We start from the raw sequence: 56,165 nt of genomic DNA on the forward strand, positions 1-56,165 counted from the left end.
GAATTTGTTCTTCAGGAATTAGGACAATTTTACGCATCATTTTTCTCCGTTTCATATCTATTAAGAATAGTATACAGGAAAACGAAGAAAAAGAGTGTAAGTCTAAAAGTTAATCACCTTATATATAATTAATAAATGCTTAATAGTTCATAGTTATCTGTGTGAGTAAATAGAGCCAAGAGGCCTACATTCTTCGCTATAAGATATGTTTTTTGAAAAGGTTGGGGACTATATTCGAGATATGATTTTTCTTCAACTACCATAACGTTTGTATAAATTTTATTGCCCACTTTGTAAATGCCGTTGAAATCACGTACTGCTATTGTTACCTTATTATAAAAATCTGAATCCCTTATTGTTACAAGCTTATTAAGCTGTATAGGATATGGCAGTTGTAAAGTGGCGCTGTTATAAGGCATAGTTACATCTAGTGTGAATTTAGAAGCAGTTTCTGCGTATTCTATGGCCATATCACCTTGTGCTATACTATTTTCCATTCTTGTACTAATTGTATAACCTGAACTCGTATCGTATGCATAACTAAATGGCAGCGAATATTTGTTGCCTTCATGGCCACCTTGGTAAGTATATCTTTTTCCAAAAGTTTTAGGGACAAACCCAGCATTTGCATAAATCGTATGAATGCTTGGACGTGCAGCCGGCAATAAAGCACGTGTTAAAAATGAAGAGAACTGCGCACGCGTCAATGTTTGATTTGGATTGAATCGACCATTATTTCCGACTGTAATATTATTAGCTGCCAAAGCTTGAACAGCTTGATAAGCATTGTGATGGGTTGGCATGTCAGTGAAATTTAAATTTGTAGAACCTGTTAACTTAAATGCTTTCATTAAGGTGTTTGCCATTTCAGCTCGCGTAATATAACTGTTCGGTTTAAAATAAGACTCTTTTGCGAAAAAACCTTGTTGCGTTGCAATAGCAATAGCTTTAAAACCAGGATCGTTTAAAGGGACGTCTTTAAAACCAGGATTACTATAATTGGCACCTTCAAGTTTTAGGGCGCGTACTAACATAGTTGCTACTTGACGCTTTGTTACATTATTAGTAGGACTAAAATAATGTGATTGATAATAGCTGTTTGATGAAGTATATCCTTTAATAATATTCATTTCGGCTAAATAATAAATATTGCTAGCGTGAGAGTTAGAATAAGAAACATCCCTAAAATCTTTACTCCACTTAGCAGAAGTCGAGTTAGCATTGAACGAAAATAGTAACATAATAATTAAACTGCTACATAGTATTTTTTTCATAGTCTATCTGCTCCTTTATTGTATAGTGAAAATGACTTATTAATTAAGTATATAGTATTAGTTTTACAGTCTAGAATTTTTTACTAATATGATTTTATTAGGTTTTTAGTGCAGCAGGAAATTGAAAGTAAAATTTTCTTATGTTTAAGAACAGTGTAATGGGGTTAAAATGATACTGTAAGACAAAACAAGAGAGGAAGATTACATGAGCGAAGATATTAACAGCCGAGTAAGTAATCAAATCGATAAGATGTCTACAGAAGAGAAGGATCATATTTTACAAAGCTTCACCCACTTCACAAGCTATTTGAAAGATCAGTTAGCAAAAGGTGAGAGCTTAGGTTTAAGTGACGCCATGCTAGCTAAAGCAGCAAAGTTTGTAGCAGATCATTTAGCTAAACATGAAGAACCACGCAATCGTGAAGAAAAAGTATTAAATGAATTATGGCAAGCAGCAGATGAAGATGAGAAAAAAGCATTGTCACGTGTCTTAGTTAAGATGGTACAGAGTGCATAATAATAAAAGCTGATTAGAGTGCGTTTCTAATCAGCTTTTTTGTGCGTTATTCTTCATATTCCCACTCATCTTCTTCGTAGTAGGTGTCTATTTCTTCCTCTTCAATAATCGGTGCTACGTCAATAGCGTCAAAGTCATTAAATTCTTCTTCATCAAAAATGTATTCTTCTTCATATTCTACGGGTTCTTCATAATAGCTATCGGCATCGTCATAATCTTCCGCTATCGGCTCTTCATCCATTTCTATAGGTTCATCATCTTCAACGACGCTAAAATCAAGAATTTCGTAATACTGCAAGTGAATTACAGGTATTTGCTGCGGTAGTAAACCGCTAAAGGTTCGAAAGGCGAAATATTCCCCCCAGAAGTTGCTTAAAGTTTCACTATACGACATATAGGAGCCTTTCACTGTGCCAATGGCTGAAATTTCATCACCTATTACTAAAGAAGTTGGACCGTCTGCATACCATAAAATATCGCCAATATTTTGTTCTCGTCCATTAGCATCTACCCAATACAATGTTTGGGTCAGTATCGTTTTGCCCTTACGTTCATAAAGATGGTTGACTCTACCTGTAAATTCTACGGTTACGCCTTGGTAATTATCAGCGCGCATATAGAGGTCTTGATAATCCACATATTGTACATTTGCTAATACATCAGCTTGTGTTGTATTTGTAGCTGTAAGCTGTGTTGAAGGACGAGAGCTTGAAGCACTCTCGTCTCCACAACTCGCTAATAAGAGGCTACATATACTAAGTAGTGCTATTCGCCTTTTGATAACTAACATCTCCTAAAATGTAATATATTTCTTTATTTCATTATAGGTGATTATAGGTAAAAAGTAAGTGGTTAATTTAATGAAGGGAAAAATCTTTTTACTAAGCATTTTATTCTACGTGTTAGGCTAGCAATTGTAATAGAGATTGCGGTTGCTGGTTAGCTTGACTCAGCATACTTTGCGCAGCTTGTTGTAAAATGGAGCTTTTCGTAAACTTCATGTAACGCACCTTCAGCAGTTTGAATAAGTGAGACACCGTCTTGGTCATTTTTTGTGCCATGGTAAGACCTTGAATTTGAGCGCGCATTTTTTCTGAGATGGCTAACCCTGCTGCATCATCACCTGCTCGGTTAATATTAAAGCCAGTAGATAGTTTTTCTAATGCTTTAGCTGAATAGGTGTGATTTGTACTAAAGTTGCGCAGGGTATTAAGTGAAGCAATATTGTGTTGAATACGCATAAATGACCTACTTTCCTTTAAAATTTATGTAGTGCTTTTTCTTTATCGGATTATCTCCCCGTATTTTTATAATCAACTTTAAGTTAAGTCTAAAAATGCGAAGAAGAATAACCTTTATCTACATGGAGGTGCTAACAGCGCGCAGTAAAATATGCTATACTTTTAATGCTCGAAATGCGGGCAGAGGTTCGTAACCATCCCTCTATAAAAAACTAAGGAGATGTTCATATGCAATTAAATAATGAAAAGGCAGTCGTAGTATTTAGCGGCGGTCAAGATAGTACAACTTGTTTATTTTGGGCGTTACAAAATTTTAAAGAGGTATTTACGCTAAGCTTTGATTATGGTCAGCGTCATCAACAAGAGCTAACACATGCTGAAGCGATTGCGAAAGAATTAGGTGTATCGTTTCATATTATGCCGATGCATAGTATTAACGAGTTATCACCTAATGCCTTAACGAAAAAAAATATCCCCATTGCTAAGCGAGATGACGGTTTGCCGAATACGTTCGTGCCCGGACGCAACCATATTTTCTTCTCGTTTGCCGCACTGTATGCTTACGCTGTCGATGCGCGTCATATTATTACAGGTGTGAGTGAAACGGATTTTAGCGGTTATCCTGATTGCCGTGATACTTTTATCAAGTCATTAAACGTTACGCTTAATTTAGCGATGGATGCAGACTTTGTTATACATGCGCCGCTTATGTGGCGTGATAAGGCAGCCGTATGGGCACTAGCTGATGAGTTAGGTGCATTTGATTTTGTGCGTACTAAAACACTAACCTGCTACGAGGGGATTGCAGCCGATGGTTGTGGTGAGTGCCCAGCATGTATTTTGCGTAAGGAAGGGCTAGAACGCTATCTTGCACAAAAAGAGGTAGCCAAGTGATTCAACAAATTTATCCTACAGTTGCTCATCATTTTCGTTACGAATTAAATAAAGATATGAATTTTTCAGCTGCTCATTTCATCCCAGATCAGGCAGCTGGGGTATGCGCTCGCATGCATGGTCACACGTATTTTGTAAATGTGACGATTGCAGGGGATCAATTAGATAAGCTCGGCTTTTTAATTGATTTTAAAGCGTTAAAAGACACGGTGCATGGTACGTTTGATCATAGTGTTATGAATGAACACCCCGATTTTTTAACGGCTTATCCTACTACAGAGATAGTAGCGTCTGTCATTTGGCGCAAGGTGCAAGCGCTTCTTGATACGAAAAATAATAAAGCGCGTTGCCTCCAAGTTTTTGTGCGAGAAACACCGACAAGCTATGTGTACTATCGTCCAAAAGAGGAGGATTTTAATGCGTAAAATTCCTGTACTCGAAATTTTCGGTCCTACTATTCAAGGTGAAGGCATGATGATTGGTCGCAAAACTTTGTTTGTGCGTACAGCTGGTTGTGATTATCGTTGTAGCTGGTGTGATTCTGCTTTTACTTGGGACGGTTCTCAAAAGCCGATAATGATGACGCCAGATGACATTATCGAACGACTAGAAGCGCTTGGTCTTTCACGCACTAAACATGTCACGCTTTCTGGAGGCAATCCTTTACTACATGCAAGTTTAGAACCTTTAGTTACGTCATTAAAAGCGCAAGGCGTTCAACTTACCATCGAAACACAAGCGACGGTATGGCAAAATTGGTTAGCCTATATTGACGACATTACACTGTCGCCTAAACCACCAAGTAGTGGCATGAAAATAGATTATGCCGTATTAGACGTATGGGTCGCTAGTTTGCGAGAAAAATCGTTTAGTATTAAAATTGTCGTATTTGATGAGCAAGACTATACGTTTGCTAAGCAATTATATACACGCTACCCTAACGTACCTTTTTATGTGCAACCAGGTAATGCGGATGTAACTGCTACAGATGAGCGCCAAACTGCGCTTAATTTATTGGCACGTTATGAATGGTTAGTTACTAAAGTAAGTGCGTGCGAAGTGATGCAAAACGTGCATGTGTTACCACAATTACATGCGTTAGTATGGGGCAATCGTCAAGGCGTATAATAGGAAAGTAGGCCCACTCGACAAGTGCGAGTGGGCCTATGCATTTCATTAATAGGGAAGTGTACCTGTAATTTCAACGACATCAAAGTAATTGTGAAGAATATCTTTACAACGTAACATGGTCTCATCATAGAGGTATGTGGCTACATTGCCACCTACTGCACTGCCACCATGGCTACGGAGCTCTGCGACTCTAGCATCAATCATTTGTTGCCAAACGCGTTGTTCTTCGTCAAATTGTGCTAATTGTTGGGGCGGGAGGACAGATTGTAACACGTCGTTCATTTCATTAAAGATGTATTGGACACGGCTATGCGCTTCTTCATAAATGCCTCGCACCTCAGCATTATTATACATCTCATGCAATAGGTGGTAAGATACGCCATCAAATGCATAGGTTTCTACGAAATAAATTTGCGTTAAATGAGGCGCGTATTGTGCAAGTTGCTCTTTATAAGAAGGCGCTGCGACTGGCGCAGGCGCTACATTTTCAACAGTAGTGACAGCTTTAGGCGTATCTATTGTAGTAACTTCATCCTCTAGTGTAGGTGGTTGTTCCGCCGCACTAGCTTGGGGTGTTTCTTCAATTATCGGCGCTTGTAACATAGCAATTTCTCTCGTTAATTGGGCGATCTCCGTATCCTTTTGTGTCAGCTTGCGATCGAGTGTGAAAAAAGCAAAAATAACGAACCCTAACATGATACAGCTAGTACCTAGTGCTAGCAATGCGATCGTTTTCCACTGATGCATAACAAAACCTCGATTCGATAGTAAAGTAGTAAAAGCTCACATAAGTAGTTAGAAATGCATAGTAGCTTGGTACAATTCATCCGCTGTAGTAGCAACATGGGTCGTTTCAGTATTAATAGATTGAATTGTAGTAGCAAGACGTTCGATTTCTTCAGCTACATGTGCAATTTGTTGTTTATTGGCGTTTACCGCGTGTGCAATTTCTTTAAATTTATGTTGTGTCGTTTGCGAAACGGTGACACTTGCCTCTACATTTCTTTGCATATCGTCAATCATTGTGACTGCCGCATTGGTTAATGTAGTTGAAGTATCGATAAGTGAAGTAATACGCTCCACGGAATCACGAGATTGCTCAGCTAACTTTCGTACTTCTTGAGCGACTACAGCAAAGCCCTTACCATGTTCGCCAGCGCGTGCCGCTTCGATGGAAGCATTTAATGCGAGCAAGTTAGTTTGCTCAGCAATCGTTTTTACAAGTGTAATTATAGAGATAATTTCTTGTGAAGAGTGGCTTAACTGGTCAACGACTTTTGCCATCTCTACGGTATGTACAGTAACTTCATTCATTTCTTTTTCAAGTTTTTTAACATCAAGCTGTCCATCTTGAGCATCTTGTTGTACTTGATTAACGATTGTTATGTTGTCAGCAATCGTCTGCTCAATGGTAGCCGTACCTGCTGTAATTTGTTGAACCGAAGCGGCCGTACCTTCAGTTAAATGTTGTAAATTTTGTAGAATAGCAACAATACGGTTTTTAAGTTCATCTTTAACCTTTGTAAATTGTTGCTCACGCAAGCGAACATTTTCACGTTCATATTCTTCTAAAACAATTTGCATTTCTAAATTGATAAGCTTTGCCACGACTTTCATGGCCATTCCTTTCAGTTGGCTATGAGGCAAACGTTTGGCTAATAGGGCAATCATTTCTTCTTGTAATTGTTGAAACATACCAATATACCATTTTGGCGCAAGACCTATTTCAAAGTGCACTTTAGCGAGCTTTTGTTTGCGCATTAAAGCTTGATCATCGAGTATGCCGCTAAACATATCTGTAATGTAAGCGATAAGCGCACGCTTTAGTCGACTTACTTCAGTACGTTCGTCAATGATTTGCTTAAGTTCAGGTACTACTAAAATACTGTCGTAAAAAACGTTCGTAATACGTTCGATATCTTCTTTAATATAAGGTTGTAATTGTTTTAGTACACGTAGGTCATCAATAGTAAAATGGATGAGTGCTAATTGTTTGCGTAATGAAGGGTCTGTCACTTGCAGTACTGCATGCACATCGTGCGTAGCGAGTGTCGTTACTGGTGTGGGTTGTTTAGTTTTAGACCAAAAAGCCATTAGTTATTACTCCCTTTCTTTATTGCGTTCCTAGCTTCATCTTATAATACTACTGCGTAAAAGTATAATAAATTTTAGTTAATTCCATTTAGAATATATACAAATTTTCCAAAAAAAATATACTAAAGTAATGAAAGTGGGTGAGGATATGCATAAATTTAGCGTGTTATTAGATTGGCCTCAAGGACGTAATGCTGTAGGGAATTTAACGCTTAGACATAGCACAACTGCTATCTCAATACCGAGTGAAATGCAAGGTCCTAATAGCGGAACGAATCCTGATGAGATGTTACTAGGCGCAGCTGCAACATGTTATATTATTTCTTTAGCAGCTATGTTAGAAGCCTCTGGTGTAGTAGCTACACTTACTATGAAATCTGAAGGCTATGTTACCGATGAGAAGGTACCAACTTATAAAAAGATTATTCACCGACCATGCATTAGTCTAGCTAATCCACACAAAGAGGGTCTCGCACGTCGCATTGCCGAAAAGGCAGAGCGTAGTTGTATGATTAGTCGAGCATTGCGTGGCAATGTTGACATTGCACTTGATATTACTGTTACCATTCAAAAAGAAGAGGGATAAAATGAAACCAAAACTATTAATTATTGATGGCATGGCGCTGTTGTTTAGATCATATTTTGCGTCTGCAGCGATGGGGCACTTCATTCGTCTACCAGACGGCACACCATCTAACGGAGCGCAAGGCTTTGCGCGCCATGTTATTACAGCAAATCGTATATTTAAGCCGGATTATATGGCTATCTGTTGGGATATGGGCGCTGTAACATTTCGCAATGACATTTATGACGGCTATAAAGCAAATCGACCAGCACCCCCTGAAGAAATGCTACCGCAATTTGATATGGCAAAACAGCTTGCCACAACACTAGGGTGGCATAGTTTTGGACAGCCAGGGTTAGAAGCGGATGATCTAATTGGTGCTATGGTAAAAAAGTGGTGCGATGCAGCAACTATTACGGTAGTAAGTGGTGATCGAGATTTATTACAGTTACTACAGTCTGATGTTACGATTGCTTTAACGAAAAAAGGCTACTCAGAATACAATTGTTATAATCAAGCGCGCTTCACTGAAGAATACGGCATTTTGCCCAAACAGTTTGCTGATGTTAAAGCTTTTATGGGGGATGCAAGCGACGGTTATCCAGGTGTAAAGGGTATTGGCGAAAAAACAGCTTTACAGCTAATTAAAAAACATGGCTCTGTTGAAGGTGTGTTACAAGCGATTGAAACATTAACGCCAGCGCAACGACGAAAAATCGAAGCTGATAAAGAGATGCTAAAGGTTTCGCATCAGCTTGCTGAAATTCATTGTGAAGCACCGATAACAACAAATTTAGAGGCATTAACTATTCCTCCCTTTGAGCAAGCTGTATCACAATTAAATGAAGCTCATTTTACCCTCGTAGCTCGTCATATTAATAAAAAATGAGGTACTCTTCATTTAAAGAGTAGCCCCATTTTTAGGTACAATGTAGACAAATGTGAGAGCATGAGCATTCTGACCGTAATCGAAGGTGAAAATGTGATTATTGCTCAGAGCTGTAAAAGTTAGACGGTCGTTATTAATAGTGTAATTCGTTACTACCACCCAGTGATAGCGATAATGCGCACGTTTCCATGGTGTAAGTGAAGTGAAACGGTCGAATTTGGCAAGCACAGGTAATTGACAATCTATTAATTGCATTACTGTTTTAACAGACGCGCGTGCTACAATAAAATCATCACCGAGTAAACGTTTAGCATTACGGATTAAACACGGCGTAAATAATCCCAAGCGCGTTGTGCCAAGCGTACGATAAAGTTCGTTAATCGAATATGTAAGCCCGTAATGTGACAATACAATATGCGTAGCAGTCGGACCGCAGGCGGAGTCGCGCCACGCAGCTTTAACGGACGTGTCATATTGTGAAACCATTACACACGTAGTAAGCGTTGAATTTTATCTAAACGCTCGTTAATATCTTTCAAATCTTCTGTTAATAAAACAGAGGCCTGATGCTCATAGTGAAGCTTTTTATTGTTACGTTGCTCTGCGCGTTTAATAAAACGTATCGTTAGTATAAATAAAATAACAATTACAAATAGAGGTAGTAGCAAAACGGTTGTAGCTACTACATCACCTAAATTAATCATTGACATAACAAACCTCCTTAAATTTCTTCTAGTATTTCTTCAATGCGATGTACGCGTAATTTCATTTCGGCTACTTGGCGCTGCAACTCTTGCGCACGCACACGTTCTATTTCTAAACGTTCATTAGCACGTTGCTCTGCACGTTTAAAAATACGCATGACAATAACAGCAATTGCGATAAAAATTAACAAAGGCAATAAGCTAACAAGCATAACTACTAACAAGCGATCACTCCTTCTTTTTTTTAAGTGTTAAGGACGGGGCGAGCTGCGCAATTAGCTGTGCATTAAGGTCGAAGTCAAATGGCTGTAAAGTATAATACTTTGCGGCCTTACCACTTTCTAAAATTTCACTATGTCCTTGGATTAAATTGGCCTCCTCAAGTTTTTTGAGATGTAGATAAAGTAGTGGTCGACTAATGCCCACATCTCGCGCCAACTGACTAACATATTGTTGTTGCCTTGTTAGTTGTTCGATAATTGTGAGACGCAGCGGGTGGGCAAGTGCTTCAAAGACAGCTAATAGCTCATCGCCAGAATTTAATTGTTTCATATGTCATGAATTTATTACGCATAAAAAAATTTGTCAAGGGCTTGTCAGTAAGCAAGAGCATCTGTTAATATTAAAAACAAGTGAGCCGATTTAGTTTAGTGGTAAAACAGATGCATGGTAAGCATCAGAGGACAGTTCAATTCTGTCATTCGGCATATAAAAAAGCCTGCGAAATTTTTCGCAGGCTTTTTCTTATGCTTGAGCGTCTAAAAATGCTGTAACTTGCTCAGGAGATTTAGCATTGGCACTGTGTAAATGTGCTAACTTCTCACCATCTTTAAAAATTAATAAGCTTGGAATACCCATAACATCGTATTTTTCTGCAAGCTCTGGTAGGTCGTCGCGATTAGCTTCATACCATACATATTTATCGTAAGCTTCCACGATTGGGTCAATAAACATATCCATACGCGTGCAGTCAGGGCACCAGCCTGCATAAAATTTTACAAGTACATCTTTACCGCTGTTAATAATTTCATTAAACTGTTCAACTGTTGTGATTTTTTCCATTTTACTCACACTCCTCTAATAATAGTGTACACATAAACAGAGAAACTATAAAATAATATGTTTTGAAAGGAAAGAAGAAGGTTATATGAAAATTATACGAGAAAAAAGATTGCGTAATTTGTAGAAATAACTTACACTAATAACAGAAATGGTGTTTATATTTTTTTACACAAAAAATGAATGATGATTCATTCAAGGGGATTAAGGGGGAATGTCTTGTGACGTATTCAATTAAAAAAGCAGCCGTTTTAGGATCAGGAGTTATGGGTTCAGGCATAGCAGCACACTTAGCAAACATTGGGATTCCAACATTACTTTTAGACATCGTACCAAAAGAAGTCACAGCAGAAGAACAGGCTCAAGGCTTAACACTAGAAGATAAAGCCGTTCGTAATAAATTTGCGACAACAGCTATCCAAAAGCTTACGAAGCAAAAGCCAGCACCACTAACATCTAAAAAAAGCCTAGCTTTATTAACGGCAGGTAATTTTGAAGATGATCTCGACAAATTGCAAGAAGTGGATTGGATTATTGAGGTAGTAGTAGAGAATCTAGCAATTAAACAAAGCTTATATGAAAAAATTGATAAAGTGCGTGCGCCGCATACAATTGTAAGTTCTAATACTTCAGGTATTAGTATTGATGCAATGGCAGACGGTCGTTCTGAAGGTTTTCAAAAACATTTCTTAGGCACACATTTTTTCAACCCACCGCGTTACTTGAAATTATTAGAAATTATCCCTGCTAAAACGACAAATGCAGAAGTGCTTACGTTTATGAAAGCATTTGGAGAAGATGTGCTGGGTAAAGGTGTCGTTTTAGCGAAAGATACACCAAATTTCATCGGCAATCGTATCGGCACTTATGGCTTATTAGTTACTGTGCAAGAAATGCTAAAGCGAGGCTATTCTGTAGGTGAGGTAGACTCTGTAACTGGGCCTCTTATCGGTCGTCCTAAATCAGCTACTTTCCGTACGTTAGATGTCGTAGGTCTTGATACATTTTTGCATGTAGCTAAAAATGTTTATGACCAAACAACAGGAGAAGAGCAGGCCGTATTTGCAGTACCACAGTTTATTAGTGACATGGTAGAGAAGGGCTGGCTCGGTGCTAAATCAGGGCAAGGTTTCTTTATCAAAAAAGGTAAAGATATTTTAGAAATTAATCCACAAACGCTTGAGTATGGAGAAATGAAAAAACTAAAAACAGCTTCTATGGCACAAGCTACACAAGTGAAGGGCTTAGCAAATCGTGTGAAACTACTAACATATGCAGATGACCGTGTTGGTGAGTTATTATGGAATATTTTAGCACCAACGTTACGCTATGCTGCACAATTACACGGCGAGATTGCGGATGATATTGTAGCCATTGATAACGCTATGAAGTGGGGTTTTGGTTGGACACAAGGTCCATTTGAGATTTGGGACGCGCTTGGCGTGGCACAATCTGTAGAAAAAATGAAGGCAGAAGGGCATGAAATCCCAGCTTTCGTAGAAAAAATGCTAGCGGATGGTTTTGAAACATTTTACAGCGAGTTAGATGGTGACGTAGCTTACTACAACGGGGAAGGCTATGAAAAAGTACCGACGAATGCAAAAGAAATTAATTTAAAGCGCTATAAAAAGAAACACGGCGTCATTAAAAGTAATACAGGTGCTAGCTTAATTGATTTAGGTGATGGTATAGCATTACTAGAGTTTCATTCCCAAGCAAATGCGATTGGTCCAGATATTATTCAAATGATTAATTACGCAGTGGATGAAGTTGAGAAAAACTACAAAGGGCTTGTCATTGGTAATCAAGGTAAAAACTTCTGTGTGGGCGCTAACCTTGGCATGATTTTAATGGAGGCACAGGATGATAATGTGTTTGAACTCGATTTCATTATTAAATCATTCCAAGATGCGATGATGCGTATTAAATACGCTACTAAACCTGTAGTAGCTGCACCATTTGGTATGACACTCGGTGGTGGCGCAGAGGTTTGCTTACCAGCCGCTCATATTCAAGCCACGATGGAAACGTATATGGGATTAGTAGAAGTAGGTGTTGGCTTAATCCCTGGCGGGGGTGGCAATAAAGGGTTATACGAAAAATTCCTTAAAGGTTTACCGACAGGAGTAGAAGTGGATTATCAGCATATTGCTAATAAAGTATTTGAAACAGTGGCGATGGCTAAAGTTTCGACATCAGGCGAAGAAGCGCGCGATAATAATTTCTTGGACTTTGCTGATGGTGTGTCGGTAAATCCGGATCACCAAATTTATGACGCTAAACAGGTAGCACTGGCGCTATACGAAGCGGGTTATACACCTCCTGTACGTGAGAAAGTTATCGTAACAGGGGCACCAGGCTATGCCACTTTATATATGGGAGCGCGCGGTTTACATGCATCGGGCTTCATTAGTGATCATGATTTATTTATTGCTAAAAAATTAGCTTATGTCATCGCAGGTGGTGAAGTACCTTATGGCACGGCTGTTGATGAGCAGTACTTGCTTAATTTAGAGCGTGAAGCCTTTTTACAACTTGTCTCTCATCCACTGTCACAGCAACGTATGCAACATATGTTAATGAAGGGTAAACCATTACGTAACTAAGGGGGAATTTGATTATGCGTGAAGCGGTAATTGTAGCAGGTGCAAGAACACCTATTGGTAAAGCAAAGCGAGGCTCACTCGCAACAGTACGTCCGGATGACTTTGGTGCGCTAGTAGTCAAAGAAACACTTAAGCGTGCCAATTATACGGGACAAATTGAAGATATTATTATGGGCTGTGCGATGCCAGAAGCAGAACAAGGAATGAACGTAGCGCGTAATATTGGTGCGTTAGCAGGGTTGCCTGATACAGTGCCAGGATTGACGGTAAACCGTTTTTGTTCTTCAGGTTTGCAGACAATCGCTTATGCAGCCGAGCGAATTATGGTAGGTCATGCGAAAGCAATTATTGCCGGTGGTGTTGAATCCATGTCAATGATTCCGATGACAGGTAACACGGTGCGTTTAAACCCTAAACTCGTTGAGGAAGCACCTGAATATTATATGAGCATGGGGCATACAGCAGAGCAAGTGGCTGTGAAATACAATGTTAGCCGTGAAGAGCAGGATGCGTTTGCTGTTCGCTCTCATGAACTTGCAGAAAAGGCAATTAAAGAAGGTAAATTTAAGGACGAGATTGTACCAGTTGAGGTAACTCAGCATTATGTAGATGCTACTAACAAGCAGCAAACACGCACCTTTACTTTTGATACAGATGAAGGGGTTCGTCCTGGTACATCAGTAGAAGGTTTAGCTAAATTGCGCCCAGCCTTTAATGTTAAGGGAAGTGTTACAGCAGGTAATGCCTCTCAAACTTCTGATGGTGCAGCAGCCGTACTCGTTATGGACCGACAAGAAGCAGAAAAACAAGGCATGACACCGATGGCAAAGTTTTTAGGTTTTGCAGTAGGCGGTGTACCTCCTGAAATTATGGGAATAGGGCCTATTGTAGCTGTACCAAAAGCGTTAGAAATTGCTGGGTTATCGATAGAGGATATTGATTTATGGGAGATTAACGAGGCATTTGCTTCACAGTCTCTGCAAGTTGTAAAAGAGCTCGGCATTGATGTTAATAAGGTCAATGTGAATGGCGGTGCAATTGCACTCGGTCACCCATTAGGTGCAACAGGCACAATTTTAACATTAAAATTAATTCATGAACTGAAACGTCAAGGTAAAAAATATGGGGTAGTTACGATGTGCATCGGTGGCGGCATGGGTGCAGCAGGCGTATTTGAAATCATCTAAACACAAATTGGGGAGGTTTTTAGTATGACAGAAATTATTAAAGGCGGCGGATTTTTAGTAGAAGAAGCGGATGTAAATCGCGTATTCACACCAGAGGATTTTTCGGATGAGCATAAAATGATAGCTAAAACTACAGAAGATTATGTAACAAATGAAGTTTTACCAGCAGTAGAGCATTTAGAAAACCACGAATTTGAGCACTCTGTGCGTCTATTAAAGAGCGCAGGGGAGCTAGGTCTACTCGGTGCTGATGTACCAGAGGAATATGAAGGCCTTGGTTTAGATAAAATTTCTTCAGCATTAATTGCAGAAAAAATGTCAGTAGCAGGTGGTTTTTCAATTACCCACGGTGCACACGTAGGTATTGGTTCATTACCAATCGTGTTATTTGGTAATGAGGAGCAAAAGAAAAAATACTTACCAAAGTTAGCAACAGGTGAGCTTATTGCGGCATACGCATTAACAGAGCCAGGCTCAGGCTCAGATGCATTAGGTGCAAAAACGACAGCTAAACTTTCGGCAGACGGTACGCATTATGTACTAAACGGTGAAAAACAATGGATTACAAACGCAGGCTTTGCAGACGTTTTCGTTGTATATGCTAAAGTAGATGGCGATCAATTCTCAGCATTTATCGTAGAACGCACTTATGAAGGTGTATCAGTCGGTCCAGAAGAAAAGAAAATGGGTATTAAATCGTCATCAACACGTACTTTAATTTTAGAAGACGCTAAAGTACCAGTAGAGAACTTATTAGGCGAAGTAGGTCGCGGGCATGTTATTGCCTTTAATATTTTAAACGTAGGCCGTTATAAATTAGGGGTAGGTACAGTAGGTAGCTCAAAACGTGGTCTAGAGCTTGCTGTGAAATATACCAACCAACGTCAACAATTTAAAACAAAGCTCTCTGATTTTTCATTAACAAAGGATAAATTAGCAACGATGGCAGCGCGTATTTATGCATCGGAGTCATTAAACTACCGTACAGTTGGGTTATTTGAGGATCGCCTTGGTCAAATGGACGAAGCAGCACAAAAAGATGGTAAAACGATTGCGGCAGCCATTGCAGAGTATGCGATTGAATGCTCAATTGCGAAAGTAGTAGGCTCAGAAACACTAGATTACGTTGTAGATGAGGCTGTACAACTACATGGTGGCTACGGCTTTATGGCAGAGTACGAAGTAGAGCGTATGTACCGCGATTCACGTATTAACCGTATCTTTGAAGGTACAAACGAAATTAACCGCATGATTGTACCAGGTACTTTCATGAAAAAAGCATTAAAAGGTGAATTACCATTACTACAAGTAGCACAACAACTTCAACAAGAAATTTTAATGATGATGCCAGAGGAAGTAGGTAATGAACCACTAGATAAAGAAAAGTATTTAGTGAAAAACGCAAAGAAAATTGGCGTATTAGCTGCAGGTTTAGCTGCGCAACGTTACGGCGCTAAACTTAATGACGAGCAAGAAGTATTAGTGAGCATTGCTAACATCGCAAATCAATTATATGCGATGGAGTCTGCAGTAATTCGTACAGCGAAAGCGATTGCTAAAGATGGCGTAGATAAAGCGATGCAAAAATTATTATATACACAAATCTTTGCACAGGAAGCTTTTGCGCAAATTGAACAAGAGGCAAAAACTGTACTACTGCATGCAACAGATGGTGATCAAGCGCGTATGATGCTATCAGCATTACGCAAATTAACACGCAATGAGCCGTATGATTTAATCTCGAAAAAGCGTGAGGCATCTGTTAAAATTATCGATGCAGAAAAGTACGTCGTGTAATAACGTAAGCAGGCTACCTCTAGCCTGCTTTTTTTATAGTTCCCTGCGTGCGAAATTTTTGCTATACTCAACGCGTATTGTAAAGAGGGGGAATGACCGTTGTTAACATTGATTCACTATCCAAATTGTACGGGATGTCGCAAAGCTAAAAAATGGTTAGAACAACATGATGTAGCTTTCGAAGCGGTGCATATTGTGGAGGCTACACCAAGTGCTGAGGAGCTAAAGGTGATTTGGCAAGCGAGTGAGCTACCGTTAAAGAAGTTTTTTAACACGTCTGGTATGAAGTATCGTGAGTTGGGATTGAAAGATAAACTAGCGATGATGTCCGAGGAAGAGCAGCTCGCTTTATTAGCTTCAGATGGTATGTTAATTAAACGACCTATCGTAACTGATGGTAAAAAAGTGACGCTAGGCTTTAAAGAAGAAACGTTTGAACAAACTTGGAAATAAGCTGTCATAAGCTTGTTTTTGTATAGGAAATATGGCAAACTTAAAGGGCAAAGTATCACATAAAATGGAGGGGTTTTTGACATGACAACACCTAAAGACTTACGTTATTCTGAAGAGCACGAATGGGTAAAAGTTGAAGATGGTAAAGCACGTATTGGTATTACACACTTCGCACAATCTGAGCTAGGCGATATCGTTTTCGTTGAGCTACCAGAAGTAGGCGACGAATTAACAATTGACGAGCCATTCGGTAGCGTTGAATCAGTTAAAACAGTTTCAGAACTATACGCACCTGTATCAGGTACAGTTGTAGAAGTTAACGCTGAACTTGAAGACAATCCTGAATACGTAAATGAGTCTCCTTATGAGCAAGCGTGGATGGTTGTAGTAGAGCTTTCAGATGCATCACAAGTAGATGCTTTAATGGATGCTGACAAGTACGACGAAATGACACAAGAATAATATGGTAGCGCCACTGACGATTTCGTCGGGGGCGCTTTTTTAAAAGGGGGCGTCAAAGTGAAGTGCTTGCTAGTAGAAGGGTTGTCAGATAAAATACGTCTCACACAAGTGATTGCTGAACCTATTATTATTTTGTGTACGAACGGCACGATTTCGCAAACGACACTTGAGGAGCTACTTGCGCCATATGAGGACTATGAACTATATACGTTATTTGATGAAGACAAATCAGGTGACAAGCTGCGCCAACTGATGAAACGTACCTACCCTGAAGCGATTCAGTTACATACGACGCGTACGTATAAGCAAGTTGCTGAAACCCCACCTCGCTTCCTTGCTACAATAGTAGCGAGGGCAGGTATACGCATTAAAAGATAAGGTTGTGGCTAGATGGAACAATGGACAAAACAACAATTTGAAAAAAATATGACAACGGACAATGTGGCGTTGTATGTTTATACGCCGATGTGTGGTACATGCCAAGTTGCTTCTAAAATGATGAATGTCATTGAGCAACTCTTACCGCAACATGCGATAGGGAAGATGGATTTAAACTATGAGGAGCAAGTTGCGCGTGATTATGAAATCGAGAGTGTTCCTTGTTTACTGCTTACGAATAGCGGAAAAGTAACAAAAAAGGTATACGCTTTTCAATCCGTACCCTATTTGTATGAATTAATGAAAAATGAATTGACAGGCTAAAATGTACATGGTAAAGTGACTCATAACAACACAAACAATATATCGAACTCTTATCAAGAGAGGCGGAGGGAAGTGCCCTATGAAGCCCGGCAACCAACACGAAAGTGAAAAGGTGCCAATTCACACAAAGTATAACTTTGAGAGATGAGTGGTCGGTTGATACGTAATAGATTACGTCAAACCCTTCCACTTCCTACTAGAGGTGGAGGGTTTTTTTACTAAGGAGGTTTTCGCTAATGATTACACTAAAAAACATTATAAAAAAATACACAACAAAAAGCGGCCCTCTCACAGCAGTTGACCAAGTAAGTTTAACGATAAAAAAAGACGAAATTTTTGGCATTATTGGCTATAGCGGTGCAGGAAAGAGTACCTTAATTCGTTTGTTAAACGGTTTAGAACAACCTACTGATGGTGAGGTAATTGTTAACGATTTAAAGTTTTCGCATATTAAAGGTAAAGAGTTGCGCATGGCGCGCCAAAAAGTGAGCATGATTTTTCAGCACTTTAACTTATTATGGTCGCGTACAGTAGAAGAGAACATCGCATTCCCACTAGAAATTGCAGGCGTTCCTAAAGCACAACGAGAAGCTAGAGTAAATGAATTAATTCAACTTGTTGGCTTAGAAGGAAGAGGGCAAGCCTATCCTTCACAACTATCTGGGGGGCAAAAGCAACGAGTTGGTATCGCAAGAGCGACTTAAAGCATCTTATCCGATTGTAAAAGAACTTTTTAGCGAGTATAAATAATTTGAATAGTTAAACTTTAATTAACAGCTGTTACTCAATACGCTAGTATGGTAAATTACTATGTATTGGATATGTACAGCTGTTTTTTTTAGGAGGACAATCGGAATGAAAGTGAAAATAGGATTATTAGGGCGCATCATTATTGCCATTGCACTAGGGGTGCTGCTCGGTAGCTTCGTACCAGAAATGTTTGTACGTGTATTTGCTACGTTTAACACGGTATTTGGGGAATTTATTAATTTTGCAGTGCCGCTGATTATTATCGGTTTTATCGCACCTGCTATTGCTGAGTTTGGCAAAGGCTCAGGAAAATTATTAGGTATGGCTACTGCCATTGCTTATACGTCTACTATTATCGCAGGTTTTCTTGCTTATACAGTAGCAAGTAATGTTTTACCTAGCATCGTCTCAAGTCAAGCAGGCGATGTAAAAGAGCCAGGAGCAGGTATGGCTACCACTTACTTTGATATCGGTATTGAACCGATGATGGGCGTTATGACAGCATTGGTTTTTGCATTTGTAATGGGGATTGGTATGGCTGCGATTAAAGGCGACGTATTACAACGTGGCTTTACTGAATTGAAAGCGATTATTGAAAAGGTAATTAACTTTGTTATTATTCCACTATTACCTTTCCATATTTTTGGTATATTTTTAAATATGACGTATGCAGGCGAAGTGAAACAAATTTTATCTGTATTCGCTTTAGTATTTGTGCTAATTATTGCCATGCATTGGGTGATGTTGACGTTACAATATAGCGTGGCAGGCACTATGTCTAAGCGTAATCCAGTAAAATTAATTAAAACGATGCTACCTGCTTATTTTACGGCTGTTGGTACGCAGTCTTCAGCGGCTACAATACCTGTAACGCTGAAGCAAACAAAGGAAGCGGGCGCATCTGAACGTGTGGCAGGCTTTACCGTTCCTTTATTTGCGACGATTCATTTATCAGGTAGTATGATTACTTTAGTTACATGTTCTATCGGTGTTTTATTAATGAACGGTATGGATGTGGACATGATGATGTATACGAAATTTATTTTCATGTTAGGTATTGCTATGGTAGCGGCACCAGGTGTGCCAGGCGGGGCAGTAGTAGCTGCTTTAGGTATTTTGGAAACTGTATTAGGCTTTGATACAACTATGCTCGCTTTAATGCTTGCGCTATATGTTGCACAAGATAGCTTTGGTACAGCAACGAATGTTACAGGCGATGGTGCCTTATCAATTATTGTAGATGAAGTGAGTAAAAAATAAATGTTGCCCTTTGACACATTTGGTTGTGTCGAAGGGTTTTTTCTATTTAGAGGGGAATGCTTATGATAAATAAGGGTAATAGTGAAGTATAAGTAAATGTTCAGAGTAGGTACGCTATACTTAAAAACTAAAGGAGTGAAGTCATGAAAAGGAATCATTATATGTTGTACTTCACAAGTTTAGCTGCGATAGCCGTCGTAGGGTGTCAAGCTACTGAGGCAGAGGTACCGCCTTATAGTAATAAGGTGCCGGCGGATGCGCCACCTTTAGAAAAATTTATAATTGATAAGTTTATCACGTCTACAGGGCTCATTCGTACAGATATAAAAGAACGTAAAGAAAATTATTTATCAGAAACAATAGGCCTATGGCTAAGTTATTTATATGAACGAGGGGATGCTAAACGTTTTGCGGAACAAGTAGCCGTATTACGGCATTACTTTATATTAGATGATGTTATCAGTTGGGAAATTAATGGTGAGACAGCCTCGACTGTCAATGCTTTAATTGATGATTTGCGTATTAGTCGGGTACTAATATTAGCGAGTCAACGCTTTGAGGAACCATCCTATCAACTATTAGCACAAAAAATCGGAGAAGCTCTGCAACATAAACAAGTGGAGTCGGGGTTATTTACAGATTTTGTTGATGTTAAAAATGGTGTACATAGCAAAACATTAACAATTAGTTATATTGATAGCAGAGCGTTACAGCAACTTAACGAAATCGGTGTAGTAACTACTGAAATGTTAATGCAACACCGAAAAATTTTACAGCAAGCTAAAAAAGGCGCTACATACGCAAAAGCTTATGATATTGAAGCAGCGAGCTATATTTTTGAAGAGGAGTTGCATCTTGTAGATCAATTATATATTGCGCTTAATAGTGAACGCTGGGCAATCGATACGACGGACTTTGCACAGTGGCTACAACAGCATTGGCAACGTGATGCTAAGTTGTTCGGGCGATACAATGTAAGCAGTAATCAGCCAGCCGTCTCATATGAGTCTCCAGCCGTCTATGCACTAGCACTTCTTTATTATCTAGAACGAAAAGATATAGCAATGGCTCAAACATTTGTCGATAAACTCGAAAGTATGCAAGTAGGTAGTGGTTATATTAACCTCCAAACAAATGATACTCATGCTTTTGACAATATTTTACCTTTACTAGCGATGGAGGTGTATAACAATGCGAGATAATATGCTAACAATGATAAATTTAATGTTAGTAACTCTCGTTGTGATAACGAGTAGCATGACCTATTTTTTGATGGGGAATGCAGAAGGATTAGTGCTTTTATTAATAGCAGGATTATTAATGGTGGGCAGCTTATATTTCGGTACGCTACCTATACTAATGACGACTTTAGTATTGTTTTTTGTTAGCGGTAGTATTTTATTTTATAACGTGTTGATAGGTGCAAACATGAATCAACAAATGCAATATTTTTTAGATGTATTTTTATATTATGGTCTTGCTCTCATTGTATTAATTATAGTAGCAGGAAAATTACATGAATATATGATGGAACGGATGCAACAACTTAGACAGCAAGAAGAACGCTTAACAAAATATGTAGCAATTGATGTTGACACAGGCTTTGATAATCAAACACGTATGATGACTGAGGTATTCGAAGAGATGCGTCGTGCGGATCGCTATGATTTAAACTTCGCTTTAGTCTTTTTTAAAATTGAAAATTACAAAGAATTTAAACGTTTATATAGTGCAGATGAAGTGCTTCATATGTGGAAAGAGCTAGCACGAAAAATAGAACTAAAATCAAGGATAACGGATAAAAAATTTCGTTATAAAGAAGATGAACTCGTTGTGCTGTTAACTTCAACGACTGATGAGTACCGCGACATCATTTACGATAAATTTAAGGAAGTCATTTTAGAGCATCAATTGCTATCAGGAAAATGGATTACACTCTCTTATCGTACAGCTTTTTATACGTATTATCCTCATCAAGAGCAAACGCTCGAACAAATTCTAATCGAAGCAGAAAGCGAGATGAAGTCGCATGTCTTATAACCGACTCATCGCTAGCTTTTTACTATGGTTATGTATTGCGCCTGTAGCATTAGCGGAGGATAGCCAGATTATCACAGTGATTGTGAATGAACAAACACCAGCTGAAGACATCAACGGACTCGTTTATGAGTTAACAGCGTATGGTGAAGTACAAACTACAATTTCACCAACAGAAGAACAAATTATTAATAGTGATGTCATTGCTTTTATTAGTGAGAGTAATCTAAATTTACAAGCTACTATTTGGCATGCTATCAATGAAAGTAGCGCTAAAAAAATTATAGTAGGTACCATTCTTCCCAAACTGTCACAAATGGCAGATTGGCAACAGGGCGAAGAAGTCGAAGTATATAAACTAGACGGAAAAACATTGGATGAGCCGTTTCTTGCTTCTCAATTGAAAGTACCGCAAAGTGAAGTTGTAGTAAGCGCGTCTAGTTATCATCAACAAGTGCCAGCTGTAGTTCGTAAATCGAATTTAGTATATTTAGCGCCTGTAACTTTACGACAAAAACCGTATGTTGTAGCAAAAGAGGCGATTCAAAAACTATTAAGTCATCAATCTCTCCCAGTGCAATCAAGCTTATTGCTAATTACTAATATTGATTACAATACTAACGTCGAAAAATTACAAAATATACTAGTAGCATTACGACAGAAAAATATCCCCGTTACTTTACAAGTAAAAGTAACGACTACTGATAACAAAAACAACCGGATATTTAAATTGCGAGACAATAAACCATTGTTGAAGCTGTTGCAACAAGCGCAAAAAGATGGGGCAACGTTATTGATGAAAAACGAAAGCTTGGCTGCTGTTCCACGAGATTTTGAAGAGATGGTAATTGATAAATTATATCCAATTGGATCTAACTATCAATATGAGGGCATGCCATTGCGTGTACAAAATACTACAAATACGTATTTACCAACGATAGAGGGAACGATTATTGAGTATATTCCATTATTTTTACCCTATAACGTTGAGGACATCGCTATAGCTCAAGAAGTTATGGCCACTGACTTACACACGTATAAAGATGTAAAGACGATTGGTTTTATGTTGCAGTATCCAGCTTACGGAAAAGTAGATGAGCTAATTAAGTATATTGCTGTTTTAGATACAGTTGTTCATTATGAGTGGCAAAACTTACGTGAGGTACCGTTACGTGTAGATAGCAAAGATGTATCGGTCATTCAAGAACATGGCTTTCAAGTTGTGCAACATACAGCAAAATGGCGCATGCTCTTAAAGCGTTATCAAGATAACCCAGCAGAATTATTATTATGGGCAATGGCGTTATTTGTTTTATTATTTGTTATGTTGTTTTTTGCGAATACAGCATTTTTACGTATGACATTGCGTAAAAGATTATTTAATGAAAGGAATTAAAATGGCTGATATTTTATTTTATATTTCGTTAACTTTAATTTGGACGATGTTACTTTATCATATGTTTTTAATGCAAGGTGGCTATATGCATTATAGAAGTTTTGAGAAGCCCATTCGACAGTGGGAAAGAAATATGAAGGATATGCCAACGGTGAGTGTTTTTATACCAGCGCATAATGAAGAAGTTGTCATCGGACAGACACTTGCTGCCATGTCTCGTCTTTATTATCCAAAAGACAGGTTAGAGGTCATTGTAATTTGTGATAACTGTTCAGATAATACCGTTGCGATTGCTAAAAGCTATGAAGAAAAATATCCTTTTATTCGCGCTATAGAAACAGAGGGCGAAAATAAAGGTAAGGGGAAGTCATCGGCTTTAAACACGGCCCTAGCTCAGTCTAATAGTGAGTACGTAGTCGTTTATGACGCTGATAATACACCAGAAGAAAAAGCAGTATGGTATTTAGCGATGGGGCTAGTAAATGATGCGAAAGCTGCAGCAGTAGTAGGAAAATTTAGAGTAGTAAATGCAGATGAAACGTGGCTAACACGATTCATTAATATCGAAACAATTTGTTTTCAATGGATGGCGCAAGGTGGTAGATGGAAATGGTTTAAAGTTGCTACCATTCCAGGGACAAACTTTGCTATTCGTCGCCATATTTTAGAGGAACTAGGCGGTTGGGACGTTAAAGCATTAGCTGAGGATACAGAATTAACAATTCGCGTTTATAACCTCGGTTGGCATATTCGTTTTTTTCCGAAAGCTATTACATGGGAACAAGAGCCAGAGACGCTTGGCGTTTGGTGGAAGCAACGCACACGTTGGGCGAGAGGCAATCAATATGTTGTGCTTAAATTTCTTAAACAGTTTACAACATTAAAGCGTAAAAGTATCATCTTTGATTTATTTTATTTCTTCTTTACCTATTTTTTATTTTTCTTTGGTGTGATTTTGTCGAATAGTTTATTCGTTTTAAATTTATTTTTTGATATTGGTCTCACTGTAGGGAGTGTTTCATTAGTACTGTGGATTTTAGCAGCGCTATTATTTTTAGGTGAAGTCATGGTTACTTTAAGCATTGAAAAATCACAGATGACTTGGAAAAACTTTTTATATGTTGTGTTAATGTATTTTACGTATTCACAAATGTGGATTATTTTAGTGCTTAATTCGCTGTATTTAGAAACGAAGCGCATGTTTACAGGTGAGGAAGTGCGTTGGTATAAAACAGAGCGATTTAAGCGAGAGGAGTGAATGGTATGTATAAAAAATGGTTAACTTTTTTAATCGTCTATTTTATCGTTATAGTCGCAACACCTGCACAGGCAGAAACGATAAAAGTTGAAACATTGCCTATGGAAGTTTCGTCGAGTTATCAACAAAAGCAACTACTGTCTCGCCAACCTGTGGAGCTGAAAGGTCCTATTGGCGCCATGGACTTTTTCTATACGATTACTGAACAACAGTTAGAAGGTGACAATACAGTATCATTTGATATCCGTTATTCGAAATTGTTAATTGCCCCGTCAACCTTTTCGGTAGCTGTAGATGATATTACGATAGAAAGCGTGTCGCTGACAGGCGAGGAGGTCAAAAATGTCACGGTAGCTCTACCTAAAAAAGCGTTAAAAAAAGGCATGCATAAAATAACAGTTTCATTTAATGGCATATTAAAAGAGGGTGTATGTGCCGCGCCAGGACAGTTAGGTAACTGGCTAGTGCTTGAAATGCCTTCTTATATTTCGTTAAATAAAGTACTATCTGAAGAAATTACACTTGAGGAGTACCCTGCTTCATTTATTCCTACTACTAATAGATTAACTACACTCGTCATACCTGATGAAGCGAGTTTAGCCTTACATAATAGAGCGCTACAAGTAGCAGCCTATTTATCTAAACAAAGTACGACAAATGTACAAATCGTTAGGGAACAAGAATATAATAAAATTACAGGTCCCGTAATTTTATTAGGAGCTAAAGAACAATTTACGACACCGTTTGCGAAACAAGCTATTACGGAACCAGGTAATTATGTGCAAGTAGATGTATTAAAACAAAAACAGTCCGTCCCGATGTTAAAGGTAATTGGTGATACTGAAGAAAGAGCTATTACAAATAGCGAAGGGCTTATTAATGCCAAAATGTATGAGCAGTGGCATGGTCAGAAAATGACGCTTGAAATGTTACCAACCTACCCTTTAGAACAAACGGATTATGTTACGTTTCGAGAAATGGGCATTCAAAATTTAGAGCTCGCGACAGGCAAAGAGCAGTCTATTACTTACTATTATAGCTTTCCGAAATTAGAGAAGGATAGTAAAGCTTATGTGAATTTAAAATTACGTAAAGCGGATGTGATGCCTACAACAAAAGAGCAACGTAATGTTGAATTGCTTATGTATGTTAACCAAGTGCCTGTAGCTTACGATTTAAGTAAATTAAAAGACGATGAACAAGGCTATTACCAAGTGAAATTACCAATACCTATAGATGCACTGAATGAAAAAACAATTACAGCGCTTCGTTTTGAGGTTACGGGCTTTACACTGTCAGACCCTTGTGAAATTACTAATGAGCGCTATTGGATTTATGTAGATGAAGCGAGTACGATTAGCTGGCAACAAAGCGATGCGACAGCGTCCTATAGTTTGCGTGATTTCCCTACAGTCTTTACGCAAGCTACAACTATAGTCGTCCCAGAGCAAACGACTACAGCTGATAGTAATGCGTTAACTGAGCTTTATAAAAGTTTAATGGTAAATGGGAAAGTAGCTAATACTACATTGCAATTTCCTACGACGGTAAGTAAGGATGAACTCCAGCAACCGCTAGTGCTTATCGGTAATCAACAACAATTGGAAGCACTAGATGATAAGCAATTTATTACACAATTAATTGAGAAGCGTCAGCAATTTTTTATGGATGATGAAGCGAAAAATACGATAATTTTACAGCACAATCTTTGGCGTAAAGATGCACCAATGGCTTTGCTTACGCTAGCTGATTTAGGCTCACAAAATCAGTTTTTTGAATCATTATTAGAAGTAACTCAAAATAGCGAAATCGCTGTCCAATTAGGCGATAATCCACTGATGTTCTCTCCGCCACATTCTGAGCAGTTAGTACAAAGTGAAAATAAAATAACGTGGGTAGCGGTCGTGCCTATTGTGGCGTTGGCACTACTTCTAGTGCTAGTAATTATGTATTTACTCGCAAAGCGCAAGAAAAAAGCATGAAAAAATGGTGAGCCTAAGTAAAAGGTTCACCATTTTTTAACGAAATTGTGATAGATGAGAGAAGAAGTTTTTAACAAACTGCAAAAATACAATCTCAGATGGGGCGAGATCCCGGTTTGTTGGCGAAATAATACCAACTGAACGTTGCAAAATAGGCGCACTAATTGGCACTTTTACCGTTAAGCGAGCCGAAGAATCATAAATCGAACTCTCAGGTAAGAGCGTCACACCAATGCCGGCAGCAACGAGCCCTTTAAGCGCGTCTAAATCTTCACCTACCGATGTAATATTAGGTACAAATCCTGCTTGTTTACAAGCATCTGTAGCTACTTTACGCAACACATAACCAGTAGGAAATAATACAAACGAATCTTCATGTAGTTCCATTAAATTAATAGACTCTCTTTTAGCTAGAGGATGATTAGCTGCTACTAATGCACAAATTTGTTCGCTGAAAAGCACGGTAGATGTAATATCTTGCTCGCCCTTTGGTAAAGGACCTAAAAAGGCGAGATTTAACTCGCGGTTTTTGACAGCTTCTATTAAAAAACGATAAGAACCTTGGCGAAGATGAAACTCAATGTCAGGATACTCGCGTTTAAAGGCTGAAATGACACTCGGCATAACATAGCTTGCGAGGCTAGTAGGGAAGCCGACTTTAATTACACCTTGTGTAGGATCTAAAAAGTCTTCTACTTGTTTTACGGCCAAATCAATAGCTTTTAACGCGTTTACGCTATGCTCAAAAAAAATTTTACCAATGGCGGTTAAGCGTACGTTTCGTCCTACGCGTTCAAAAAGAGGTGTTCCTAATTCTTTTTCTAAGTTAGCGATTTGTCGACTCACTGCAGATTGTGCCACATCGAGCGCAATTGCAGCATCTGAAATATGTTCGCGTTCAGCAACTGCCACAAAATATCGCAATTGACGTAACTCCATAGCTGTCACTCCCTTTACTCTATAGTAAAACAAATGCTAAAGAAGTAGTAGTGAAAGAGTTAACCTTATGTAAATAACGATAGAAACCTAAATGATACACATTCTCATTTACCTAATTGTGAATGAAAATGAGTAAGTTATTTTCTCACTAAAACCTTAGTAGTGAGCAATGAGAAAATTACGGTAAACACGTTAAATATAACGTTTATAGTAATAATTACGATTGAGAATTCAATGGTTTGCAAGCTGGAGCATTTTCAGTTAGAATTAGAATGATAATAATTTAGGGATGGGCAACCATTTCATGAACAGACTATGGAGGTATTGTTAATGTCAACTTTAGTAATTAAAGATCTTCACGTTGCAATCGACGGTAAAGAGATTTTAAAAGGTGTAAATCTTACAATCAATACAAATGAAGTACACGCAATCATGGGACCAAACGGAACGGGTAAGTCAACGCTTGCTTCTGCAATTATGGGTCACCCTAAATATGAAGTAACTTCAGGTTCAATCGAGCTTGACGGTGAAGACGTACTTGAAATGGAAGTAGACGAGCGCGCTAAAGCGGGTCTATTCCTAGCGATGCAATACCCATCAGAAATCAACGGTGTTACAAACGCAGACTTTTTACGTTCAGCAATTAACGCGCGTCGCGAAGAAGGCGATGAAATTTCATTAATGAAATTTATCCGCGAATTAGATAAAACAATGGCATTCCTTGAGATGGATGAGGATATGGCACAGCGCTACCTTAACGAAGGTTTCTCTGGCGGTGAGAAAAAACGTAACGAAATTTTACAATTAATGATGATTAAACCAAAAATCGCTGTACTTGATGAAATTGACTCAGGTTTAGATATTGACGCATTAAAAGTTGTATCAAAAGGTATTAACGAAATGCGCGGCGAAGGCTTTGGTTGCTTAATGATCACTCACTACCAACGCTTACTTAACTACATCACACCAGACAAAGTACACGTTATGATGCAAGGTAAAGTAGTTAAATCTGGCGGTGCAGAACTTGCACAACGTTTAGAAGCAGAAGGTTACGACTGGATTAAACAAGAATTAGGTATCGAAGAAGAAGCAGAACAAGACGTTTAATAAGGGGGACGAAAGAGCATGACAGTTGAAATGAAATTGGCTGTAACAGCAAACGATGTGCGCTCGTTCTCTGAAACAAACAGCGAGCCAGCATGGTTTACTACACTACGTGAATCAGCGTTCGCACAAGCGGCTGAATTAGCGATGCCAAAACCAGACAAAACAAATATTACAAAATGGGATTTCACAACATTCCCAAGCTGGACAGTTGAGAGCGATCAAGTAAATGCTTTAAATGAACTACCAGCAGAAGTAGCAACTTTAGTGGATGGCGAGTCACAACATAACGTATATGTGCAACGCAACAACACGCCAGCATTCCATAAAGTATCACAAGAGTTAACGGATAAAGGCGTTATTTTTACAGATATTTTTACAGCAATGCGTGAGCATAGTGATTTAGTACAAAAATACTTTATGACAGAAGCTGTAAAAGTGGATGAGCATAAATTAACAGCGCTTCATGCAGCATTAGTAAATGGTGGCGTATTTGTTTATGTACCACGCAATGTTGTTATTGAAGAGCCATTACAAGCTGTATTTTTACATGATAATGCAGAAGCATCACTATTCAACCACGTTATCGTAGTTGCAGAAGAAAGTGCTGCTGTAACTTATGTAGAAACATACGTATCTACCGTTGAAGAAGCAAAAGGTCAAGCGAATATTGTGGCTGAAGTACTTGTAGGCGATAACGCACAAGTAACATTTGGTGCAGTAGATGTATTAGCTAAAGGCTTTACAACATATGTTAACCGTCGTGCACGTGTTGGACGTGACGGTAAGATGGACTGGGCGCTTGGTTTAATGAGTGACTCAAATACAGTATCAGAAAACATTACGCATTTAGTAGGCGATAATGGTTCAGCTGATAGTAAAACAGTAGTTGTAGGTCGCGGAGAGCAAAAGCAAAACTTTACAACAGAGATTCGTCACTGGGGTAAAGATACAGCAGGTCACATTCTTAAGCATGGTGTAATGAAAGATGCTGCACAGTCGATCTTCAATGGTATTGGTATGATTGAAAAAGGCGCTACACGCTCAGATGCACAGCAAGAGTCTCGTGTACTTATGCTGTCAGAAAAAGCTCGTGGTGACGCTAACCCAATTTTACTAATTGATGAAGATGATGTAACAGCAGGTCACGCAGCTTCTGTAGGTCGTGTTGATGAAAGCCAGCTTTATTATTTAATGAGCCGTGGTATTTCAAAACAAGAAGCAGAACGCTTAATCATTCATGGGTTCCTTGCGCCAGTTGTAACTCAACTTCCAATTGAGGGCGTTAAAAAGCAACTGACGGAGGTTATTGAAAGGAAAGTGCGCTAATAATGAATACTACAATTCGAAGCTATTTCCCTATTCTTGACCAAGAAATTAACGGGCATCCGCTCGTATATTTAGATAGTGCAGCCACTTCACAAAAGCCAATTCAAGTGATTGAAGCACTAGAAAAATATTATAAATTTAATAACGCTAACGTCCACCGCGGTGTCCATACTTTAGGTAACCGCGCAACGGACGATTATGAGGGAGCACGTGAGAAGGTGCGTAAGTTTATTAACGCAGCTTCGACACAAGAAGTTATTTTCACACGTGGTACAACTACCTCTATTAATACGATTGCCTCAGGTTATGGTCGTCAAAACATTGTAGAAGGTGACGAAATCGTTATCACTTACATGGAGCACCATTCCAATATTATTCCTTGGCAACAACTCGCAAAGGAAAAAGGGGCCGTATTAAAATATATCGACCTTGAGCCAGATGGTACCATCTCACTTGATACGGTACGTAAAGTCGTAACACCTAAAACGAAAATTGTTTCGGTTATGATGGTGTCTAACGTGCTTGGTACAATTAACCCTGTTAAGGAAATTGCTAAGATTGCGCATGGAAATGGCGCAATTATGGTAGTGGACGGCGCACAGGGCGTGCCACATATGAAGGTTGACGTACAAGACTTGGATTGCGATTTCTTAGCATTCTCTGGTCATAAAATGTGCGGGCCAACAGGCATTGGAGTGTTATATGGTAAAAAAGCGATTTTAGAAAACATGGAGCCCGTTGAATTTGGCGGTGAAATGATTGACTTTGTAGGACTTTACGAGTCAACATGGAAGGAGCTACCTTGGAAGTTTGAAGGTGGTACGCCAATTATTGCTGGTGCTGTTGGTTTAGGGGCAGCGATTGATTTCTTAAATGAAATTGGTCTTGATACCATTGCGGCACATGAGCATCAAATGGCTCGCTATGCAATGGATCAAATGTCAACGATTGATGGCCTAACAATTTACGGACCAAAAGACGAAATGAAACGTTGCGGATTAGTAACGTTTAATCTTGATGACGTGCATCCACATGACGTTGCTACTGTGCTCGACATGAATGGTATTGCAGTCCGCGCAGGTCACCACTGTGCTCAACCATTAATGAAATGGCTTGAAGCTACAGCGACAGCGCGCGCAAGCTTCTACATGTATAACAGTGAAGAAGATATTGACGCGTTAGTAAAAGGCCTACGTGTAGCGAAGGAGTATTTTAACGATGTCTTTTAATAATTTAGATCAGTTATACCGCTCGGTTATTATGGATCACTATAAAAACCCGCGCAATAAAGGTGAAATTGAGGACGGCGCACTAACAGTTGATATGAACAACCCAACGTGTGGCGACCGCATTCATTTAACGTTACAAGTAGAAGATGGCATTGTAAAAGATGCAAAGTTTGACGGTGAAGGCTGCTCAATCTCCATGTCATCTGCTTCAATGATGACGCAACTAATTAAAGATAAAAAAGTTGAAGAAGCACTAGAGCTTGCAGATATTTTTTCTAAAATGATGCTAGGTGAAGACTTTGACGATGAGAAGTACGACTTAGGTGATGTTGAAGCATTACAAGGCGTAGCTAAATTCCCAGCCCGCATTAAATGTGCAACACTTGCGTGGAAAGCAATGGAAAAGGGTGTTAAAGAAGGCGAATAAACGCCCTTTAACCTGTTAGCAATATGCTACTACTAGTACGATAAAATCATGAACGGAGGAATAAAGATGGCTAAACAAATGCCAGATATCGGCGATTATAAATACGGATTCCATGACAAGGACGTCTCAGTTTTCCGTTCTAAACGTGGTCTTACAGAAGACATTGTACGTGAAATCTCGAATATGAAGCAAGAGCCAGAGTGGATGCTAGACTACCGCTTAAAAGCACTTGAAACATTCTATTCAAAACCAATGCCACAGTGGGGTGGCGACCTTAACTCATTAGACTTTGATGAAATTACGTATTACGTAAAACCATCAGAAGCTACAGAGCGCTCTTGGGATGAAGTACCTGAAGAAATCAAAGCAACATTTGATAAACTAGGTATCCCTGAAGCTGAGCAAAAATACCTTGCGGGTGTTTCTGCACAGTATGAATCAGAGGTTGTTTACCACAACATGAAAGAAGATTTAGAAGAGATGGGCATTGTCTTTAAAGATACAGACTCAGCACTTCGTGAAAACGAAGACATCTTTAAACAATACTGGGGCACTGTTATCCCAGCAACAGACAATAAATTCTCTGCACTAAACTCAGCAGTTTGGTCAGGTGGCTCATTCATTTACGTACCACCAGGTATTAAAGTGGATACACCATTACAAGCGTACTTCCGTATTAACTCAGAAAACATGGGTCAATTTGAGCGTACACTTATTATTGTTGACGAAGGCGCTAGCGTTCACTACGTTGAAGGCTGTACAGCTCCTGTTTATACAACAAACTCACTACACTCAGCTGTAGTTGAAATCATTGTTAAAAAAGACGCATACTGCCGTTATACAACGATTCAAAACTGGGCAAACAACGTTTATAACTTAGTTACAAAACGTACAGTTGTTGAAGAAAACGGTACAATGGAATGGATTGATGGTAACATCGGTTCTAAATTAACGATGAAATACCCTGCATGTATTTTAAAAGGTGAGGGCGCACGCGGTCTTACACTTTCAATTGCATTAGCAGGTAAAGGGCAACACCAAGATGCGGGTGCAAAAATGATTCACTTAGCACCAAACACATCTTCAACAATCGTATCAAAATCAATTTCGCATCACGGCGGTAAAGTAACTTACCGCGGTATCGTTCGTTTTGGTCCTAAAGCGAAGGGTGCACGTGCTAACATTGAGTGTGATACATTAATTATGGATAATGAATCAACTTCAGATACAATCCCGTACAACGAAATCTTAAATGATGACGTATCACTTGAGCACGAAGCAAAAGTGTCGAAAGTATCAGAAGAACAATTATTCTACCTAATGAGCCGTGGTATTTCTGAGCTTGAAGCTACAGAAATGATCGTAATGGGCTTCATTGAACCATTCACAAAAGAATTACCAATGGAATATGCCGTAGAAATGAACCGCCTAATCAACTATGAAATGGAAGGTTCAATTGGCTAAACCTCAACATCCCTCGTCACTTTATTGTGGCGAGGGTTTTTTACAATCATAACGTATATAAATTTGTAAGGCTTGCGATGTCCAATTTTCTCCCACATCTATGTTGTAGAGTAAGAGTATCAATACAATACACAACGAAATGGAGAGAATAATTATGAACAACACATTATTTGATAATCAATTACAAAGCTTAGGGGAAGAACGAAACTTAGCAGATGCTCAATACATTTTCGATGTATTTCAAGCCCATATTCGTTACAAAAATACAATGAACGCAACGAATGAGCCGTATTCATTAGCTACCGTAAATGTAGTGGACCGTAATGCTTTACAAAAAATGTGGGAAGAAGCACGTCTTCCTAAACGTAAAGCATGTCATAGCCATAATAAGCCGTTTGATTTCCCTTGGTCTAAACATGCGAGAGCACTTTATGCAGAAGGCGGTAATCTAGCGAGGAAGTTTCATTTAGAGCATACGCTAGAGTTAATCACAATTAAAAACGAAGCGCTTCGTCGTATGCAGCTACCGCAAGAAGATCCAGCGAGTATTACAGATGGTGCTGCATTGCTTGATTATTTAGAGCAAATTCATCAAGGCACGGCATTTATCGTACTAACAGCAGAGGAACATAGTCGTTTACCAAAACGTGATATTTTACAAAATGAAGATGTTTGGACGTTTTATGCACAGTACGGTATTTTGAAAGAAGAATGTATATCATTGCGTGAAGCAGGTTTAGTATAAAAATATGAGTTTGGCTCGCCTGATATGTGGCGAGCTTTTTTCTTGTAACAAAGCGCATATTGTTTCGTATACTTAGTAAAGAGGAGGAGATTGTAATGAATTCTAAAATTTTTTTAGCGACAGTAGTAGCGGCAACCTTAACGCCTGCTATAGTATCAGAAGCAGCACAAGGACCATTTGACGATGTGCCAGCAAATCATCCTTATGCTACAGAAATTGGTGCGATGAAAGAGGCAGGCATTATTACAGGTAACGCTAATCAATTTAAGCCATCGCAAGCTGTATCACGTGAGCATGCGGTGTTGATGCTGTCGCGCGCTTTACCACTAGCACCAATACGGGACGGTAAAATATTTTTAGACGTACCAGCAACGGCAACGTATGCGGATGTGATTGCTAAGGCATACCGTGCAGGTGTCATTGACGGAGCAGGCGACAATTTTAAACCAAAGCAAGTAATTACGCGTGCACAGATGGCGAAAATGTTAGTGCAAGCTTTTCATTTACAACCACGTACAAATAAAGGCGACTTTACGGATGTTGCTAAAGACCACTGGGCAAAGGATTACATTAATATATTAGCAAGCCATGGTATTACAACAGGCGATAACGGTAAATTTAAACCAAATGAGCCAGTGACGCGCGCGCATATGGCTGTATTTTTACAACGTGCGATGGCACAACAAACGACACGTGCAGATTTTGTAGGACAGTGGGAAGGAACGTTAGCTGAGGCGATGTTAGCGATGCAATTAAACATCACGCAAGACAGCGCAATGATTTCTATTCCAGCACAAGGCATTAAAGATTACCCAGTAACGCTAGAGATGAAAGGTGAGGTAGCTGTTATGACAGTTACACTGGGTGGTCAAGTGATGACGTTAGAGAGTACGCTTGCGGATGGTGCGATGGCAACTGTATTTAAACAAAATGATCAAATGTTTAATATGATGTTCCATCCTGTGGAGCCAGAGGTTATTACTTACGAAAAAGTAACAGTCCCTGTAGAAGGTGGTAACTTACAGGCGGCGCTTCAGCTCCCAGCGGATGTTAGTAAGCCCGTACCTGTGGCGATTATTATTGCAGGCTCAGGACCTACCGATAAAGACGGTAACTCAGCTATAGCAGGTAAAAATAATAGCTTAAAAATGGTAGCAGAAGGATTAGCACATAAGGGGATTGCTACACTTCGTTATGACAAGCGCGGTGTAGGTGTAAATGCGGAGCTATTAACGACAGAAGAAGGTTTAGTCGTTGAAGACTACGCACAAGATGTAGAAGCCTTAGTCACAGCGATGAATAAGGATGCTCGCTTTAATGCCGTACACCTTATCGGACATAGTGAAGGCGCATTTATGGCATCGCTCGCAGCGCAAAAAACACCTGTTGCTTCAATTACTTCATTAGCAGGCGCTGGTCGTCCAATTGATCAAGTTTTACTAGAGCAACTTGCTGCACAATCTACAGAAATGGTAGAGGAAGCAACTGCCATTTTAGCAGCACTTAAAAAGGGTGAGTATGTAGAAAATGTTTCGCCTGCAATGCAGTCGCTTTTCCGTCCATCTATTCAAGATTATATGATATCTTGGTTAGCGCATGACCCTGCAGCCTTACTGCAACAAGCTGACACGAAAACCCTCATTATTCAAGGAGAAAATGATTTGCAAGTAAAACCAGCAGATGCTGAACGTCTAGGCACGTTTACGCACAATAAAGTAGTTTACTTCCCAAAAATGAACCATGTTTTAAAAGATGCGCCTGTAGATCGAGAAGGCAATCTTGCTACTTATTTTAATCCGAATTTGCCTTTAACTACGGAGCTAGTACCGACGATTGCAAGCTTTATTACAACGAAATAATGCAAAAGCACCTTACCATTATTATATTTTTAATGGTTAAGGTGCTTTTTCTATCGCCTGTTGATTAAGATGAGGTAGTTGTTGATAAAGAGCGATGATTTCGTAAAGTAACAAACTTTCCACAGGTAAAAATGACGTGTCGTTAGCTTGCTTTTGCTCATTAAAAAACTGCGTCGTAAATAGGGCAAGGTTTTGATGATAGACCTGTTGATTTTGCGCAGTTAGCAATGCGTGATTGGCTTGTAATAATTGCTGTTGTTCAGCTTGTTGCCATTTAGGTTTTACTAAGGGTAGCGCTAGTAAGTTATCGAGATGATAGACCATACGCGTTAGAGCCGTTAATTGTGCTTTTTGTGGAGCTAATGCGAAGCTACTCTTAGCCGCAAAGGGATGGAATGTGTCTTTTTCTTGAAAGCTAACGAGTTTTGTTGTTAAGGCTAGCTGTTTTTGCAAAGCGAGTAGCGCTGCTTTTTGCGTGGCGCGTTCTGTTTCACCTTGTAATAGAGCGGTTGTTACTTGAGTACTTAACTGATACACCTGTTGTGTGAGTATCGTAAGTTGCTTATGAATAGCCTTAGAGTACTCAGGCGGAAATACAAGCATATTTACAGCAGTTGAAACGAATAAGCCGATAGATGTCGTACCGAGACGAACAAAAAAAGCGACTAAAAAATTGCTATGGACGACGTCTACCATAGCGACGGCTGTGAGTGTTGCTACTAATAAACCGTCATGTAATTTTAACTTATAACACGTTGCTATAGTTAGTGCAGCTGAAACGGTGTAAGTTAAAGGACCATGCCCTAGTAAAAATACAGAAAAAACGGTATAGAAAGCGCCAATTGCAGAGGCAGGAAAACGAATAAAGCCCTTTTTTACAGAGTCTGTGACAGTCGGTTCTAATGTTACAATAGCTGTAATTACTGCAAAAGTAGCTGGCCAATTTAGCCAAGCGCATAACCAAGCAGTTAGAAATACAGCGATTGCTGTTTTAATGATGCGACTTCCTTTAAATGCAAGCGTAAAGATAACTCTTCACCTCCATTGCTAGTATACCCCTTTAAGGAAAACCTATGCTAGACGCTTGCGACAAAGCAAGTAAAGGACGTAAAATAATAAAAAGATGGCTACAATAACAAGAGGGATATGCCAAGGGTATGACGGCGCCCATGTTAAAAAAATAGAAGGTGGCAATGTGCGTAAGTATGCATAGTTACTACCGAAAATTTCATTAATGAGTAACAATAATGCAAAATAGAGAAGACTTTGCTTATACGTAAGCAATAGTCCTTTTTTTGTGACGGTAAACTTCGTTGTTTTACTAATAAACAGTATGCCAATTAGTAAGCTAGCATGACCTAAAAAGAACTGAATGAACATCGCATTCGGAAATCCTAGTTGGTTAGTGTCTGGCGATAATAAAGCGAGGCAAGCGCCAATAACGCCCCAATAAAATGTAAAGTTTAATAAGATGGTCCGTTTTGTAATGAGCATAAGCAGTACGAGTAATGTAGTGAGACGACACGGATAAAGTGGTAAAGCATCAGCAATATGCCATTCATCGTTCATTACATACCAACTATAGAGTAAAAACTGTTGTACAATAAGAGTAATAACTAAAGTGCAGCGAATGCTAGTGATGTAGCGTGATGGTAGTGTGTCGTTAATGTAACGTACAATAAGATAGGCTAGTAAAAATATAATGCCAAGTAATAGCAAATGTGGCCAGCTAAAAGTAGGAAATATTGGGCGGCTACTATGGTACAGCTGGTAAATAATAAGCCCTCCTTTAACAATAAAAAGTTTGGTGTGATGAGATGAAAAAAGTGTTGGTAGCGGTAGGTGTTGTTGGCATGCTGTTAATGGTGTTTTGGCTAGCACGACAAGAGCAACAACCCTACCAAGTGGAAACTTACCAGGGACAAATAAACGAAAACTTAGCATTTGCTAAAGGATTATCATTAATAACAGAGCCTGATGGTTCACAAGTTGTTTTTTGGTCAGAGCTACAAAATCATAAAAATAGTAACCCTAGTGCGCATTTAAAGACAGCTACTATAGCTGCGGAAGATTTACGCATGACAGCGCCTAGCACGGTTATAACGACTCCCTTTATACAAAATCCAATTAGTGCAAGTGCTTCAGCTACTAAACGTATTGTAACATTCGGCGCTATGCATGAAAAAGCAATGCAACAATTTTTTATAGGACCGTCGACTACGGTAGCAGCACTACAAACCGTTAAAGGTAGCGGTCATTCAGGACGTGTGGCTTCGACAAAAGATAGCCATATTATTGCTTGGGGCGAAGGTGCTAAAAATAGTGGTGGGCTTGGCCAAGCTGAACGCCTACATCTTTCCGTATATGATGATGCAGGTAGCTTGATTGACGAAGCATTAATTACAACGCGTGAAGAAGATCAAGAATCTTGGCCTCAACTTGCCGCTTCCTCTACACGAGCGTTACTTATTTGGCAACGTGCGATTGAGGAAGAAGACTATGTACAATTAATGTACGCACTCTATGACCCAAAGGCGCGGCGTTTTCAAAAACACCCACTTGTGTTGCAACCTAATAATGCAAAAGAGGCCTATCAAGTCAATTACGTCGAGCCTATTAACGCTTTCGTTGTAACCGGGAATACGAGAGATAATCAAGGTTATATGTATATTATTAATGAGACAGGTCGCGTTACGCATGGCAGTTTTAATTTACCACCATTTGTACAAGAAACAACACCCGCAATTAAACAGGGACAAGGTAGCGCAGAGCTCACATATCCTATGGCGCCATCTGGTTTTATCACGTATGAAGTAACAGAAAATCAAGTTGCAGAAAAACGTCAAATTTTTGATGAGTATGTATGGGAAGACCTAGGGACAGCAGGTGTTTACAAGGAAAGTGGAGAAATTTATTTTATAACACTAAGTGAACATGGTATTGTAGAAAAAATAATTCATAAAAGAGGCGAGTCATAAGCCTCTTTTTTGTTTGAGGTGAGAAAGTGAAGAAATGGCTAGCAGGTATAGCGTTTGTCTTCTGTATCCTATCGATTTATACGGTGTATCATAACCATAGCTGGTATCAAACAGCTATTGTTACAGTAATAGAGGCGAAGGTGATTGAAACGACATCACTGCAGCAAGATCAGCTGTATGAGCAGCAACTTACCGTAGAGGACCATAACGGACAAATTGGGATTTTAACGAATACGTATTCCAACTCACGTGCTTTCGATCAAAAGTATCAACGTGGTGACGAATTATTTGTTAAAGGTGACCAAATTATTGGCGTAAAGCGTGACAAATATTTAGTGATTGCTGCATGGGTATTTATATTTTTTCTCGTACTCATCGGACGTAAGCAAGGCATACGTTCTTTAATTAGTTTTGCGCTTAATGTATTTATCTTGTTTATGGCAATTAGTGTTTACGTGCGTTATGAAAAAGTGAATCTGCTCGTTAGCAGTGCGGTAGCTACTGTGCTTTTCACCGTTATTTCAATTATTTTTGTGAGTGGACGTACCGCTAAAACGACTGCTGCGATTATCGCTACACTCTTAGGGACTAGCATTGCTTTTATTGTGGCACTTGTAGCGATGCTTCTAACCAATCAGCAAGGGCTACAATATGAAGAAATGCAGTTTTTAACACGGCCTTATCATATTGTGTTTTTAGCAGGCTTATTAATCGGTTCACTTGGGGCCGTGATGGATGTAGCGATTACGATGACTTCCGCGCTTTTTAGTATGCAACATACTGCTACGTTGCAAGAAATCAAACAAGCTGGGCAGACAATTGGAAAAGATATTATGGGTACGATTACAAACATTTTATTTTTTGCTTATGTTAGTGGTGCTATCCCTATGATGTTATTGTATTTTAAAAATGGCTTACCGTTTGGTTACACGCTGTCTATGAACCTATCATTAGAAGTTGCGAGAGCACTTGCTGGTGGTATCGGTGTCGTCAGTACAATACCCATTAGCATTTATGTCTCGCTTTGGCTGATGAAACGAAAGCAGGTGGCATAAATGAATGTATTAGTCGTTTTAGCTATCATCTTATTAGGCTTGATGGTGATAGTAGGAGGAGCAAGTGGTGTACGCTCATTTATTTCGCTATTTTTAAATGGCATAATTTTAGTCGTAACCGTATTTTTTATGCTAGATACAGCGACGAACATTTTGTTATTAACAATGTTCGCTTGTGTAGGGTTGAGCGCTGTTAATTTATTTTATATTAACGGCATTAACCGAAAAACTATGGCAGCTTTCCTCGCAACTTTTATGACGTTAAGTTTACTCTTAGGTGTAATTTATCGCGTCACAGACGTAACGATGATTCAAGGTTTTAGTGAGGAAGAGACCGAAGAATTAGATGCGTATAATTTATTAGTCGGTATTGATTATATACAAGTAGCGGCAGCTGTTATTATTATGAGTACGATTGGTGCTATTATGGATGTTGCCATTTCTATTACGTCAGCGATGCAAGAATATGAGCGCTATAGTAAGGCTACGAAGCGTGAGTTGTTTCACTATGGTATGAACATTGGGCGAGACATATTAGGTACAGATACGAACACGCTATTTTTTGCGTTTTTCGGTGGTTATTTAGGTTTACTAATTTGGTTTAAAGATTTATCTTACACATTTGGTGACATTGTAAATGCAAAAGTATTCGGTTCGGAAGTATTAACTATTTTTACAGCAGGTGTTGGTATCGCTTTAGTCATTCCTATTGCTGCATTTACTAGTATTATGCTTAAGCAAATGATTCGCTAAAACAGAAAAAAGTGCGTAGCATATTGAGTAGAGGTGATATGAATGGCACAACAAGTATTTTATTGCGAAGATTGCGGTTATCCTTATTACGGAGAACAAAAGCCGGACTACTGTGCAAAATGTGAAAGCGATGCCCCAGAAGGTGACGCATGTTGGACAGGACGTTAATCAGGGTATAGTAAAGCACCGGAGTGAATAAACTTCGGTGTTTTTTTATAAAAATAAAGACGAATGTTAAATGTGTAAGGTATGATAGTAAGGAGGTGAGGTCTATGATACGAATAGGTTTAACAGGATTTACTGACCACCCGCTCCTCGTATCAAGTGCTACAAAAGCGAGTGACAAATTATTTGATTATAGTGGTCACTTTCCAATTGTAGAAATTGATAGTTCTTTTTATGCGATTCCTCAACAACAAACCGTAGAGAAGTGGGTAGCGCAAACACCTAAGAATTTTCAGTTTGTGGTCAAGGCGTATCAAGCGATGACAGGTCATCAAAAGCGTGAAGATTGGACATTTTCTTCGATTGAAGAAATTTATCAAACGTTTGAAGAATGTTTGATGCCGATGCAACAAGCTAATAAATTATATGCCGTATTAGTACAATTTCCACCTTGGTATGATGCAACGGAGAAAAACAAACAATATATTAAGAAAATGAATCAGCGCTTGGCTCATTTTCAATTGGCGGTGGAGTTTCGCAACCAAACGTGGTTTGCGCCGCAGCAAAGCGAAGCGACATTACAATTTTTAGCAACGCAAAATATCATTCATGTTATTTGTGATGAACCACAAGCAGGTATAGGGACGGTACCCTTTGTAGCGGAGGCGACCACATCAAAAGTAATGCTACGTTTACATGGACGTAATTTACATGGGTGGCGCAATGTTGGCAATAAAGAACATTGGCGTAAAGTGCGCTTTTTATATAATTATAATGATCAAGAGTTACAACAATTTGCGACAGTATGTCAACAATTTGAACAACAAGGAAAAGATGTAGTTGTAACATTTAATAATAATTCAGCACATGATGCAGCACCTAATGCTAAGCGTTTACAGCAACTGCTCGATGTGAAGTATGACGGTTTAGCGCCGAGACAGCTAGATATTTTTGGAGGTGAATGGTAATGGCTTATGTAATTTTAGCTTTCCTTGCTTTAGCATCAGGTGTGGTAGGTGCCTTAGTAGGTTTAGGTGGCGGCGTAATTTTAGTACCTGCAACATTATATGTCGGGCTAAATCTAGGATATATTCCAGATATGACGCCTCAAAAAGTTGTAGGGTTATCTGTAATTATGATGATTTTTATCGGTTTATCATCTACCTTAAGTTATCTGAAATCGAAAACAGTGGATTATCGAAGCGGCTTTATTTTCTTTTTAGGTAGTGTACCTGGCACGATGTTGGGGGCATGGTTAAATAAAGGGTTAGATTTACCATCGTTTAATTTATATTTTGGTATTTTGTTAATCGTTCTCGCTACAATTTTAATTGTGCGCGATAAATTAAAGCCTGTAAAATGGTTTGTAGCGCACGGTAAGCCGCGCACATTTACTGATCCAGATGGCAAGGCATTCGTGTACGGTTATCCTATTTGGTTTGCGCTATTATTAACATTTTTTATCGGTATTATCTCAGGGCTATTTGGCATTGGTGGCGGCTCAATTATCGTACCAGCCATGATTATATTATTTTTATTCCCACCTCATGTAGCTATTGCAACTTCAATGTTTATGGTATTTTTATCGGCACTTGTCAATTCAGCAAGTCATATTTATTTAGGTAATGTACCGTGGTTATACACACTGCCTGTAATTCCAGGTGCTTATATCGGGGCTAAGCTTGGAGCACGCCTAAATAAAAAGTTGAATTCCGATACATTAGTGCTCATTTTACGCATCGTTTTACTGTTGCTTGGTGTGCGTTCGATTATCGATGGATTAATAAATTAAAAGGAGCGATATTATGGAAAAAATCCATATTTTCTATACAAATGATTGGCATAGTCATTTTGCTTATTGGCCACGTATGCAAGCTTATATTCAACAGCGTAAAGCTAGCTATGAGCAACAAGGAGATACGGTATTACTATGTGATGTTGGTGATCATATGGATCGCTCCTCTATCTTTACTGAAGCGACGCAAGGTAAAGGTAATGTCGCGTTATTAAACGAGGCTGGTTATGATGTCGTAACAATTGGTAATAATGAAGGGATTACGCTTAGCTTTGCCAACTTAACCGCACTGTATGAACAAGCTACTTTTGATGTAGTTGTTGCTAATTTACAAGCAATTGAAGGGCAAACTCCCGAATGGGTGAAGCCCTATGTTATCAAAACGACAGCAGCTGGTACAAAGATTGGCTTTATCGCAGCGACTGCACCATTTGAAGCGTTTTATCGTGAGTTAAATTGGGATGTGAGTGGGGCGCGTGAAAAATTAATTCAGCTTGCTTACTATTTAGAAGATAAAGTCGATATTTTGCTCTGCTTATCCCATTTAGGTTTAACTGAAGACGAAGCATTGGCTAGCGCATGCCCACAAATTGATGTTATTTTTGGTTCACATACGCACCATGTATTGCCAAAAGGGAAATTAATTAATGGTGTATTGTTAACGGGTGGCGGCATGTTCGGTCGCTATTTAGGTGAATTGACATTAACATTTGATGACAATGGATTGACGAAGCAAACGGTATTGCACGAGAGCAAAACACTACCCCCGCTAGACAACGAAACGAGTATGGTGGCTAAGTTAACAGCGATAGGTGAACAAAAACTCCAAAAAACAGCATTTATCTCTCCAAAATTTTACAATAAGGAATGGTATCATTATTCCAAACTATCCCATTTGTTTGCGGCTATGATGTTAGAAGAGACAGACGCAGATTGCGCGTTATTTAATGCAGGTATTTTTTTAACCGACTTACCAAAAGGGCCGATTAGCGCGCTAGATTTACATCGCTTATTGCCACATCCTATTAATTTATGCATAATCGAAGTGACAGCACAGCAACTAAAAGAGCTTTTAGCCGAAGATATCCCTGTTGATTGGCCGCGCATGGCATTAAAAGGCCTAGGCTTCAGAGGCGTAGTGCTAGGTAAAATACTTACATATGGCTTCACTTTAGATGACAAGCGCCGCTTATGGATCAATGGCGAACTAGCAGATGAACAAAAGGTGTATCGTCTCGTTACACTTGATTTATTTACCTTTGGCTATTTTTATCCACAATTCAAATATGCGAAAAAACACTATGTTCTCCCTGAATTTTTACGTGAATTATTTTTAGCGTATGGGCAACATCACTTTGCGGAAGAAAGAAAATAAATAGAATGGAGTTTCCGCTATGCAATTAATCGCGTTAGAAGCCGTACGTGACGGCATGACACTTGGCAAAACAATTTGGAATGATGCAGGACACCCGCTCTTGCAACAAGGCGTACGTTTAAATGAACGCAGCATTAAGCGTTTAGAACAATTAAACGTACAATATATTTATATTGATACGGCATTATCAAAAGGCATTGAAGTAGTGGAAACCGTGCCACATACAGTGCGCAACGGTGTCGTAAAAGAAATTAGACAATCATTTGAAGCTGTACAAAAGGCAGACAAGAAAAAAATTGCCTATGTACTAGAACAAAAGGCTTACGCTTTATCGAAAGACCTTGATGAATTAATAAAGATTATTATGGAAAGTGGCGAAGCGCTAATGGTGCTTTCCGATGCCTTTTTATATGATGAATACATTTATCAACATTCTTTTCAGGTAACGCTTTATGCGCTTGCGATTGCCAAGCATTTAAAATATAGTGAGAAAGATTTAAAGACGATTGGTATGGGTGCTTTATTACATGACATTGGTAAAATTAGCATTCCCCAAGAAATTTTACAAAAGCCTTCTCGCTTAACGGAACAAGAGTATGAAGAAATGAAAGAGCATACTAAATACGGCTTTGAGTTATTGCGGAATTTATACACGATGCCGCTATTAGTAGCACATTGTGCATTTCAGCATCACGAACGTCTAGATGGCACTGGCTATCCACGTGGCTTAACAGAAAAAGAAATTCATCCTTTTGCAAAAATTATTGCGGTAGCTGATGTGTTTGATGCTTTATCAAGCACGCGCGTTTATCGCAAAAAAATCCTGCCTGTAGAATGCTTGAAAATTATGGCTAAAGGAGAGGGAACAGAGTTTGATCCAATTGTTTTAGAAGCCCTTCGCAAATGTATTGTACATTATCCAAACGGCACAATTTTACAACTTGAAGATGAGCGACGTGGTATTGTCATTAGACAAAATCCGATTAATCCATTACGACCAGTGTTGCGTGTCTTTGAAGAGCAAGGGCAAATATTAAAAGCAACTTATGAGCTAGTGTTGATCGATTTCCCGACTTTAAAAATTGTCGAAGTTCAAGCAGACTACGTATTAAATAAACAATAACTGTTGTTGAAGATGCCCCTAATATGATACATTGACAACGAATACAATAAACAAAGAATAGGGGCGGAGTAGGAAATGACATCTTGCAAACCGACAAGCAAAAAAGACGAATACTTACGCAAACCAGAGTGGTTGAAAATTAAATTAAACACGAATGACGAGTATAAAGGCTTAAAAAAATTAATGCGTGAAAACAATTTACATACCGTATGTGAGGAAGCACGCTGTCCAAATATTCATGAGTGCTGGGGAGAACGCCGCACAGCGACAATGATGATTTTAGGTTCTGTTTGTACACGTGCCTGTCGCTTCTGTGCTGTCAAAACAGGGTTACCGACAGAGCTAGATTTACAAGAGCCAGAACGAGTTGCTGACTCTGTAAAAATTATGGATTTAAAACATGTTGTCATTACTATGGTAGCGAGAGATGATTTACGCGATGGCGGAGCTGGCGTGTTAGCCGAAACCATTCGCGCAATTCGTCGCAAAAGTCCAGCTACTTCGATTGAAGTTTTACCTTCAGACTTAGGCGGCTTAGATGAAAATATTACGATGTTAATGGATGCAAGACCTGATATTTTAAATCATAACATCGAGACGGTTCGTAGTTTGACGCCTCGTGTGCGCGCAAAGGCGACATATGACCGTTCATTAGCGTTTTTAAAACGAGCAAAAGAACTTCAACCAGATATTCCTACAAAGTCATCTTTAATGATTGGCTTAGGGGAAACAGAAGAGGAAATTTTACAAGTGATGGATGATTTACGTGCAAATGACGTAGACATTATGACAATTGGACAGTACTTACAGCCGACAAAAAAACATCTACCTGTAAAGAAATACTATTCACCACTTGAATTTGGCAAGTTGCGTAAAATCGCAATGGAGAAAGGGTTCTCTCATTGTGAAGCAGGTCCATTAGTACGCAGTAGTTATCATGCGGATGAGCAAGTGAACGCAGCTACTAAAGAGCGCCAATTGCAAGCAGGTAAGTGAGGTGACACAATTGATTGTGTTAGATAAATATGAATATGAGCTTGTAACAGATTATCGAGAAGCTTTTGATGAAGAAGCTGTAGTCGCGCGCTATTCGGAAATTTTAGCGAAATACGATTATATTTTAGGTGATTGGGGTTATAATCAACTGCGTTTAAAAGGTTTTTATGAAGATAAGCATCCTAAAGCGACCTTTGATACAAAGATTAGTACCATTCAAGATTATTTATATGAATATTGTAATTTTGGTTGTGCTTATTTTATTTTAAAACGCGGTAAAAAAGTAGTAGAGAAAAAGCCAGTAAAAGAATCACAAGAAGTATAAAAAAAGCGGTGTCCCAGCAAGAACTGCACCTCCAGTTGTTAGATGTGTCTAACTTTTGGGGGTCAGTTCAGCAAGGGCCCGCTTTTTTATAGTTTTATTTATATAGAGCTAGCTGGCGTTTTAAGCCATTAATTCCGTTAAGTACTCACGAAGTTCGACGGTCTCTTCGAAGGAACGATTAAAAGCTTGCTCTAAATACCCTGGTTCCTCTACATCGTCTCTACCGATAATAGCAAAGCGATTAGTTTGAATATCAAGAACTAGTACTTTGCCAAAAAAGCGTGTAGATTGTAAAATAGCTAAGTCATAACGCAATTTTTCGCCTGTAAAAGCAACGAAGCGCGTTTTAGTATCTTCAATATCATCATATAAGAAAAAGCGTTCCATACGTGTTTTATCCCCTTCCAATTATATAGATATGGTACTATAGAAGAGAATGTACAATCAACTTTAAAAGATTTGAATGGAGGCAATATTGTGTATTTCGTAGATAGAAATAAAATCACAAACACATTACAACATTTAGATGGTTTAATTGCAATTTTTGAAAGCAAGCAAAACTGGGACGAAGATGAAGTTGCAAAACTAGCTTTACAACGTATTGGACACAATGCAATGGAAGCGATGATGGATGTAGGCAATTTGATGATTGACGGCTTTATTATGCGTGACCCAGGTAGCTATGAGGATATCATTGATATCTTAGTAGACGAAAAAGTAATCACACCTGAAATGGATGCACCATTAAAAGAAGTAGTAGGTTTACGTAAAATGCTAGTGCGCGAATTTACAATGGTTGACGATGCTAAGGTACTACAAGTATTGACTGCAAGCCTACCAGCAATGAAGGCTTTTACACCAAAAGTGAATGACTATTTAACAAATGAGCTAGGACCTGTGTCAGCCTTTTTACCTGAGGACGAAAAATAATGCAGTACAAAGCGTATTGCTTTGATTTAGACGGTACCGTATACCGTGGTAACGAGCCGATTGCTAGCGCAGTCACTTTTATTCACGCACTTCAAGCTAAAGGTATAGAGCCATTTTTTATTACGAATAACTCATCAAAAACCGTAGCAGAGTTGCAAGCAACCCTCTTAAATATGGGGATTATAGCGCAAGCGGATCATATTTATTCAAGCGCATTAGCGACAGCTAGCTATATTACCGAAAACTTTACAGGTGAGCGTGCAATGTTAATCGGTTCACACGGTTTACGGGATGCTTTGCAACGTGAAGGTATTGAAATTGTTGAACATGGTGCAAGTGTTGTAGTAGTAGGTATTGATAAAGATGTAAACTATATGAAGCTTGCAATAGCTGCAGTAGCCTTGCAACAAGGGGCAACGTTAGTATCCACAAATCAAGATATTAAATTTCCGACAGAGCATGGGTTTGTACCAGGTAACGGTGCCTTCACTACCTTAATTGCGGACGTCGCGTCTGTAACACCGCATTATGTTGGAAAGCCCTCACCGCGCATGTTAGAAATGATTGCTAGAGACCATCATTTACGTAAAGAAGAAATGGTCTTAATAGGGGATAATCACGATACGGATATTTTATGTGGCGTGAACTACGGTATCGCAACAATTCACGTAGCGACAGGTGTAACGCCTAGTGCAGATGCTACACAAGCTACATACCGTATTAATGAATTAACCGACTTATTATAAATACAAAAAATGGTAGGATTGCATCGTGCAACCTACCATTTTTCATTGTTGTCATAGTATGCACGCTAAAAAAACAGCGCGCTAACCTTTTGTTTACCACATAGGGTTATCTTCAATGTACTGATAAATTTTTTTAGTTAATTCTGCAGGAGTAGTTGCTTCAACAATTTCGCCATTCACTAATGCATAAAATGCATTGTCACATTTTGTACAATAGCTTAGGCAACCGTAATCAAGCACATCCACATTTGGATCACGTTCTAGTATTTCAAACGTCTCCTGCGCGCCATTTGCTAAGTTGCTGACACAAAATTCAACCATTGGATTCACAGGGGTCACCTCTTTCAAACGTTATGCTACTCTCTTTTGAGAAATTAGACAAGTAACAAAGAACAAAAATGATATTGTGAAAAGTATCACAATCATATATACTATAAAATATGGATACTTTGTGAACATAAAAATGGAGTAGAGAAGGAGCGAACTATGCGAAATTTAGTACTTTTAGGTGGCGGCTATGGCAATATGCGAATTTTATTACGCCTGCTGCCGAATAATTTTCCGTTAGACATGCAAATCACTTTAATTGACCGTACACCGTTTCACAGTTTAAAAACAGAGTTTTACGCAGTAGCAGCAGGCACATCAACAGATAAGGACATTCGTGTTAGCTTCCCTGAGCATGAGCGCCTTAAGGTGATGTACGGTGAAGTGGTTGAAGTAAATCGCGAGACAAAAGAGGTCGTTTTAGAGAGCGGCGAACATGTACCGTATGATGAGCTAGTTGTAGGTTTAGGTTGTGAGGATAAATATCACGGTGTACCAGGTGCTGATGAATTTACGTATAGCATTCAAACAATTGGCAAGGCGCGCCGTACGTATAAAGAAGTATGTGGCTTACCATCAGGTTCAACTGTAGGCATTGTGGGGGCAGGCCTTAGTGGAATTGAGATGGCGAGTGAATTACGCGAAAGTCGTCCGGATTTAAACATTAAATTATTTGACCGTGGGGAGCGTATTTTACGTGATTTCCCAGAAAAGCTAAGCCGCTATGTTCAACAGTGGTTTGATAAGCACAATGTAGATGTTGTGGCTAACTCTAACATTACAAAAGTAGAGCAAGGTAAGTTATATAACCATGACAATATTATTGATGTGGATGCGGTTGTATGGACAGCGGGCGTACAGCCTGTAAAAATTGTGCGTGATATGGATGTAGAAAAAGATAAATTTGACCGTCCAATCGTAACACAGTATTTTTATACACCAGAAGATGAACATGTATTCTTTGTAGGTGACTGTGCATCATCAACTTTACCACCAACAGCACAGCTAGCTGAGGAGCAAGCAGAGCATATTGTTCGTGTATTAAAAGCGCGCTGGCGTCATGAGGAGTTACCGGAAAAAATGCCTGAAATTAAATTAAAAGGCTTTATGGGCTCTTTAGGTAAAAAACAAGGTTTTGTGCATTTAGCTGATACTACATTAACAGGACGTATCGCACGTTTAATGAAGTCAGGCTTATTATGGATGTACAAGCGTCAAAATGATTAACAAGCATTAAGCTGTCTCAGGTGAGGCAGCTTTTTTGTTGGAGGGATTGACGTGCAATCACAACGATGGCTAAAAGAACGATTTCCACAGCTTGAGACTATACAACAAGAGCCACAAAAAGCGACTTATGAAGGCTGTATATTTACAGTAGAAGGTATTCGTTATCGCAGTCGTTTAGCTAAACGTACACCTAAGAAGGCAGGTTATTTTGTTGCTTTTTGGGAGAAGGATGCGGCAGGGGTTAATCAAGCATTTTATGCGAACAATAGTCCAGATTAATTGCTGATTTTTACGGAGACCGGCGATTATTTTAACTTTCCTCGCGCAGCATTGCTTGCATTAGGTGTTGTACAAACAGCTACCAAGGCAAGAAAAATGGCAATGCGTGTTTACCCACCACACGAACAAGGCTTAAATAAAACAGCAACTACCACACAGCGTAAACAAGCACCTTATTATAAAAAAAGAAGATAGCCTAGGCTACCTTCTACTGTGCTTGGAATCCTAATGATTCAAGCTTGGCATAAACCGGTTTTAATTGAATATATCCTTCGCCGACCATTTCGTTGTTAATAAGCACGAGGGGATAGAAAAACTCATCATCATGAATGCGCGTTGCCCAAGCCTGATCTCTTTCATTCTCAATTGGTGCTTCGATATCGATATAGCGGATTTCATATGCTTGGTTCGGATACTTGCGATCAATGGCAGCTTGTAACCATTCGTAAGTATCTTTTGAAGATGGTGCATTAACACAGCTAGCGCAAGCGATCGCTGCGCCATAAATTTCGATTAATGGAGCTTTGTTTGACATCTAATATCAGCCTCTCACGATTCATTATTGGATTTTTTATCGTATTAACATTATAATCATTATAATGAAAGGAGTCGAGTTAAATGACACAAGCAACATTAACAGATCAAGTGCAAGAAGTATTAGATAAATTACGCCCATTCTTATTACGTGATGGTGGCGACTGCGAATTAGTTGATATCGAAGATGGTATTGTTAAGTTACGTTTATTAGGTGCATGTGGTAGTTGTCCAAGTTCAACGATTACATTAAAAGCAGGTATTGAGCGTGCATTATTAGAAGAAGTACCTGGTATCATTGAAGTAGAACAAGTATTTTAATTCAACGAGAAATCGCTAGCTTGCGGTTTCTTTTTTTGTTATGGAATAAAGCATCTAAATTCTAAAGTGAGTAATCAGCTTCATAGTCAAAGGCAGCGTGGTAGCCGACCTACTGGTGTAAAATTATGCTTCTTCTCGAATGATAAGCCATTGCTCCTTCGTCATATCGATTAACTTAGGTTCAAGACAACTGCTTTGGTTTTCAAGGATGCGGGAGAAGCTACGCGTTGCTTCTTCGATGTCTCCAGTGCGACGAGAAAGTTCACCAATCATATATAAAATGCGAAATTCTGACATTTGTGTATTGCTGTAATCCCCTGTAGAGTAGGAAGCTAAATAATAATCGCGAGACAAATTCATAAAACGTTGCTCTTGACCGCTGTTATCTAGCGAGCGATACAGCCATGCAATACGCATAGCGAGACCTGCTAATACGACGTTTTTTTCCTTTTTTAATGTGCCACAAACTAAAGCGAGTTTATAAGCTTCTAGCGCTTGGAAGACCGTGCGTTCCCCATTATAAGAGCGGCGTACGAAGCGTTTTACAATTTGTTCATCAATAGCGGCTTCTGTTCCAGGTGCAAAGTAAGGTGAAAAGTCTTCTGTGAAAGAAAACCCACAGTGTTCACAAACGAAAACATTGTAATAAATCCCATTGATTGTGGGATTCGCATAAATCGGCTGAAAATCGCTCTCGTGTTTTTTAACACGAACGAATTTAGAACGTAGCTTTGCGGTAGGAAATTGTTTTTTGCAATGAATACAAGTAATCGTTGTTTCGTAATGCGGTGTTAGTTCCATTGTAATACCCTCCAAAAAAATATGTATAACCTTTAGTATAGCAGTAAGCGCAATAGTTGCGAATAAATTAGTAAAGTTGATATGATAAAAGAAAGGAAGGTGACGAGTAATGACAATTACTAAACAAGTTATTGATATTACAGAATCTGCTTCATTTCGTATTAAAGAAATGATGGAATATAATGAAGAGCAAGGTGCATTTTTACGCGTATCTGTAAACGGCGGCGGTTGCAGTGGTTTATCTTACGGGATGAATTTTGACCGTGAACAACGAGATACTGACTTAGTAGACGAACAATTCGGTTTATCTATTGTTATAGATAAAGAAGACGCAGCGATTTTAGAAGGTACGCGCATCGATTATAAGCAGTCCTTAATGGGCGGCGGCTTTACGATTGATAACCCGAATGCTATTGCATCTTGTGGTTGTGGCACAAGTTTCCGAGCTGAAAAACGCGAGGGAACACCAGAAGTTTGTGAATAAGCATAAACTAAACTTACTTACGCGCTGTAGGTGAGTTTTTTTATTAAATGTGAAAGGAATCACAAGCATGAATTAATTTGTTGAAATCAAGTTAGAAAAGGTCTAATATAGTAGATAGGATTTTTGTCGAAATACTGTCGACCTAGCGCTAGAGGTTTAGGGGCAACTACTAACGGTTTCTTTTGCGCTAGCTACAATACATTTAAAGGTGGTTTTGATTCAAGTGAAGAGACCGACAATTTTAGTATTAGGTGCGGGCTACGGTGGATTAACAACTGTTGTAAACTTGCAAAAATTAGTGGGCCAAGATGGGGCTAATATCGTATTAGTAAACAAAAATGATTACCACTACGAGTCAACTTGGTTACATGAAGCAGGTGCAGGTACGATTGATTCAAACAAAGCACGTTACGACGTAGAGAGCGTAATTGATAAAAGTAAAGTAAAATTCGTTAAAGCTGAAGTAACGAACATTGACGTAACAGAGCGTCTAGTTGAAACTACAGCAGGTAAAATGGATTATGACTATTTAGTTATCGGTCTAGGCTTTGAAGGTGAAACTTTCGGTATTCCAGGTTTAGATACGTATGCATTAGCATTAACTAACTTAAATGCTGCGCGTCAAGTACGTGAGCATATCGAGTACCAATTTGCTAGCTGGTCATTAGATGAAGTGAAAGATGATAGCAAATTAACGATTGTTGTGGGCGGCGCAGGCTTTACAGGAATTGAATTCTTAGGTGAATTAGGTAACCGTGTACCAGAGCTTTGCAAAGAGTTTGATATTCCTCAAGAAAAAGTTCGTGTACTATGTGTAGAAGCAGCACCAATGGTATTACCAGGTTTTGATGAAGGTTTAGTAGAATATGCTGTAAGTCAATTACAGAAAAAAGGTATTGAATTCTCAATCGGTACACCGGTTGTAGAAGCTACTGAAGAAGGCGTCAAAATTAAAAAAGGTGAAGATGAATTTGAGTTTATTAAAGCAGGTACAGTAGTATGGGCTGCTGGCGTTCGTGGTAATAAACTAATCGAAACATCGGGTATTGAAAATGCGCGTGCGCGTGTACGTGTAGAAGCAGACATGCGTGCACCAGGCTTTGAAGATGTCTTTATCGTAGGTGACTGTGCATTTATGATTAACCCAGAAGTGGACCGTCCATACCCACCAACAGCACAAATTGCGATGCAACAAGGCGCGCAAATTGCTAAAAACATCGTTAGCTTAATTGAAGGTAACGAAACATCAGCATTCGTTCCAGACTTAAAAGGTGCTGTATGTTCATTAGGTCATGATGATGCTATTGGTGATGCGATGGGCCGTAAATTTACGGGTAAAACAGCATCAGCGCTGAAAAAAGTAATCGATAACCGTGCACTATTCTTAGTAGGTGGCGCAGGTTTAGTACTGAAAAAAGGTAAATTTAAATTTTTATAATGAATGAGTCGTCTCAAGCAATAGCTTGAGGCGATTTTTTTTGCTCAATTGCTTATAATAGTAGTATTGGCATTGGGGGAATGAAGATGAGTAAAAAAAGAGGGAAAGTATGGCTTGGAGCAGCGGGTTTAGTTATTAATCGTAAAGGTGAATGGCTCGTTGTTAAAAAAGCATACAGTGGTTTGAAAGGCCGCTGGTCACTGCCAGCAGGCTTTGTTGACGCAGGTGAAACAGTTGATCAAGCTGTAATAAGAGAAGTGAAAGAAGAAACAGGGATTGATTGTGAAATAGAAGGATTAATTGGTTTTCGCACAGGTGTGATTCGCGGAGAAATTAGCGATAATATGGCAATTTTTTTAGCGCATCCGCGCCATGAACAAATTACTGTGGCACGTAATGAATTATTAGAAGTAGCTTGGCTTGCACCGCAACAACTCGTTCAAGATGTTTTAACATCAGAAATGTTGCTAGAAATGGCGCAGAACACCTACCAACAGCAAAAATTTATGGAAAATTTAAATGTAAAGCCAGACCCTGTTTTCCAATATACAAATTATAAATTATTTTTTTAGTAATATGTGTACAATTGATTGAAGTTAAGCTGAAGTGATTGAAAGCGCTCAATGTATCATGTAAACTAATGAAAGGAAAACGGAGGTATTACATACTATGAGTATTTCAATCGTTCAATTAATCATCTCAGTCGTATTATTTTTCGTTATGTTTTTCGGCATCGGTTTCTTATTAAACATGTTGCTACGCGTAACGTGGTTTATGGCGCTGATCTATCCCATTATCGTTGTGTTTATCATAGATGATGTAAAAGCTGTCGATTATATTTTTAAGCCAGGTATGGCTTTTCCAGCTTTAGTAGAAAAGCTACAAGCGTTGCACATGGTAGATATCGCGATTTTAGGTGGCGGATTTGCAGGTGCAATTGTAGCGGGGATTGTTATGAAATTTTTACGTAAAAGTGGTTACCAAATGTTTTAATATTGAATTTAAAAGAAGGCGACGCATATTTGGCGTTGCCTTCTTTTTTAGTAAAGTATGATAAGTTTCCACATCTAAACAAGCAGAGGTGGTGGGTAGCTCATATAGTGAGGTAAATATTAATTGTTAATGCAATGCCCGCAAGTGCCCCTGTAACGACTTCGCTTCGCTTATGCCCAAGCAAAGTTTTAAGTTCTTGACGTTTTTCTTGTTCGTCTAGTTTTGGCCAATCTGCGATGTTTTTAGTGAGTAAATCAAAATCTTTGCGCAGTTCATTGAGTAAGGTAGCATGTTTTCCAGCTTCTAACCTAACACCACTTGCATCATACATAACGATTAAGGCAAACATTGTAGCTACTGCAAAAATAGGTGAGTCAAGCGATGTTTCAAAGGAGATAGCGGTAGCTAGGCTTGTTACTGCTGCAGAATGAGAGCTTGGCATACCCCCTGTAGAAGTTAATAAGGAAAAATCCCATTTTCGCGTTACGATAAAATAAATAGGCACTTTTAAACCTTGAGCAAATACAATAGCGCATATTGCTACAACAAGCGGTGTATTCGCTAGTAACGTCATCATAACTCACCCCCTCATTAGTGTAAGTATAACATTGTCTATTTCAAACAAGCGCAAATTTACACGAAATTCAAAAAGATTGTTATAATGAATAGCGTATAACATCTAAGGAGGCATACTTATTATGCAAATCGACAAGACGAACACAACATTTGAACAATTGACGACACCGATGCTAATTGTAGGTGTACCAAAAACACGAAAAAATTGGCAAGCTTTTACTGAAACATTTGGTGAACAAGTGGAGCAGTGGATTAAAGCTGGCGACATTAGCACAGCACAGAAAAAACTTACAAAAGTACCGTTTATGCATTCGATTGCACGTGTACTTTTTGTTGGACTAGACGATGCAAAAGCATTAACAGAAAAAACGCTACGTGAGAGTTTTGGTTTGGTAGGTAAAGCGCTACGTGAAGCTAATGTAGAAACGTTTACGCTATGGGTAGACTCTTTCGTTACAGAATCAATTACAGCAGATGACGTAGCTTATTTAGCAGGTGAGGGTATTACATTAGGTCATTTTGCTGTGAAGCATTATAAAACGACAGAAAACGTAGTGGCACCTGTATTAAAACAAGCAAGCTTTGTAACGACAGCAGCAATTGATGAAATAGCAGCTGCATTTGAAGCGGGTTCTATTTATGGCGATGCAACGAACCAAGCGCGTGATTTAATTAATTTACCACCTAATATTTTAACAGCTACTGAACTTGCAAATTATGCAGAAAAATTAGCGGAGAAATATGGTTTTGAAGTAGAAATTTTAGACAAAGCAGCGCTAGAAGAATTAGGGATGGGCGGAATTTTAGGTGTTAATCGTGGCTCAGTAGAAGAGCCGCGTTTAATTACACTAAAATATCAAGCGACAGAAACGTTTGAAGATGTTATTGGTCTCGTAGGTAAAGGTGTTACTTACGATACAGGCGGTTATTCTTTAAAACCACGCGATGGTATGGTCGGTATGAAAGGTGATATGGGCGGAGCTGCTGCCGTATTAGGTGCGATGCAAATTGTTGGCGAAACACGTCCTAATCAAAATGTTGTAGCTGTAATTGGTGCTACGGATAATATGATTTCGGGTACTGCTATTAAACCAGATGACGTTTTGACAACGTATAGTGGTAAAACAGTAGAAGTATTAAATACAGATGCTGAAGGGCGTCTCGTATTAGCAGATGCGCTAACGTATGCCAAACAGCAAGGCGCGAATTATTTATTCGATATTGCAACATTAACTGGTGGTGTAATTGTAGCACTAGGGATGGATAAAACAGGTGCCCTTACAAATAACGAAGATTTCTTTGAAGACTTTATGTTATCAACAGGCGAAACCGATGAGTTTGTATGGCGCTTACCGCTTACAGAAAGCGATAAAAAACGCATTCGTAAATCACCGATTGCGGACTTAAATAACTCGCCAGGACGCGATGGACATATGATTTTTGCAGGTGGTTTCGTTGGGGAGTTTGCTGAAGATACACCTTGGATTCATTTAGATATTGCAGGTACGTCTGATGCAGAAGCTGACCATGACCTTGGCCCAAAAGGCGGCACAGGTGCAATGGTGCGTACACTTGCAAGCTTCATTGAGC

The 56,165-nt window shown here is 39.0% G+C and carries 63 protein-coding genes, 1 tRNA gene, 2 pseudogenes and 2 riboswitches (1 of these 68 running past the window's edge); of the genes and pseudogenes, 48 read left to right on the top strand and 18 right to left on the bottom strand.

All coding sequences use genetic code 11. From position 1 onward, the window contains the following. Positions 1 to 128: 128 nt before the first annotated feature. Positions 129 to 1,274, bottom strand: a complete 1,146-nt coding sequence (locus DDE80_RS05015; RefSeq protein WP_108306582.1) for an S-layer homology domain-containing protein — start codon at positions 1,272 to 1,274, stop codon at positions 129 to 131. 205 nt (positions 1,275 to 1,479) lie between these two features. Between DDE80_RS05015 and DDE80_RS05020 the strand changes: the two genes are divergently transcribed. Then, the gene (locus tag DDE80_RS05020) at positions 1,480 to 1,791 is read left to right on the top strand and encodes a DUF3243 domain-containing protein (protein WP_108306583.1); all 312 of its coding nucleotides are present in this window, start codon (positions 1,480 to 1,482) and stop codon (positions 1,789 to 1,791) included. 46 nt (positions 1,792 to 1,837) lie between these two features. Here the strand turns inward: DDE80_RS05020 and DDE80_RS05025 are convergent, their stop codons facing one another. Both DDE80_RS05025 and DDE80_RS05030 read right to left on the bottom strand, forming a co-directional pair. Next, complete coding sequence (locus tag DDE80_RS05025; RefSeq protein WP_108306584.1) at positions 1,838 to 2,581, bottom strand: hypothetical protein; 744 nt, start codon at positions 2,579 to 2,581, stop codon at positions 1,838 to 1,840. A gap of 112 nt (positions 2,582 to 2,693) precedes the next feature. Further along, the gene (locus DDE80_RS05030) at positions 2,694 to 3,032 is read right to left on the bottom strand and encodes a flagellin N-terminal helical domain-containing protein (protein ID WP_108306585.1); all 339 of its coding nucleotides are present in this window, start codon (positions 3,030 to 3,032) and stop codon (positions 2,694 to 2,696) included. 177 nt (positions 3,033 to 3,209) lie between these two features. Continuing rightward, positions 3,210 to 3,254, top strand: a riboswitch (PreQ1 riboswitch). A gap of 6 nt (positions 3,255 to 3,260) precedes the next feature. On the opposite strand from DDE80_RS05030, the gene queC reads away from it, so the two are divergent. From queC to queE, 3 genes are read left to right on the top strand one after another with little or no spacing between them, the layout of a single operon-like run. Then, positions 3,261 to 3,926 carry a 7-cyano-7-deazaguanine synthase QueC gene (queC, locus tag DDE80_RS05035; protein ID WP_108306586.1) on the top strand — a complete coding sequence of 222 codons (666 nt, stop codon included), beginning with the start codon at positions 3,261 to 3,263 and terminating at the stop codon, positions 3,924 to 3,926. Continuing rightward, entirely contained in the window at positions 3,923 to 4,351 is a 429-nt protein-coding gene (gene queD / locus DDE80_RS05040) for a 6-carboxytetrahydropterin synthase QueD (protein WP_108306587.1), read from the top strand. The genes queC and queD overlap by 4 nt, the downstream gene beginning before the upstream one ends. After that, positions 4,344 to 5,054, top strand: a complete 711-nt coding sequence (gene queE, locus DDE80_RS05045; protein ID WP_108306588.1) for a 7-carboxy-7-deazaguanine synthase QueE — start codon at positions 4,344 to 4,346, stop codon at positions 5,052 to 5,054. The genes queD and queE overlap by 8 nt, the downstream gene beginning before the upstream one ends. Positions 5,055 to 5,102: 48 nt before the next feature. Here the strand turns inward: queE and DDE80_RS05050 are convergent, their stop codons facing one another. Then, positions 5,103 to 5,804: a lysozyme inhibitor LprI family protein gene (locus tag DDE80_RS05050; protein ID WP_108306589.1), complete on the bottom strand. Its 702-nt coding sequence runs from the start codon at positions 5,802 to 5,804 to the stop codon at positions 5,103 to 5,105. Between the two features lie 48 nt (positions 5,805 to 5,852). Next, entirely contained in the window at positions 5,853 to 7,151 is a 1,299-nt protein-coding gene (locus DDE80_RS05055) for a globin-coupled sensor protein (RefSeq protein ID WP_108306590.1), read from the bottom strand. A 148-nt stretch (positions 7,152 to 7,299) separates the two neighbouring features. On the opposite strand from DDE80_RS05055, the gene DDE80_RS05060 reads away from it, so the two are divergent. Continuing rightward, a complete protein-coding gene (locus DDE80_RS05060; RefSeq protein WP_108306591.1) occupies positions 7,300 to 7,737 on the top strand; it encodes an OsmC family protein in 438 nt (145 codons plus the stop codon). A 1-nt stretch (position 7,738) separates the two neighbouring features. Continuing rightward, on the top strand, positions 7,739 to 8,605 hold the full coding sequence (locus DDE80_RS05065) for a 5'-3' exonuclease (RefSeq protein ID WP_108306592.1): 867 nt from the start codon (positions 7,739 to 7,741) through the stop codon (positions 8,603 to 8,605). A gap of 12 nt (positions 8,606 to 8,617) precedes the next feature. Here DDE80_RS05065 and DDE80_RS05070 read toward each other — a convergent pair whose 3' ends face one another. From DDE80_RS05070 to DDE80_RS05085, 4 genes are read right to left on the bottom strand one after another with little or no spacing between them, the layout of a single operon-like run. Continuing rightward, positions 8,618 to 9,091, bottom strand: a complete 474-nt coding sequence (locus DDE80_RS05070) for a C39 family peptidase (RefSeq protein ID WP_108306593.1) — start codon at positions 9,089 to 9,091, stop codon at positions 8,618 to 8,620. Next, complete coding sequence (locus tag DDE80_RS05075; protein ID WP_108306594.1) at positions 9,091 to 9,315, bottom strand: hypothetical protein; 225 nt, start codon at positions 9,313 to 9,315, stop codon at positions 9,091 to 9,093. The genes DDE80_RS05070 and DDE80_RS05075 overlap by 1 nt, the downstream gene beginning before the upstream one ends. A gap of 11 nt (positions 9,316 to 9,326) precedes the next feature. Next, complete coding sequence (locus DDE80_RS05080; protein WP_108306595.1) at positions 9,327 to 9,533, bottom strand: hypothetical protein; 207 nt, start codon at positions 9,531 to 9,533, stop codon at positions 9,327 to 9,329. Between the two features lie 4 nt (positions 9,534 to 9,537). Then, positions 9,538 to 9,861 carry an ArsR/SmtB family transcription factor gene (locus tag DDE80_RS05085; RefSeq protein ID WP_108306596.1) on the bottom strand — a complete coding sequence of 108 codons (324 nt, stop codon included), beginning with the start codon at positions 9,859 to 9,861 and terminating at the stop codon, positions 9,538 to 9,540. 84 nt (positions 9,862 to 9,945) lie between these two features. On the opposite strand from DDE80_RS05085, the gene DDE80_RS05090 reads away from it, so the two are divergent. Then, a tRNA-Thr gene (locus DDE80_RS05090) sits at positions 9,946 to 10,016 on the top strand. Between the two features lie 37 nt (positions 10,017 to 10,053). Here DDE80_RS05090 and DDE80_RS05095 read toward each other — a convergent pair. Next, positions 10,054 to 10,371: a thioredoxin family protein gene (locus DDE80_RS05095; protein WP_108306597.1), complete on the bottom strand. Its 318-nt coding sequence runs from the start codon at positions 10,369 to 10,371 to the stop codon at positions 10,054 to 10,056. 218 nt (positions 10,372 to 10,589) lie between these two features. On the opposite strand from DDE80_RS05095, the gene DDE80_RS05100 reads away from it, so the two are divergent. The 14 genes and pseudogenes from DDE80_RS05100 to DDE80_RS05165 all read left to right on the top strand — a co-directional run bounded on the left by DDE80_RS05100 (position 10,590) and on the right by DDE80_RS05165 (position 26,258). Further along, the gene (locus DDE80_RS05100) at positions 10,590 to 12,974 is read left to right on the top strand and encodes a 3-hydroxyacyl-CoA dehydrogenase/enoyl-CoA hydratase family protein (RefSeq protein ID WP_108306598.1); all 2,385 of its coding nucleotides are present in this window, start codon (positions 10,590 to 10,592) and stop codon (positions 12,972 to 12,974) included. A 14-nt stretch (positions 12,975 to 12,988) separates the two neighbouring features. Further along, positions 12,989 to 14,161 (top strand): acetyl-CoA C-acetyltransferase, encoded by a 1,173-nt coding sequence (locus DDE80_RS05105; protein WP_108306599.1) that lies wholly within the window; start codon positions 12,989 to 12,991, stop codon positions 14,159 to 14,161. Between the two features lie 24 nt (positions 14,162 to 14,185). Next, complete coding sequence (locus DDE80_RS05110) at positions 14,186 to 15,958, top strand: acyl-CoA dehydrogenase family protein (RefSeq protein WP_108306600.1); 1,773 nt, start codon at positions 14,186 to 14,188, stop codon at positions 15,956 to 15,958. A gap of 99 nt (positions 15,959 to 16,057) precedes the next feature. Beyond that, positions 16,058 to 16,411, top strand: coding sequence for an arsenate reductase family protein (locus DDE80_RS05115; protein ID WP_108306601.1), 354 nt, complete (start codon positions 16,058 to 16,060; stop codon positions 16,409 to 16,411). An 81-nt stretch (positions 16,412 to 16,492) separates the two neighbouring features. After that, a complete protein-coding gene (gene gcvH / locus DDE80_RS05120) occupies positions 16,493 to 16,873 on the top strand; it encodes a glycine cleavage system protein GcvH (RefSeq protein ID WP_108306602.1) in 381 nt (126 codons plus the stop codon). Between the two features lie 57 nt (positions 16,874 to 16,930). Further along, entirely contained in the window at positions 16,931 to 17,251 is a 321-nt protein-coding gene (locus tag DDE80_RS05125; protein WP_108306603.1) for a toprim domain-containing protein, read from the top strand. 12 nt (positions 17,252 to 17,263) lie between these two features. Next, positions 17,264 to 17,575 (top strand): thioredoxin family protein, encoded by a 312-nt coding sequence (locus tag DDE80_RS05130; protein WP_108306604.1) that lies wholly within the window; start codon positions 17,264 to 17,266, stop codon positions 17,573 to 17,575. A 47-nt stretch (positions 17,576 to 17,622) separates the two neighbouring features. After that, a riboswitch (SAM riboswitch) is annotated at positions 17,623 to 17,726 on the top strand. An 85-nt stretch (positions 17,727 to 17,811) separates the two neighbouring features. Then, positions 17,812 to 18,273: pseudogene (locus tag DDE80_RS05135) on the top strand (methionine ABC transporter ATP-binding protein); the annotation flags it as partial. A gap of 157 nt (positions 18,274 to 18,430) precedes the next feature. Further along, a complete protein-coding gene (locus DDE80_RS05140; protein ID WP_108306605.1) occupies positions 18,431 to 19,585 on the top strand; it encodes a dicarboxylate/amino acid:cation symporter in 1,155 nt (384 codons plus the stop codon). A gap of 143 nt (positions 19,586 to 19,728) precedes the next feature. Next, positions 19,729 to 20,787, top strand: a complete 1,059-nt coding sequence (locus DDE80_RS05145) for a hypothetical protein (protein ID WP_108306606.1) — start codon at positions 19,729 to 19,731, stop codon at positions 20,785 to 20,787. Continuing rightward, complete coding sequence (locus tag DDE80_RS05150) at positions 20,777 to 21,625, top strand: diguanylate cyclase domain-containing protein (protein ID WP_108306607.1); 849 nt, start codon at positions 20,777 to 20,779, stop codon at positions 21,623 to 21,625. Before DDE80_RS05145 ends, DDE80_RS05150 begins: the two co-directional genes overlap by 11 nt. Then, the gene (locus DDE80_RS05155; protein ID WP_108306608.1) at positions 21,615 to 23,018 is read left to right on the top strand and encodes a hypothetical protein; all 1,404 of its coding nucleotides are present in this window, start codon (positions 21,615 to 21,617) and stop codon (positions 23,016 to 23,018) included. Before DDE80_RS05150 ends, DDE80_RS05155 begins: the two co-directional genes overlap by 11 nt. A gap of 1 nt (position 23,019) precedes the next feature. Next, positions 23,020 to 24,276 carry a glycosyltransferase family 2 protein gene (locus DDE80_RS05160; RefSeq protein ID WP_108306663.1) on the top strand — a complete coding sequence of 419 codons (1,257 nt, stop codon included), beginning with the start codon at positions 23,020 to 23,022 and terminating at the stop codon, positions 24,274 to 24,276. A gap of 5 nt (positions 24,277 to 24,281) precedes the next feature. Continuing rightward, positions 24,282 to 26,258, top strand: coding sequence for a cellulose biosynthesis cyclic di-GMP-binding regulatory protein BcsB (locus tag DDE80_RS05165; RefSeq protein WP_108306609.1), 1,977 nt, complete (start codon positions 24,282 to 24,284; stop codon positions 26,256 to 26,258). Between the two features lie 36 nt (positions 26,259 to 26,294). On the opposite strand, the gene gltC is transcribed toward DDE80_RS05165, so the two are convergent. Beyond that, positions 26,295 to 27,197 carry a glutamate biosynthesis transcriptional regulator GltC gene (gene gltC / locus DDE80_RS05170; protein ID WP_108306610.1) on the bottom strand — a complete coding sequence of 301 codons (903 nt, stop codon included), beginning with the start codon at positions 27,195 to 27,197 and terminating at the stop codon, positions 26,295 to 26,297. Between the two features lie 324 nt (positions 27,198 to 27,521). Here gltC and sufC point away from each other — a divergent pair, with 324 nt between their 5' ends. From sufC to DDE80_RS05205, 7 genes are all read left to right on the top strand, one after another. Then, a complete protein-coding gene (gene sufC, locus DDE80_RS05175) occupies positions 27,522 to 28,304 on the top strand; it encodes a Fe-S cluster assembly ATPase SufC (protein ID WP_201261499.1) in 783 nt (260 codons plus the stop codon). Between the two features lie 18 nt (positions 28,305 to 28,322). Further along, positions 28,323 to 29,630, top strand: a complete 1,308-nt coding sequence (sufD, locus tag DDE80_RS05180; RefSeq protein ID WP_108306612.1) for a Fe-S cluster assembly protein SufD — start codon at positions 28,323 to 28,325, stop codon at positions 29,628 to 29,630. A gap of 2 nt (positions 29,631 to 29,632) precedes the next feature. Next, positions 29,633 to 30,859: a cysteine desulfurase gene (locus tag DDE80_RS05185; RefSeq protein WP_201261500.1), complete on the top strand. Its 1,227-nt coding sequence runs from the start codon at positions 29,633 to 29,635 to the stop codon at positions 30,857 to 30,859. Beyond that, positions 30,849 to 31,286 (top strand): Fe-S cluster assembly sulfur transfer protein SufU, encoded by a 438-nt coding sequence (sufU, locus tag DDE80_RS05190; RefSeq protein ID WP_108306614.1) that lies wholly within the window; start codon positions 30,849 to 30,851, stop codon positions 31,284 to 31,286. Before DDE80_RS05185 ends, sufU begins: the two co-directional genes overlap by 11 nt. A gap of 66 nt (positions 31,287 to 31,352) precedes the next feature. After that, positions 31,353 to 32,750, top strand: coding sequence for a Fe-S cluster assembly protein SufB (gene sufB / locus DDE80_RS05195; RefSeq protein WP_108306615.1), 1,398 nt, complete (start codon positions 31,353 to 31,355; stop codon positions 32,748 to 32,750). Positions 32,751 to 32,904: 154 nt separating this feature from the next. Beyond that, positions 32,905 to 33,495, top strand: coding sequence for a hypothetical protein (locus DDE80_RS05200; RefSeq protein ID WP_108306616.1), 591 nt, complete (start codon positions 32,905 to 32,907; stop codon positions 33,493 to 33,495). Between the two features lie 95 nt (positions 33,496 to 33,590). Further along, positions 33,591 to 35,354: a S9 family peptidase gene (locus tag DDE80_RS05205; RefSeq protein WP_108306617.1), complete on the top strand. Its 1,764-nt coding sequence runs from the start codon at positions 33,591 to 33,593 to the stop codon at positions 35,352 to 35,354. Between the two features lie 36 nt (positions 35,355 to 35,390). On the opposite strand, the gene DDE80_RS05210 is transcribed toward DDE80_RS05205, so the two are convergent. Further along, a complete protein-coding gene (locus tag DDE80_RS05210) occupies positions 35,391 to 36,383 on the bottom strand; it encodes an aromatic acid exporter family protein (protein ID WP_108306618.1) in 993 nt (330 codons plus the stop codon). A 42-nt stretch (positions 36,384 to 36,425) separates the two neighbouring features. Then, on the bottom strand, positions 36,426 to 37,235 hold the full coding sequence (locus DDE80_RS05215) for a YwaF family protein (protein ID WP_235612280.1): 810 nt from the start codon (positions 37,233 to 37,235) through the stop codon (positions 36,426 to 36,428). Between DDE80_RS05215 and DDE80_RS05220 the strand changes: the two genes are divergently transcribed. From DDE80_RS05220 to DDE80_RS05260, 10 genes are all read left to right on the top strand, one after another. Then, positions 37,172 to 38,332, top strand: coding sequence for a hypothetical protein (locus DDE80_RS05220; RefSeq protein WP_161952272.1), 1,161 nt, complete (start codon positions 37,172 to 37,174; stop codon positions 38,330 to 38,332). The genes DDE80_RS05215 and DDE80_RS05220 overlap by 64 nt on opposite strands. A gap of 26 nt (positions 38,333 to 38,358) precedes the next feature. After that, entirely contained in the window at positions 38,359 to 39,387 is a 1,029-nt protein-coding gene (locus DDE80_RS05225) for a YibE/F family protein (protein ID WP_108306621.1), read from the top strand. Beyond that, entirely contained in the window at positions 39,388 to 40,140 is a 753-nt protein-coding gene (locus DDE80_RS05230; RefSeq protein WP_108306622.1) for a YibE/F family protein, read from the top strand. A gap of 42 nt (positions 40,141 to 40,182) precedes the next feature. Further along, positions 40,183 to 40,308, top strand: coding sequence for a hypothetical protein (locus tag DDE80_RS15585; protein ID WP_282432382.1), 126 nt, complete (start codon positions 40,183 to 40,185; stop codon positions 40,306 to 40,308). A gap of 104 nt (positions 40,309 to 40,412) precedes the next feature. Further along, on the top strand, positions 40,413 to 41,273 hold the full coding sequence (locus DDE80_RS05235; protein ID WP_108306623.1) for a DUF72 domain-containing protein: 861 nt from the start codon (positions 40,413 to 40,415) through the stop codon (positions 41,271 to 41,273). Further along, positions 41,273 to 42,097, top strand: a complete 825-nt coding sequence (locus DDE80_RS05240; protein WP_108306624.1) for a sulfite exporter TauE/SafE family protein — start codon at positions 41,273 to 41,275, stop codon at positions 42,095 to 42,097. Before DDE80_RS05235 ends, DDE80_RS05240 begins: the two co-directional genes overlap by 1 nt. Positions 42,098 to 42,110: 13 nt before the next feature. Then, the gene (locus DDE80_RS05245; protein WP_345788844.1) at positions 42,111 to 43,475 is read left to right on the top strand and encodes a bifunctional metallophosphatase/5'-nucleotidase; all 1,365 of its coding nucleotides are present in this window, start codon (positions 42,111 to 42,113) and stop codon (positions 43,473 to 43,475) included. A 19-nt stretch (positions 43,476 to 43,494) separates the two neighbouring features. Then, on the top strand, positions 43,495 to 44,598 hold the full coding sequence (locus tag DDE80_RS05250) for an HD-GYP domain-containing protein (protein ID WP_108306626.1): 1,104 nt from the start codon (positions 43,495 to 43,497) through the stop codon (positions 44,596 to 44,598). Positions 44,599 to 44,673: 75 nt separating this feature from the next. Next, entirely contained in the window at positions 44,674 to 45,594 is a 921-nt protein-coding gene (lipA, locus tag DDE80_RS05255; RefSeq protein ID WP_108306627.1) for a lipoyl synthase, read from the top strand. Between the two features lie 10 nt (positions 45,595 to 45,604). Further along, positions 45,605 to 45,919 (top strand): YutD family protein, encoded by a 315-nt coding sequence (locus DDE80_RS05260; protein ID WP_108306664.1) that lies wholly within the window; start codon positions 45,605 to 45,607, stop codon positions 45,917 to 45,919. Positions 45,920 to 46,039: 120 nt separating this feature from the next. Here DDE80_RS05260 and DDE80_RS05265 read toward each other — a convergent pair whose 3' ends face one another. After that, positions 46,040 to 46,306, bottom strand: coding sequence for a DUF3055 domain-containing protein (locus DDE80_RS05265; protein ID WP_108306628.1), 267 nt, complete (start codon positions 46,304 to 46,306; stop codon positions 46,040 to 46,042). 90 nt (positions 46,307 to 46,396) lie between these two features. Between DDE80_RS05265 and DDE80_RS05270 the strand changes: the two genes are divergently transcribed. Together DDE80_RS05270 and DDE80_RS05275 are read left to right on the top strand one after the other, a co-directional pair. Next, a complete protein-coding gene (locus DDE80_RS05270) occupies positions 46,397 to 46,849 on the top strand; it encodes a DUF86 domain-containing protein (RefSeq protein WP_108306629.1) in 453 nt (150 codons plus the stop codon). Further along, positions 46,849 to 47,595 (top strand): HAD-IIA family hydrolase, encoded by a 747-nt coding sequence (locus DDE80_RS05275; RefSeq protein ID WP_235612281.1) that lies wholly within the window; start codon positions 46,849 to 46,851, stop codon positions 47,593 to 47,595. The genes DDE80_RS05270 and DDE80_RS05275 overlap by 1 nt, the downstream gene beginning before the upstream one ends. 93 nt (positions 47,596 to 47,688) lie before the next feature. Here DDE80_RS05275 and DDE80_RS05280 read toward each other — a convergent pair whose 3' ends face one another. Continuing rightward, positions 47,689 to 47,925, bottom strand: coding sequence for a YuzB family protein (locus DDE80_RS05280; RefSeq protein WP_108306631.1), 237 nt, complete (start codon positions 47,923 to 47,925; stop codon positions 47,689 to 47,691). 156 nt (positions 47,926 to 48,081) lie between these two features. Here DDE80_RS05280 and DDE80_RS05285 point away from each other — a divergent pair, with 156 nt between their 5' ends. Beyond that, entirely contained in the window at positions 48,082 to 49,149 is a 1,068-nt protein-coding gene (locus DDE80_RS05285) for an NAD(P)/FAD-dependent oxidoreductase (protein ID WP_108306632.1), read from the top strand. A 51-nt stretch (positions 49,150 to 49,200) separates the two neighbouring features. After that, positions 49,201 to 49,623 (top strand): annotated as a pseudogene (locus DDE80_RS15380) (MepB family protein). A gap of 13 nt (positions 49,624 to 49,636) precedes the next feature. Here the strand turns inward: DDE80_RS15380 and DDE80_RS05300 are convergent. After that, entirely contained in the window at positions 49,637 to 49,963 is a 327-nt protein-coding gene (locus tag DDE80_RS05300) for a YuzD family protein (protein WP_108306635.1), read from the bottom strand. 83 nt (positions 49,964 to 50,046) lie between these two features. On the opposite strand from DDE80_RS05300, the gene DDE80_RS05305 reads away from it, so the two are divergent. After that, positions 50,047 to 50,283 carry a NifU family protein gene (locus tag DDE80_RS05305; RefSeq protein WP_036143963.1) on the top strand — a complete coding sequence of 79 codons (237 nt, stop codon included), beginning with the start codon at positions 50,047 to 50,049 and terminating at the stop codon, positions 50,281 to 50,283. Positions 50,284 to 50,406: 123 nt separating this feature from the next. On the opposite strand, the gene DDE80_RS05310 is transcribed toward DDE80_RS05305, so the two are convergent. Further along, complete coding sequence (locus DDE80_RS05310) at positions 50,407 to 51,084, bottom strand: DUF2225 domain-containing protein (RefSeq protein ID WP_108306636.1); 678 nt, start codon at positions 51,082 to 51,084, stop codon at positions 50,407 to 50,409. A gap of 109 nt (positions 51,085 to 51,193) precedes the next feature. On the opposite strand from DDE80_RS05310, the gene DDE80_RS05315 reads away from it, so the two are divergent. From DDE80_RS05315 to DDE80_RS05330, 4 genes are all read left to right on the top strand, one after another. Beyond that, complete coding sequence (locus tag DDE80_RS05315) at positions 51,194 to 51,568, top strand: HesB/IscA family protein (protein ID WP_108306637.1); 375 nt, start codon at positions 51,194 to 51,196, stop codon at positions 51,566 to 51,568. 223 nt (positions 51,569 to 51,791) lie between these two features. Next, positions 51,792 to 53,006, top strand: coding sequence for an NAD(P)/FAD-dependent oxidoreductase (locus DDE80_RS05320; protein WP_108306638.1), 1,215 nt, complete (start codon positions 51,792 to 51,794; stop codon positions 53,004 to 53,006). An 86-nt stretch (positions 53,007 to 53,092) separates the two neighbouring features. Further along, positions 53,093 to 53,578 carry an NUDIX domain-containing protein gene (locus tag DDE80_RS05325; RefSeq protein ID WP_108306639.1) on the top strand — a complete coding sequence of 162 codons (486 nt, stop codon included), beginning with the start codon at positions 53,093 to 53,095 and terminating at the stop codon, positions 53,576 to 53,578. Between the two features lie 97 nt (positions 53,579 to 53,675). Continuing rightward, a complete protein-coding gene (locus tag DDE80_RS05330) occupies positions 53,676 to 53,999 on the top strand; it encodes a YuiB family protein (protein WP_108306640.1) in 324 nt (107 codons plus the stop codon). 100 nt (positions 54,000 to 54,099) lie between these two features. Here the strand turns inward: DDE80_RS05330 and DDE80_RS05335 are convergent, their stop codons facing one another. After that, on the bottom strand, positions 54,100 to 54,573 hold the full coding sequence (locus DDE80_RS05335) for a divergent PAP2 family protein (protein ID WP_108306641.1): 474 nt from the start codon (positions 54,571 to 54,573) through the stop codon (positions 54,100 to 54,102). 124 nt (positions 54,574 to 54,697) lie between these two features. Between DDE80_RS05335 and DDE80_RS05340 the strand changes: the two genes are divergently transcribed. Next, on the top strand, positions 54,698 to 56,165 hold the 5' portion of the coding sequence (locus tag DDE80_RS05340) for a leucyl aminopeptidase (RefSeq protein WP_108306642.1). 20 nt of this gene lie beyond the right edge of the window; 1,468 of the gene's 1,488 nt are visible here — the first part of the coding sequence; the start codon lies at positions 54,698 to 54,700; the stop codon falls past the right edge of the window.

This window comes from Metalysinibacillus jejuensis, assembly GCF_003057615.1.
GTDB lineage: Bacteria > Bacillota > Bacilli > Bacillales_A > Planococcaceae > Metalysinibacillus > Metalysinibacillus jejuensis.

What these genes read in the sequence shown, in the direction of transcription:
- DDE80_RS05015 (WP_108306582.1), bottom strand. Translation starts at nt 1,274, where the DNA reads ATGAAAAAAATACTATGTAGCAGTTTAATTATTATGTTACTATTTTCG.
- DDE80_RS05020 (WP_108306583.1), top strand. Translation starts at nt 1,480, where the DNA reads ATGAGCGAAGATATTAACAGCCGAGTAAGTAATCAAATCGATAAGATG.
- DDE80_RS05025 (WP_108306584.1), bottom strand. Translation starts at nt 2,581, where the DNA reads ATGTTAGTTATCAAAAGGCGAATAGCACTACTTAGTATATGTAGCCTC.
- DDE80_RS05030 (WP_108306585.1), bottom strand. Translation starts at nt 3,032, where the DNA reads ATGCGTATTCAACACAATATTGCTTCACTTAATACCCTGCGCAACTTT.
- queC (WP_108306586.1), top strand. Translation starts at nt 3,261, where the DNA reads ATGCAATTAAATAATGAAAAGGCAGTCGTAGTATTTAGCGGCGGTCAA.
- queE (WP_108306588.1), top strand. Translation starts at nt 4,344, where the DNA reads ATGCGTAAAATTCCTGTACTCGAAATTTTCGGTCCTACTATTCAAGGT.
- DDE80_RS05050 (WP_108306589.1), bottom strand. Translation starts at nt 5,804, where the DNA reads ATGCATCAGTGGAAAACGATCGCATTGCTAGCACTAGGTACTAGCTGT.
- DDE80_RS05055 (WP_108306590.1), bottom strand. Translation starts at nt 7,151, where the DNA reads ATGGCTTTTTGGTCTAAAACTAAACAACCCACACCAGTAACGACACTC.
- DDE80_RS05060 (WP_108306591.1), top strand. Translation starts at nt 7,300, where the DNA reads ATGCATAAATTTAGCGTGTTATTAGATTGGCCTCAAGGACGTAATGCT.
- DDE80_RS05065 (WP_108306592.1), top strand. Translation starts at nt 7,739, where the DNA reads ATGAAACCAAAACTATTAATTATTGATGGCATGGCGCTGTTGTTTAGA.
- DDE80_RS05070 (WP_108306593.1), bottom strand. Translation starts at nt 9,091, where the DNA reads ATGGTTTCACAATATGACACGTCCGTTAAAGCTGCGTGGCGCGACTCC.
- DDE80_RS05075 (WP_108306594.1), bottom strand. Translation starts at nt 9,315, where the DNA reads ATGTCAATGATTAATTTAGGTGATGTAGTAGCTACAACCGTTTTGCTA.
- DDE80_RS05085 (WP_108306596.1), bottom strand. Translation starts at nt 9,861, where the DNA reads ATGAAACAATTAAATTCTGGCGATGAGCTATTAGCTGTCTTTGAAGCA.
- DDE80_RS05095 (WP_108306597.1), bottom strand. Translation starts at nt 10,371, where the DNA reads ATGGAAAAAATCACAACAGTTGAACAGTTTAATGAAATTATTAACAGC.
- DDE80_RS05105 (WP_108306599.1), top strand. Translation starts at nt 12,989, where the DNA reads ATGCGTGAAGCGGTAATTGTAGCAGGTGCAAGAACACCTATTGGTAAA.
- DDE80_RS05110 (WP_108306600.1), top strand. Translation starts at nt 14,186, where the DNA reads ATGACAGAAATTATTAAAGGCGGCGGATTTTTAGTAGAAGAAGCGGAT.
- gcvH (WP_108306602.1), top strand. Translation starts at nt 16,493, where the DNA reads ATGACAACACCTAAAGACTTACGTTATTCTGAAGAGCACGAATGGGTA.
- DDE80_RS05130 (WP_108306604.1), top strand. Translation starts at nt 17,264, where the DNA reads ATGGAACAATGGACAAAACAACAATTTGAAAAAAATATGACAACGGAC.
- DDE80_RS05140 (WP_108306605.1), top strand. Translation starts at nt 18,431, where the DNA reads ATGAAAGTGAAAATAGGATTATTAGGGCGCATCATTATTGCCATTGCA.
- DDE80_RS05145 (WP_108306606.1), top strand. Translation starts at nt 19,729, where the DNA reads ATGAAAAGGAATCATTATATGTTGTACTTCACAAGTTTAGCTGCGATA.
- DDE80_RS05150 (WP_108306607.1), top strand. Translation starts at nt 20,777, where the DNA reads ATGCGAGATAATATGCTAACAATGATAAATTTAATGTTAGTAACTCTC.
- DDE80_RS05155 (WP_108306608.1), top strand. Translation starts at nt 21,615, where the DNA reads ATGTCTTATAACCGACTCATCGCTAGCTTTTTACTATGGTTATGTATT.
- DDE80_RS05160 (WP_108306663.1), top strand. Translation starts at nt 23,020, where the DNA reads ATGGCTGATATTTTATTTTATATTTCGTTAACTTTAATTTGGACGATG.
- DDE80_RS05165 (WP_108306609.1), top strand. Translation starts at nt 24,282, where the DNA reads ATGTATAAAAAATGGTTAACTTTTTTAATCGTCTATTTTATCGTTATA.
- gltC (WP_108306610.1), bottom strand. Translation starts at nt 27,197, where the DNA reads ATGGAGTTACGTCAATTGCGATATTTTGTGGCAGTTGCTGAACGCGAA.
- sufD (WP_108306612.1), top strand. Translation starts at nt 28,323, where the DNA reads ATGACAGTTGAAATGAAATTGGCTGTAACAGCAAACGATGTGCGCTCG.
- DDE80_RS05185 (WP_201261500.1), top strand. Translation starts at nt 29,633, where the DNA reads ATGAATACTACAATTCGAAGCTATTTCCCTATTCTTGACCAAGAAATT.
- sufU (WP_108306614.1), top strand. Translation starts at nt 30,849, where the DNA reads ATGTCTTTTAATAATTTAGATCAGTTATACCGCTCGGTTATTATGGAT.
- sufB (WP_108306615.1), top strand. Translation starts at nt 31,353, where the DNA reads ATGGCTAAACAAATGCCAGATATCGGCGATTATAAATACGGATTCCAT.
- DDE80_RS05200 (WP_108306616.1), top strand. Translation starts at nt 32,905, where the DNA reads ATGAACAACACATTATTTGATAATCAATTACAAAGCTTAGGGGAAGAA.
- DDE80_RS05205 (WP_108306617.1), top strand. Translation starts at nt 33,591, where the DNA reads ATGAATTCTAAAATTTTTTTAGCGACAGTAGTAGCGGCAACCTTAACG.
- DDE80_RS05220 (WP_161952272.1), top strand. Translation starts at nt 37,172, where the DNA reads ATGAAAAAAGTGTTGGTAGCGGTAGGTGTTGTTGGCATGCTGTTAATG.
- DDE80_RS05230 (WP_108306622.1), top strand. Translation starts at nt 39,388, where the DNA reads ATGAATGTATTAGTCGTTTTAGCTATCATCTTATTAGGCTTGATGGTG.
- DDE80_RS15585 (WP_282432382.1), top strand. Translation starts at nt 40,183, where the DNA reads ATGGCACAACAAGTATTTTATTGCGAAGATTGCGGTTATCCTTATTAC.
- DDE80_RS05235 (WP_108306623.1), top strand. Translation starts at nt 40,413, where the DNA reads ATGATACGAATAGGTTTAACAGGATTTACTGACCACCCGCTCCTCGTA.
- DDE80_RS05240 (WP_108306624.1), top strand. Translation starts at nt 41,273, where the DNA reads ATGGCTTATGTAATTTTAGCTTTCCTTGCTTTAGCATCAGGTGTGGTA.
- DDE80_RS05245 (WP_345788844.1), top strand. Translation starts at nt 42,111, where the DNA reads ATGGAAAAAATCCATATTTTCTATACAAATGATTGGCATAGTCATTTT.
- DDE80_RS05250 (WP_108306626.1), top strand. Translation starts at nt 43,495, where the DNA reads ATGCAATTAATCGCGTTAGAAGCCGTACGTGACGGCATGACACTTGGC.
- lipA (WP_108306627.1), top strand. Translation starts at nt 44,674, where the DNA reads ATGACATCTTGCAAACCGACAAGCAAAAAAGACGAATACTTACGCAAA.
- DDE80_RS05265 (WP_108306628.1), bottom strand. Translation starts at nt 46,306, where the DNA reads ATGGAACGCTTTTTCTTATATGATGATATTGAAGATACTAAAACGCGC.
- DDE80_RS05275 (WP_235612281.1), top strand. Translation starts at nt 46,849, where the DNA reads ATGCAGTACAAAGCGTATTGCTTTGATTTAGACGGTACCGTATACCGT.
- DDE80_RS05285 (WP_108306632.1), top strand. Translation starts at nt 48,082, where the DNA reads ATGCGAAATTTAGTACTTTTAGGTGGCGGCTATGGCAATATGCGAATT.
- DDE80_RS05300 (WP_108306635.1), bottom strand. Translation starts at nt 49,963, where the DNA reads ATGTCAAACAAAGCTCCATTAATCGAAATTTATGGCGCAGCGATCGCT.
- DDE80_RS05305 (WP_036143963.1), top strand. Translation starts at nt 50,047, where the DNA reads ATGACACAAGCAACATTAACAGATCAAGTGCAAGAAGTATTAGATAAA.
- DDE80_RS05310 (WP_108306636.1), bottom strand. Translation starts at nt 51,084, where the DNA reads ATGGAACTAACACCGCATTACGAAACAACGATTACTTGTATTCATTGC.
- DDE80_RS05315 (WP_108306637.1), top strand. Translation starts at nt 51,194, where the DNA reads ATGACAATTACTAAACAAGTTATTGATATTACAGAATCTGCTTCATTT.
- DDE80_RS05325 (WP_108306639.1), top strand. Translation starts at nt 53,093, where the DNA reads ATGAGTAAAAAAAGAGGGAAAGTATGGCTTGGAGCAGCGGGTTTAGTT.
- DDE80_RS05330 (WP_108306640.1), top strand. Translation starts at nt 53,676, where the DNA reads ATGAGTATTTCAATCGTTCAATTAATCATCTCAGTCGTATTATTTTTC.
- DDE80_RS05335 (WP_108306641.1), bottom strand. Translation starts at nt 54,573, where the DNA reads ATGACGTTACTAGCGAATACACCGCTTGTTGTAGCAATATGCGCTATT.